At 71.5% G+C, this 56,098-nt stretch carries 53 protein-coding genes and 3 tRNA genes (1 of these 56 running past the window's edge); 31 read left to right on the top strand and 25 right to left on the bottom strand.

What is annotated here, in order from left to right:
• Positions 1-8 precede the first annotated feature (8 nt).
• Entirely contained in the window at positions 9-536 is a 528-nt protein-coding gene (locus QNO09_RS28715; RefSeq protein ID WP_283973155.1) for a hypothetical protein, read from the top strand.
• 40 nt (positions 537-576) lie between these two features.
• On the opposite strand, the gene QNO09_RS28710 is transcribed toward QNO09_RS28715, so the two are convergent.
• Positions 577-1,446 (bottom strand): spermidine synthase, encoded by an 870-nt coding sequence (locus QNO09_RS28710; protein WP_283973154.1) that lies wholly within the window; start codon positions 1,444-1,446, stop codon positions 577-579.
• Positions 1,447-1,516: 70 nt separating this feature from the next.
• Positions 1,517-1,924: a hypothetical protein gene (locus QNO09_RS28705; protein WP_283973153.1), complete on the bottom strand. Its 408-nt coding sequence runs from the start codon at positions 1,922-1,924 to the stop codon at positions 1,517-1,519.
• 298 nt (positions 1,925-2,222) lie between these two features.
• Here QNO09_RS28705 and QNO09_RS28700 point away from each other — a divergent pair, with 298 nt between their 5' ends.
• Positions 2,223-3,692, top strand: a complete 1,470-nt coding sequence (locus QNO09_RS28700; RefSeq protein ID WP_283973152.1) for an NsdA family TPR-like regulatory protein — start codon at positions 2,223-2,225, stop codon at positions 3,690-3,692.
• A gap of 264 nt (positions 3,693-3,956) precedes the next feature.
• On the opposite strand, the gene QNO09_RS28695 is transcribed toward QNO09_RS28700, so the two are convergent.
• Positions 3,957-4,550: a histidine phosphatase family protein gene (locus QNO09_RS28695; RefSeq protein ID WP_283973151.1), complete on the bottom strand. Its 594-nt coding sequence runs from the start codon at positions 4,548-4,550 to the stop codon at positions 3,957-3,959.
• A gap of 201 nt (positions 4,551-4,751) precedes the next feature.
• Between QNO09_RS28695 and QNO09_RS28690 the strand changes: the two genes are divergently transcribed.
• The 7 genes from QNO09_RS28690 (at position 4,752) to QNO09_RS28660 (ending at position 11,231) form a co-directional block, all read left to right on the top strand.
• A complete protein-coding gene (locus QNO09_RS28690) occupies positions 4,752-5,741 on the top strand; it encodes a phosphatase PAP2 family protein (RefSeq protein WP_283973150.1) in 990 nt (329 codons plus the stop codon).
• Positions 5,653-6,930 (top strand): hypothetical protein, encoded by a 1,278-nt coding sequence (locus QNO09_RS28685; protein WP_502962357.1) that lies wholly within the window; start codon positions 5,653-5,655, stop codon positions 6,928-6,930. The genes QNO09_RS28690 and QNO09_RS28685 overlap by 89 nt, the downstream gene beginning before the upstream one ends.
• Positions 6,921-8,513 (top strand): amino acid adenylation domain-containing protein, encoded by a 1,593-nt coding sequence (locus QNO09_RS28680; protein WP_283973149.1) that lies wholly within the window; start codon positions 6,921-6,923, stop codon positions 8,511-8,513. The genes QNO09_RS28685 and QNO09_RS28680 overlap by 10 nt, the downstream gene beginning before the upstream one ends.
• Positions 8,510-9,844, top strand: coding sequence for an AAA domain-containing protein (locus QNO09_RS28675; protein ID WP_283973148.1), 1,335 nt, complete (start codon positions 8,510-8,512; stop codon positions 9,842-9,844). Before QNO09_RS28680 ends, QNO09_RS28675 begins: the two co-directional genes overlap by 4 nt.
• Positions 9,845-10,023: 179 nt before the next feature.
• Positions 10,024-10,392, top strand: a complete 369-nt coding sequence (locus QNO09_RS28670) for a DUF8844 domain-containing protein (RefSeq protein ID WP_107455154.1) — start codon at positions 10,024-10,026, stop codon at positions 10,390-10,392.
• Between the two features lie 124 nt (positions 10,393-10,516).
• Positions 10,517-11,167, top strand: coding sequence for a bifunctional DNA primase/polymerase (locus QNO09_RS28665; protein WP_283973147.1), 651 nt, complete (start codon positions 10,517-10,519; stop codon positions 11,165-11,167).
• Positions 11,158-11,231, top strand: a tRNA-Lys gene (locus QNO09_RS28660). The genes QNO09_RS28665 and QNO09_RS28660 overlap by 10 nt, the downstream gene beginning before the upstream one ends.
• A 130-nt stretch (positions 11,232-11,361) precedes the next feature.
• Here the strand turns inward: QNO09_RS28660 and QNO09_RS28655 are convergent.
• Entirely contained in the window at positions 11,362-12,627 is a 1,266-nt protein-coding gene (locus tag QNO09_RS28655) for a M6 family metalloprotease domain-containing protein (RefSeq protein WP_283973146.1), read from the bottom strand.
• Between the two features lie 307 nt (positions 12,628-12,934).
• Between QNO09_RS28655 and QNO09_RS28650 the strand changes: the two genes are divergently transcribed.
• Complete coding sequence (locus QNO09_RS28650; protein WP_283973145.1) at positions 12,935-14,794, top strand: putative bifunctional diguanylate cyclase/phosphodiesterase; 1,860 nt, start codon at positions 12,935-12,937, stop codon at positions 14,792-14,794.
• On the opposite strand, the gene QNO09_RS28645 is transcribed toward QNO09_RS28650, so the two are convergent.
• From QNO09_RS28645 to QNO09_RS28630, 4 genes are all read right to left on the bottom strand, one after another.
• Positions 14,770-15,861 (bottom strand): LLM class flavin-dependent oxidoreductase, encoded by a 1,092-nt coding sequence (locus tag QNO09_RS28645; protein ID WP_283973144.1) that lies wholly within the window; start codon positions 15,859-15,861, stop codon positions 14,770-14,772. The two genes, QNO09_RS28650 and QNO09_RS28645, sit on opposite strands and share 25 nt — an antisense overlap.
• Before the next feature lie 92 nt (positions 15,862-15,953).
• A complete protein-coding gene (locus QNO09_RS28640) occupies positions 15,954-16,223 on the bottom strand; it encodes a hypothetical protein (RefSeq protein ID WP_283973143.1) in 270 nt (89 codons plus the stop codon).
• Between the two features lie 488 nt (positions 16,224-16,711).
• A complete protein-coding gene (locus QNO09_RS28635) occupies positions 16,712-17,443 on the bottom strand; it encodes a maleate cis-trans isomerase family protein (RefSeq protein WP_283973142.1) in 732 nt (243 codons plus the stop codon).
• On the bottom strand, positions 17,440-18,255 hold the full coding sequence (locus QNO09_RS28630) for a maleate cis-trans isomerase family protein (protein ID WP_283973174.1): 816 nt from the start codon (positions 18,253-18,255) through the stop codon (positions 17,440-17,442). Before QNO09_RS28630 ends, QNO09_RS28635 begins: the two co-directional genes overlap by 4 nt.
• 197 nt (positions 18,256-18,452) lie before the next feature.
• Between QNO09_RS28630 and QNO09_RS28625 the strand changes: the two genes are divergently transcribed.
• Positions 18,453-19,400 (top strand): D-2-hydroxyacid dehydrogenase, encoded by a 948-nt coding sequence (locus QNO09_RS28625; protein ID WP_283973141.1) that lies wholly within the window; start codon positions 18,453-18,455, stop codon positions 19,398-19,400.
• Between the two features lie 17 nt (positions 19,401-19,417).
• The gene (locus QNO09_RS28620; RefSeq protein ID WP_283973140.1) at positions 19,418-20,827 is read left to right on the top strand and encodes an amidase; all 1,410 of its coding nucleotides are present in this window, start codon (positions 19,418-19,420) and stop codon (positions 20,825-20,827) included.
• On the opposite strand, the gene QNO09_RS28615 is transcribed toward QNO09_RS28620, so the two are convergent.
• Positions 20,808-21,302, bottom strand: a complete 495-nt coding sequence (locus QNO09_RS28615; RefSeq protein WP_283973139.1) for a DUF3830 family protein — start codon at positions 21,300-21,302, stop codon at positions 20,808-20,810. The two genes, QNO09_RS28620 and QNO09_RS28615, sit on opposite strands and share 20 nt — an antisense overlap.
• 106 nt (positions 21,303-21,408) lie before the next feature.
• Here QNO09_RS28615 and ehuB point away from each other — a divergent pair, with 106 nt between their 5' ends.
• From ehuB to QNO09_RS28585, 6 genes are all read left to right on the top strand, one after another.
• Positions 21,409-22,332 carry an ectoine/hydroxyectoine ABC transporter substrate-binding protein EhuB gene (ehuB, locus tag QNO09_RS28610; RefSeq protein WP_283973138.1) on the top strand — a complete coding sequence of 308 codons (924 nt, stop codon included), beginning with the start codon at positions 21,409-21,411 and terminating at the stop codon, positions 22,330-22,332.
• On the top strand, positions 22,329-23,039 hold the full coding sequence (ehuC, locus tag QNO09_RS28605; protein WP_283973137.1) for an ectoine/hydroxyectoine ABC transporter permease subunit EhuC: 711 nt from the start codon (positions 22,329-22,331) through the stop codon (positions 23,037-23,039). The genes ehuB and ehuC overlap by 4 nt, the downstream gene beginning before the upstream one ends.
• Complete coding sequence (gene ehuD, locus QNO09_RS28600) at positions 23,036-23,686, top strand: ectoine/hydroxyectoine ABC transporter permease subunit EhuD (protein WP_283973136.1); 651 nt, start codon at positions 23,036-23,038, stop codon at positions 23,684-23,686. The genes ehuC and ehuD overlap by 4 nt, the downstream gene beginning before the upstream one ends.
• The gene (gene ehuA, locus QNO09_RS28595) at positions 23,676-24,461 is read left to right on the top strand and encodes an ectoine/hydroxyectoine ABC transporter ATP-binding protein EhuA (RefSeq protein ID WP_283973135.1); all 786 of its coding nucleotides are present in this window, start codon (positions 23,676-23,678) and stop codon (positions 24,459-24,461) included. Before ehuD ends, ehuA begins: the two co-directional genes overlap by 11 nt.
• Before the next feature lie 208 nt (positions 24,462-24,669).
• Positions 24,670-25,428: an IclR family transcriptional regulator gene (locus QNO09_RS28590; RefSeq protein WP_283973134.1), complete on the top strand. Its 759-nt coding sequence runs from the start codon at positions 24,670-24,672 to the stop codon at positions 25,426-25,428.
• A gap of 96 nt (positions 25,429-25,524) precedes the next feature.
• A tRNA-Lys gene (locus tag QNO09_RS28585) sits at positions 25,525-25,598 on the top strand.
• A 334-nt stretch (positions 25,599-25,932) separates the two neighbouring features.
• Here QNO09_RS28585 and QNO09_RS28580 read toward each other — a convergent pair.
• The 3 genes from QNO09_RS28580 to QNO09_RS28570 all read right to left on the bottom strand — a co-directional run bounded on the left by QNO09_RS28580 (position 25,933) and on the right by QNO09_RS28570 (position 29,332).
• On the bottom strand, positions 25,933-26,544 hold the full coding sequence (locus QNO09_RS28580) for a lytic polysaccharide monooxygenase auxiliary activity family 9 protein (protein ID WP_283973133.1): 612 nt from the start codon (positions 26,542-26,544) through the stop codon (positions 25,933-25,935).
• A gap of 101 nt (positions 26,545-26,645) precedes the next feature.
• Positions 26,646-27,767: an SPFH domain-containing protein gene (locus tag QNO09_RS28575; RefSeq protein WP_283973132.1), complete on the bottom strand. Its 1,122-nt coding sequence runs from the start codon at positions 27,765-27,767 to the stop codon at positions 26,646-26,648.
• A gap of 212 nt (positions 27,768-27,979) precedes the next feature.
• Positions 27,980-29,332 carry a peptidoglycan-binding protein gene (locus tag QNO09_RS28570; RefSeq protein ID WP_283973131.1) on the bottom strand — a complete coding sequence of 451 codons (1,353 nt, stop codon included), beginning with the start codon at positions 29,330-29,332 and terminating at the stop codon, positions 27,980-27,982.
• A 200-nt stretch (positions 29,333-29,532) separates the two neighbouring features.
• Between QNO09_RS28570 and QNO09_RS28565 the strand changes: the two genes are divergently transcribed.
• From QNO09_RS28565 to glxA, 4 genes are all read left to right on the top strand, one after another.
• Positions 29,533-29,606: transfer RNA gene (locus tag QNO09_RS28565), tRNA-Lys, on the top strand.
• Between the two features lie 140 nt (positions 29,607-29,746).
• On the top strand, positions 29,747-30,460 hold the full coding sequence (locus QNO09_RS28560) for a FadR/GntR family transcriptional regulator (RefSeq protein ID WP_283973130.1): 714 nt from the start codon (positions 29,747-29,749) through the stop codon (positions 30,458-30,460).
• A gap of 324 nt (positions 30,461-30,784) precedes the next feature.
• Positions 30,785-32,785, top strand: coding sequence for a glycosyltransferase family 2 protein (locus QNO09_RS28555; protein WP_283973129.1), 2,001 nt, complete (start codon positions 30,785-30,787; stop codon positions 32,783-32,785).
• A complete protein-coding gene (gene glxA, locus QNO09_RS28550) occupies positions 32,782-34,722 on the top strand; it encodes a radical copper oxidase GlxA (protein WP_283973128.1) in 1,941 nt (646 codons plus the stop codon). Before QNO09_RS28555 ends, glxA begins: the two co-directional genes overlap by 4 nt.
• Before the next feature lie 75 nt (positions 34,723-34,797).
• Here glxA and QNO09_RS28545 read toward each other — a convergent pair whose 3' ends face one another.
• From QNO09_RS28545 to QNO09_RS28520, 6 genes are all read right to left on the bottom strand, one after another.
• The gene (locus QNO09_RS28545; protein WP_283973127.1) at positions 34,798-35,829 is read right to left on the bottom strand and encodes a glycoside hydrolase family 6 protein; all 1,032 of its coding nucleotides are present in this window, start codon (positions 35,827-35,829) and stop codon (positions 34,798-34,800) included.
• A gap of 340 nt (positions 35,830-36,169) precedes the next feature.
• Positions 36,170-36,799 (bottom strand): class F sortase, encoded by a 630-nt coding sequence (locus tag QNO09_RS28540; RefSeq protein WP_283973173.1) that lies wholly within the window; start codon positions 36,797-36,799, stop codon positions 36,170-36,172.
• 67 nt (positions 36,800-36,866) lie between these two features.
• Complete coding sequence (locus tag QNO09_RS28535; RefSeq protein ID WP_283973126.1) at positions 36,867-37,535, bottom strand: hypothetical protein; 669 nt, start codon at positions 37,533-37,535, stop codon at positions 36,867-36,869.
• A gap of 294 nt (positions 37,536-37,829) precedes the next feature.
• Positions 37,830-38,609: an HAD-IIA family hydrolase gene (locus QNO09_RS28530; RefSeq protein WP_107455180.1), complete on the bottom strand. Its 780-nt coding sequence runs from the start codon at positions 38,607-38,609 to the stop codon at positions 37,830-37,832.
• Positions 38,610-38,717: 108 nt separating this feature from the next.
• Positions 38,718-39,509, bottom strand: coding sequence for an LPXTG cell wall anchor domain-containing protein (locus QNO09_RS28525; protein ID WP_283973125.1), 792 nt, complete (start codon positions 39,507-39,509; stop codon positions 38,718-38,720).
• A gap of 107 nt (positions 39,510-39,616) precedes the next feature.
• The gene (locus QNO09_RS28520; RefSeq protein ID WP_283973124.1) at positions 39,617-39,832 is read right to left on the bottom strand and encodes a hypothetical protein; all 216 of its coding nucleotides are present in this window, start codon (positions 39,830-39,832) and stop codon (positions 39,617-39,619) included.
• Positions 39,833-39,953: 121 nt separating this feature from the next.
• Between QNO09_RS28520 and QNO09_RS28515 the strand changes: the two genes are divergently transcribed.
• Positions 39,954-40,787: a TetR/AcrR family transcriptional regulator gene (locus QNO09_RS28515; protein ID WP_283973123.1), complete on the top strand. Its 834-nt coding sequence runs from the start codon at positions 39,954-39,956 to the stop codon at positions 40,785-40,787.
• 97 nt (positions 40,788-40,884) lie between these two features.
• On the opposite strand, the gene QNO09_RS28510 is transcribed toward QNO09_RS28515, so the two are convergent.
• A complete protein-coding gene (locus QNO09_RS28510) occupies positions 40,885-41,994 on the bottom strand; it encodes an ROK family transcriptional regulator (RefSeq protein ID WP_283973172.1) in 1,110 nt (369 codons plus the stop codon).
• A gap of 96 nt (positions 41,995-42,090) precedes the next feature.
• On the opposite strand from QNO09_RS28510, the gene QNO09_RS28505 reads away from it, so the two are divergent.
• The 3 genes from QNO09_RS28505 to QNO09_RS28495 all read left to right on the top strand — a co-directional run bounded on the left by QNO09_RS28505 (position 42,091) and on the right by QNO09_RS28495 (position 44,656).
• Positions 42,091-43,182 carry a Gfo/Idh/MocA family protein gene (locus QNO09_RS28505; RefSeq protein WP_283973122.1) on the top strand — a complete coding sequence of 364 codons (1,092 nt, stop codon included), beginning with the start codon at positions 42,091-42,093 and terminating at the stop codon, positions 43,180-43,182.
• Positions 43,179-43,700, top strand: a complete 522-nt coding sequence (locus tag QNO09_RS28500; protein WP_283973121.1) for a heme-degrading domain-containing protein — start codon at positions 43,179-43,181, stop codon at positions 43,698-43,700. Before QNO09_RS28505 ends, QNO09_RS28500 begins: the two co-directional genes overlap by 4 nt.
• A gap of 89 nt (positions 43,701-43,789) precedes the next feature.
• Positions 43,790-44,656, top strand: a complete 867-nt coding sequence (locus tag QNO09_RS28495) for an LLM class F420-dependent oxidoreductase (RefSeq protein WP_283973120.1) — start codon at positions 43,790-43,792, stop codon at positions 44,654-44,656.
• Positions 44,657-44,750: 94 nt separating this feature from the next.
• Here the strand turns inward: QNO09_RS28495 and QNO09_RS28490 are convergent, their stop codons facing one another.
• The 3 genes from QNO09_RS28490 to QNO09_RS28480 all read right to left on the bottom strand — a co-directional run bounded on the left by QNO09_RS28490 (position 44,751) and on the right by QNO09_RS28480 (position 46,893).
• Positions 44,751-45,608 carry a fumarylacetoacetate hydrolase family protein gene (locus QNO09_RS28490; RefSeq protein WP_283973119.1) on the bottom strand — a complete coding sequence of 286 codons (858 nt, stop codon included), beginning with the start codon at positions 45,606-45,608 and terminating at the stop codon, positions 44,751-44,753.
• A 142-nt stretch (positions 45,609-45,750) separates the two neighbouring features.
• On the bottom strand, positions 45,751-46,461 hold the full coding sequence (locus tag QNO09_RS28485) for a YidC/Oxa1 family membrane protein insertase (protein ID WP_283973118.1): 711 nt from the start codon (positions 46,459-46,461) through the stop codon (positions 45,751-45,753).
• 90 nt (positions 46,462-46,551) lie between these two features.
• Positions 46,552-46,893 (bottom strand): DUF6412 domain-containing protein, encoded by a 342-nt coding sequence (locus QNO09_RS28480; RefSeq protein ID WP_283973117.1) that lies wholly within the window; start codon positions 46,891-46,893, stop codon positions 46,552-46,554.
• 222 nt (positions 46,894-47,115) lie between these two features.
• Between QNO09_RS28480 and QNO09_RS28475 the strand changes: the two genes are divergently transcribed.
• The 5 genes from QNO09_RS28475 to QNO09_RS28455 all read left to right on the top strand — a co-directional run bounded on the left by QNO09_RS28475 (position 47,116) and on the right by QNO09_RS28455 (position 52,851).
• The gene (locus QNO09_RS28475) at positions 47,116-48,591 is read left to right on the top strand and encodes a glycoside hydrolase (RefSeq protein WP_283973116.1); all 1,476 of its coding nucleotides are present in this window, start codon (positions 47,116-47,118) and stop codon (positions 48,589-48,591) included.
• Between the two features lie 135 nt (positions 48,592-48,726).
• Positions 48,727-49,743: an SEC-C domain-containing protein gene (locus tag QNO09_RS28470; protein WP_283973115.1), complete on the top strand. Its 1,017-nt coding sequence runs from the start codon at positions 48,727-48,729 to the stop codon at positions 49,741-49,743.
• A 344-nt stretch (positions 49,744-50,087) separates the two neighbouring features.
• Positions 50,088-50,489: a very short patch repair endonuclease gene (locus QNO09_RS28465; RefSeq protein WP_283973171.1), complete on the top strand. Its 402-nt coding sequence runs from the start codon at positions 50,088-50,090 to the stop codon at positions 50,487-50,489.
• On the top strand, positions 50,486-51,481 hold the full coding sequence (locus QNO09_RS28460; protein WP_283973114.1) for a DNA cytosine methyltransferase: 996 nt from the start codon (positions 50,486-50,488) through the stop codon (positions 51,479-51,481). Before QNO09_RS28465 ends, QNO09_RS28460 begins: the two co-directional genes overlap by 4 nt.
• 11 nt (positions 51,482-51,492) lie before the next feature.
• Positions 51,493-52,851 carry a DNA cytosine methyltransferase gene (locus QNO09_RS28455; RefSeq protein ID WP_283973113.1) on the top strand — a complete coding sequence of 453 codons (1,359 nt, stop codon included), beginning with the start codon at positions 51,493-51,495 and terminating at the stop codon, positions 52,849-52,851.
• A 1-nt stretch (position 52,852) separates the two neighbouring features.
• On the opposite strand, the gene QNO09_RS28450 is transcribed toward QNO09_RS28455, so the two are convergent.
• The 3 genes in view from QNO09_RS28450 to QNO09_RS28440 are tightly spaced (at most 2 nt apart) and all read right to left on the bottom strand, a layout consistent with a single transcriptional unit that may run on beyond the window.
• Positions 52,853-53,746 (bottom strand): DUF6339 family protein, encoded by an 894-nt coding sequence (locus QNO09_RS28450; protein WP_283973112.1) that lies wholly within the window; start codon positions 53,744-53,746, stop codon positions 52,853-52,855.
• Positions 53,743-54,738, bottom strand: coding sequence for a hypothetical protein (locus tag QNO09_RS28445; protein ID WP_283973111.1), 996 nt, complete (start codon positions 54,736-54,738; stop codon positions 53,743-53,745). Before QNO09_RS28445 ends, QNO09_RS28450 begins: the two co-directional genes overlap by 4 nt.
• 2 nt (positions 54,739-54,740) lie before the next feature.
• On the bottom strand, positions 54,741-56,098 hold the 3' portion of the coding sequence (locus tag QNO09_RS28440) for a helix-turn-helix domain-containing protein (protein WP_349636991.1). Its footprint extends 787 nt past the window's final position; the window shows 1,358 of its 2,145 coding nt (coding positions 788-2,145); the start codon falls outside the window, past its right edge — the gene reads right to left on this strand; its stop codon occupies positions 54,741-54,743.

Here is a 56,098-nt window from a genome sequence, read left to right as displayed (position 1 = left end):
GGCCCGCGATGCGCAGAGGACTCGTACACGTACTGGCCTGGCTGCTCGCCACGGGCGCGGCGGTCACGCTGTCGTGGTGGGGAGTCCACACCGTGATGGCGGGGACGGCCTACGATCCGCCGCGCGCCCTGCCCGTCAAGGCCGTCGACGCGTCCACGCGGGAGCCGAAGGCGTCGGTCGGCGCGCCGGAACGGACACCTTCGGGGAAGCCGCGGGAGCCGAGCACGCCTCCGCCGTCCACCTCCGCGAAACCGGGCCCCGCCGCCACGCCGTCGGTGCCCTCGCCCTCGCCGAGCACCGCCCCCGGCGCCTCCAGCCGGGTGCGGAGTTATGACACCGACGGCGGCCGGGCGGTCTTCGACCTGGGGAGGACCGCCGCCTCGCTCGTCTCGGCGACGCCCGGGCCGGGCTGGTCGATGCAGGTGTGGAAGACGGAGTCGTGGATCCGTGTGGAGTTCGCCTCGGGCGCGGACCGGGTGTCGGTGTTCTGCACCTGGCACGACGGGCCGCCCCGGGTGGAGATCGGGACCTACTGACCGCCGCGGTCGGTCATCGGCGCCCGCGTGCCGTACCCGGTCATCCGAACACCGACGGGGGCGGGGCCGGCGACGCCACCGCCGCGAGGTCCGTGACGGGCGCGGCCCCGCCGGTGAAGTCGGTGAGCGTCCTGCCGTGCTCGACGCGGGCGGGATGTGGGTCGGAGGCGGCCAGGCGGGTCAGCTCGGCGACCGGCAGCGGATGGTCGGAGGCGACCAGGACGGCGTTGCCGAAGCGCTTGCCGCGCAGCATCGCCGCGTCCGCGACCAGCGCGAGCTGCTCGAAACGGGCGGCGGCGGTGGCGATCTGGCCGCGCAGGTGGGCGAGCGGCGGTCCGTCGGCGAGGTTGGCGGCGTGGACACCGCCGGGCTTGAGGGCCCTGCGCACGTCGTCGAGGAACTCGGTGGAGGTCAGGTGTGCGGGTGTCCGCGCCCCGCTGAACACGTCGGTGATGACGAGGTCGGCCCAGCCGTCCGGCACCTTGGCGAGGCCCTCACGGGCGTCGGCGGACCGCACCCGGACGCGCGCGTTCGGGTCCAGCGGCAGTGCCCGGCGGACCAACTGGACGAGGGCGCCGTCCCGTTCGACGACCTGCTGGGTGGAGCGGGGCCGGGTGGCGGCGACGTAACGGGCGAGGGTGAGGGCGCCGCCGCCGAGGTGCACCGCGTGCACGGGCCGACCGGGCGGGGCGGCGAGGTCGATCACGTGCCCGAGGCGGCGCTGGTACTCGAAGGACAGGTGGGACGGGTCGTCCAGGTCGACGTGCGACTGCGGGGCCCCGTCGATCACCAGGGTCCAGGCCCGGGCCCGCTCACGGTCGGGGATGAGCTCGGCGAGCCCGCCGTCGACGCTCTCGACGACGGCCTCCGCTTCGGCCTGTCTGCGTCGGCCGCCCCTGGACTTTCCCACGGGCTCATTATCGGGGTGTCCCGCCGAGCGGGGCGCACGCTCCCGCTGCCGCCCGGTACCGGAGGAGGCCTCAGCGGCAGCTGTCCGCCGCCCTGAGAATCCGGGCCGCCTCCCCGAGGGCCTCGCGCAGCACCGCGGGGTCCGTAGCGAGGTCGGCCTCGCCGGGTGGCAACAGCCAGTCCGAACCCTCCACGGGAGGCTCGGGCGCCAGGGTCGGTCCGCGTCCGTCGGTCTCGGTGCAGGTGCTCCCCGGCACGTCCCACGCGGCCGCCGTCCCCGGCGGGACCAGGAAGCCGAGGGTGTCGCCGCCGTCGTCGTGCAGTACGGATCCCACGGCGTCGCCCGGCCCGCGCCGCAGGATGTCGACCGCCTCCAGCCCCTGCCGCGCCGACACCGTCACCACATCGCAGCCGACGGCCGGTGCGCCCGGCGGTCCGCCCGGTCGCGGACGAGGATCGTTGATCCGGCTGGTCTTCATCCCGGCCTCCACCACGAAAACCCCTGCTTGGACGAGCGGTCGGGAGTCGGGGGCTCCCGGTCCGCAGGGTTCAACGCGGCCGGCCCGTCAACGGCTACGGCGGAAGTCAGCCGCAAAGGATGGCACTTCATGGCAGATCACGGATGAGATATCCGGTTTGTAGCCAAACCCAGCGTGGTGGCTCCATCACAGCAGGTACGTTCTTGCCCGCCGGACACGGGGCAGACTATGCGGACAACTCGCAGCAGTCCGCCTCGAATCCGGCATGGTTCGACGGTTCGCACGAGAGGACCCGGCCATGGCGTCGTCACCGCTGACCTCGTCTCCATCCGATCGGCCCGCACGGCCGAACCTCGTCTTCCGGCGACTGCGCGGACAGCGCTCACCGGCCGAGTTCGCCGCGGCGATCCGCCGGGCCGGACTCGAGATCGGCGAGCAGGTCAGCTGTGACGCGCGGTACATCGGCCGGGTCGAGGCGGGCGAGATCCGCTGCCCCAACTACGCGTACGAACGGGTGTTCCTGCACATGTTCCCAGGCCGCACACTCACCGATCTCGGGTTCGCGCCCCGCTCGTCGGTACGCGGGCGCCGGGCGCGCGACATCGATCACGCGCCCCTGACGCGCACCGCGAACCCGGCGCACGCCACGAGTGAGACCAGCGGGGCGTGCGAGCCGTATACACCGCAGAACCCGTACGACCCGCACCACCCGCACCACCCGCACCACCCGCACGACACCTACGAGGAGAGCGACGTGCTACGTCGCGCGTTCATGACCGGCGGAGGCGCCACGGTGGCCGCCGCCTCACTGGGGCCTGTCGGCCTCGCCCTCGACGCGACGGCGGCACAGCGCCCCGTGCACCGCGCAGGGGCGAGTGACGCGGGTGCCCTGGAAGAAGCCGTCCGCCGGATCCGGCTGCTGGACGACCGGCACGGGGCCGACGGTCTCTACCGTCGCGCCGCCGCCCCGCTGCGGGCCGCCTACACCCTGCTGGACGCCGGCGCGACCCGGCAGACGACCGCTGACCGGCTCTACTCGGGCGCCGGTGAACTGGCCATCTCCGTGGGCTGGCTGGCCCACGACTCGGGGCGCTTCGACGACGCCCGCTCCCACTACGCGGAGGCACTGGCGACCGCCCGGATGACCGGCGACCCGGGCCTGGAGGCGCACGCCTTCTGCAACACGGCGTTCCTCGCGCGCGACGCGGGCCGGCCGCGCGAGGCGGTCCGGGCCGCCCAGGCCGCGCAGCGCGTCGCCCGGCCGGTGGGCTCGGCCCGGCTGATGTCGCTGCTCTCCCTGCGCGAGGCGGGCGGCTGGGCGGGGCTCGCCGACCGGGTGGGCTGCGAGCAGGCGCTGGCCCGAGCGCAGGCCTTCTTCGAACGGGGCCCCTCGGACGCCGACCCCGAGTGGATGAGCTTCTACGGCGAGGCCGAATTGGAGGGCCTGGAGGCACAGTGCTGGTCCACGCTCGGTGACTGGCCCCGGGCGGCACGGCATGCGCGGCGCGCGGCCGAGCTGCAGGATCCGCACTTCACCCGGAACATCGCCCTCTACACGGCGGAGCTGGCGGACGACCTCGCGCGCGGTGGCCGGCCGGACGAGGCCGCGGTGGCGGGGATGCGGGTGCTGGATCTGCTGGAGGAGGTCCAGTCGTCCCGCGTGCAGACCATGCTGGCGGCCACGGCGCGGGTCCTGCTGCCGCATCGCAGGGCGTCCGGGGTGTCGGCGTTCCTGGAGAGGCACGCCTCGTCCCCGCGGATGACCTGAGGCCGCGGCAGGCAACGTTCGCCCCGCCGCGACACCCGGCACGCTCCCCCGTTCCCGGCTGCGCGGCCCCGCCGCGACGCCTGGGACGCTCCCCCGTTCCGGATGCGCTCGAACGGGAGGGGCCCCCGCCGCCGCACCGGCCCAAAGCCCGAGGACGTCCCGTACGACGACGTCCGGCCGGCCCGCCGAGAGCACGCAGCCGACGCCGTTCCTCAACGGGCGAACGTTGCCTGCCGCGGCACCGGAGGGCGGCGCGGGCCCGCCTCAGGCGAGGTGCCCCAGGTCGTTCCAGCTCTCGATCGCGGGCTCCCCGTAGGCCCAGCCCAGCACGGACAGCGAGGTCGGGTTCAGCCGTATCCGGGCCGCGAAGTCGACCGGGAGGCCGAGCCACCGCGCCCCGATGGAGCGCAGGATGTGCCCGTGGGCGAAGACCAGGACGTCGCGGTCCTCGGCGCGTGCCCAGGAGACCACCTCGTCGGCCCGGGCCGTGACCTCGGCGAGTGACTCCCCGTCCGGCACACCGTCGCGCCAGATCAGCCAGCCGGGCCGGACGGCCTGGATGTCCGCGGGGGTCATGCCCTCGTACGCCCCGTAGTCCCATTCCAGCAGCGCGTCCCAGGTCCGGGCGCGGTCGCCGAAACCGGCCAGCTCGCAGGTCTCACGCGCGCGTGCCAGCGGGCTGGTGCGCACCTCGACCCCGGCCAGACCCTCGTACGGTGCCCGGTGCAGGCGCTCGCCGAGCAGCTTGGCGCCGCGCCGGCCCTCCTCCAGGAGCGGCACATCGGTCCTGCCCGTGTGTCTGCCGGACAGGGACCACTCGGTCTGTCCGTGGCGGGCCAGCAGGATGCGCGCGGCCATGAGGCACCTTTCCGGAAGAGGAACGCAAGAGGAACTGCAAGGGGGACTCCTCCATCATCGCGCACGGCCGCCGCAGGCAACCCGGGGGGCGATCTCTGCGTCTTCGAGGTCCGGAGGCGCCCCCTCGTGGCGGGCGCGCACACCGTAAAGTGGCACGGCCGACCGGGCTACGAGACTGAACTGAAGGGGGAGGACGATCGGATGCCGCACACCGAGACACCGGGCACCGAGGCGGCCCCCGCGCCCAGGCTGCGCTGGTGGACCGAGCTGCCGCTGATCCTGCTGGTGTACGCGTGCTACTCGGCCGGCCGGCTCCTCGCCCGCGGTGACGTCTCCGGCGCGGTCGACCACGGTCTGACGATCCTGCGCTTCGAGAAGGCGCTGTATCTCAACTTCGAGCACCCGCTCAACCGCCTCTTCACACGCGAGGCGTGGATCGGCATACCCGCCGACTTCTGGTACGCGTCGCTGCACTACCTGGTCACACCGGCCGTCCTGGTGTGGCTCTTCCGCTCCCGCGCCGTGCGCTACCGCGCCGCGCGCACCTGGCTGATGACGTCCACCCTCATCGGCCTGATCGGCTTCACGCTGCTGCCGACCTGCCCGCCCCGGCTCCTCGACGCGAGCCACGGCTTCGTGGACACGATGGCTCAGTACAGCTCGTACGGCTGGTGGGGCGGCGCGGCGAGCGCGCCGCGCGGCATGGGGGACATGACCAACCAGTACGCGGCCATGCCGAGTCTGCACGTGGGCTGGGCCCTGTGGTGCGGGGTGATGCTCTGGCGTCACGGCGGTACGCGCCTGATGAAGACGGCCGGTGTCGCCTACCCCCTGATCACCACGATCGTGGTCATGGGCACCGCCAACCACTACTTCCTCGACGCGGTCGCGGGCGCGGCCGTCATGGGCGTCGGGCTGCTGCTGGCACCCCGCGTGATGCGCGCCGCGGACCGGGTCAAGGCACGGTTCGTGCCGTCTGCCGCACCGGTCACGGCGGACTCTTCCGCCGCGGGTTCCCCGATTGTCAGTGCCGGATGCCAGACTTCCGCGGGTGAGCGAATTCCACGGCAGCGCGAGTCGGTCGGAGCGGGAACCGAGCCGGGTGCCTCTCCCCAGGACGCGGGGGACGGCGCTCCGGACAGGGGTCTCCCCTGCTCGAGCGCAGTCGAGAGCTTGGGGAAGGCTCGCTGAGCTGCGCGGCCCCGACGTACCCGCGAAGGCGCTGGACGCGCGCGCCCTGGCCGCGCTGGCCGCCAACCCCGGTTGTGCGCGGCGCGCGATCCTCGACGGCGCCGGCGTGAACAAGGCGGCGCTGGCGAGCGCCCTGGGCTCGCCGTCCGCCTTCGGGCAGTCGCAGTTCGCGCTCACCAGAGGCAACGCCTTCGAGGCGAAGGTCAAGGCCGACGGCGGCGCGGAGCTGCTGCGGCTGGTGCACGAGAAGCTCGACCGGTCCGCCGAGCCGCCCACGCAGGCGCGCGTGCCCGACCTGACCGCGACCGGCCCCCAGGGGCGCACGGCCCGTACGGCGCTGGAGCTGCGGGAGGCCGCCGCGCACCCGGGCGCGTGGACGCTGCTCGACCATCCGATGCTCGCGCTGGACGTGGCGGGCTCTCCCGCCTTCCTGGAGCCCGACGCGGTGGTGGTGCATCCGGACGGCAGCTGGACGGTGGTGGAGATCAAGTCGTTCCCGCTGCTGGACGGTTCGGCGGACCCGGCGAAGGTCGGGGCGGCGGCCCGGCAGGCGGCGGTCTACGTGCTGGCCCTGGAGGAGGTCGCGGCGCGTCTCGGCGCGGAGCCGGAGGGGCGCGCCGGTGCCGAGGGGGTGAGCGCGCCGAGGCCCGAAGGGTCGAGCCCGGTCGACTCCTCGGCCCCGGCTGAAGCGTCCCCGAGGCCGAGCACCCCGGGCGGGGCCCCGCGCGTGCGGCACCGGATCCTGCTGGTCTGCCCGCGGGACTTCTCCAACCTGCCGGCCGCGTCCGCCGTCGACATCCGCAAGCAGCGGGCGGTGACGGCCCGCCAGCTGGCCCGGCTGACCCGTATCGAGGAGATCGCCGACGCGCTCCCCGAGGGCACGTGCTTCTCGCCCGAGCTTCCCGCGGAGGACCTGTCGGCGGCCGTGGAGTCGGTCCCGGCGGCGTACGCGCCCGAGTGCCTGTCCGCGTGCGAGCTGGCGTTCCACTGCCGGGCCCGGTCCCGCCGGGAGGGCGCGGTGACCACGCTCGGGCGCCCGGCGCGGGCGGAGCTGGGCGGCCTGACGACCGTGGAGGACGTCCTCGCGGCGGCGCGCGGTGAGGCGGGCGATCCCGACGACCCGGCCGTGGCGGCCCTGCGGCGGGCGGCCGCCCTGCGCGCCGAGGCGCTGGAGGCGGCGTGTCGCTGATCTCCACCCTGGCCCGGCTGGAAGCCGTCAGCACCGGCCGTGCCCAGCCCGCCGCCACCGTCCGGCACCGGCACCTCGGCGAGCGCCCCCTGGTGTTCGTGCCGCTGACCACCGCCGGTGAGGCGGGCGCCCCGCTCGGCGCGCTGGTGGGCACCGACCGGGACGCGCCGCGCCTGCTGGCCGTCCCGCAGCCCCGCGACCGCGACCTCAGGTTCGCGTTCCTGGCCGAGCTGGCCGACATCGTGCTGCCGTACGTCGACGCGTACGCCGAGGCCGTGGAGGCCGCCGAGCGCACCGAGACCGACCCGGAGACCGGCAAGCGCGTCAAGGTCGAGGTCGACCTGTGCGCGGACGCGCCCCAGCTGATCGTGCCGAGTCGCGCGGGCATCGACCTCGTGCGGCTGCTCGGGCGCTCGACGCGGTTCCGGCGCACGGCGGAGCAGGATCCGGAGGCCCCCTACCCGGCGCCGCCCCGGGTGCCGCTGCTCGGGCGGTGGCTGACGCACTTCGGGGAGCGGGCCCGGGTGCCCGGCTCCTCGCTGCTGCTGGCGATGACCGACGTGCTGAGCCGGCACTGGGTGACCGGGCAGTCCGCCCTGGAGGACCAGCACCTGGGGGCGCTGCTCGCCTGGATCGACCCGCCGGAGGGCGTCACCGGCGCCGAGGCCGCGCTGCGCGCCGAGCTGGAGCGCGACGAGCGGGGCCAGTTGATCTGCCCGCCGGCCGGCCCGGCCACCGACCCGGCGTTCGACAACAAGCTGCTCGCCCCGGCCATCGAGCGCTACGACCGGGCCCGCACCGCCCTCGCCGCCGCCGAGGACGGCCTGGAGGCCGACGACCGGCTCGGGGCGCTGACCGCCGCCGAGCGGGAGATCCGCGACCTGGTGCTCAGCCGCACCCGCCCCACCTGGGACGCGGTCTGGCGCGGCCTCGACCTGCTGCGGGAGCTGCCCGAGGGGACGCGGATCGAGGAGCGGTGGACCCGCGACCGCTGGTCGTTCACCGGCCACCGCGACCGCGTCCTGGCGGGCGAGCCCCCGCAGCCACGCCGCGACGACGCCGTCACCGCGGCGAACAAGCTGGCCACGCGCGAGCGCGAACAGGCCCGGCTGGAGGCGCAGGAGGCCCTCGACGACCCGCTGGTGATGGCCGGTCGGCGGCTGTCCGGGGAGGCGTTCGCGGGTGAGGTCACCGACGTCGTGATGGCGTACGGCGAGGGCAAGCGCCCCACCCCGCGCCCCCTGGTCACGGTGCGCACGGACGACCGGCCGCATCTCGGCGAGCGGACGAGGGTGTACCGGTCGCTGGGCGGGAAGCCGCAGGCGGCGGAGTTCGTCGCGGCCGAGGAGGGCGGCGGGCACCTGGTGCTGCGGGTCCTCGACAAGATGGGCCGCGGCAAGGAGCCCGAACCGGGTTCGGTGCCGGAGAAGGGCGACCGGGTCTGCTTCACGCTCTTCGAGCACGAGCAGCGGGGCGGCGCGAAGCTGCCCGACCCGGACCGGACGCCGTGGACGCACGGCGGGCCGCCCGGTGAGGCGACCCTGGAGGCCGCCGACCCGGTGACCGAGGAGGATGTGCTGTGACCACGGTGTTCGATCCCTCGACCGCCGCGGCGCAGGCGACCGACGCGATCCTGCGCGACACGCTGCAGGGCACCGCGCGCGGTGTCGTCGTGGACTCCCCGCCGGGCGCGGGCAAGTCCACGCTGGTGGTCCGCGCGGCGCTGGAACTGACCGAGGCGGGCCGCCCGCTGATGGTGGTGGCGCAGACCAACGCCCAGGTCGACGACCTGGTCCTGCGGCTCGCCGAGAAGAACCCCGAGCTGCCGGTGGGCCGGCTGCACAGCAGCGACTCCGACCCGTACGACAAGGCGCTCGACGAGCTGCCGAACGTGCGCACGTCGGCCAAGGCGGCCGACCTCGCCGGACTGGCCGTGACGCTCTCGACCGCCGCGAAGTGGGCGCATGTGAAGGTCGACGAACCGTGGCGGCACGCGATCGTCGACGAGGCGTACCAGATGCGCTCGGACGCGCTGCTCGCCGTGGCCGGGCTGTTCGAGCGGGCGCTGTTCGTGGGCGACCCGGGGCAGCTGGATCCGTTCGCGATCGTGGGCAGCGAACAGTGGGCGGGCCTGTCCTACGACCCGTCGGCCTCGGCGGTGACGACCCTGCTGGCGCACAACCCGGACCTTCCGCAGCACCGGCTGCCGGTCTCCTGGCGGCTCCCGGCCTCCGCCGCGCCCCTGGTCTCGGACGCCTTCTACCCGTACACGCCGTTCCGCAGCGGCACCGGCCACGGTGACCGGACCCTGGCGTTCGGGGTGCCGTCGGACGGCTCGGCCCCCGACCGGGTGATCGACGAGGCGGCCGGGGCGGGCTGGGGCCTGCTGGAACTGCCCGCCCGGCACACCCCGCGCACGGACCCGGAGGCGGTCCGGGCGGTGGCGACGGTGGTACGGCGCCTGCTGGACCGCGCGGGCGCGGCAACCTCGGAACGATCCCCATTCACCTCCCCCCTCACCGCCGACCGGATCGCCGTCGGCACGGCCCACCGGGACCAGGCGGCGGCGGTCCGCTCGGCGCTGGCCGGCCTCGGCGTCACCGACGTGGTCGTGGACACGGCCAACCGGCTGCAGGGCCGTGAGTACGACGTCACGGTGATCCTCCACCCCCTGTCCGGCCGCCCCGACGCCACGGCCTTCCACCTGGAGACCGGCCGCCTGTGCGTCCTGGCCTCCCGCCACCGGCACGCCTGCATCGTGGTCTGCCGAGCGGGGGTGACCGACCTGCTGGACGACTATCCGTCGACGGAGCCGGTGCAGCTGGGGACGGTGGTGAAGTTCCCGGACGGCTGGGAGGCGAACCACGCGGTGCTCGCGCACCTGGCGGAGCACCGCGTGCAGTGGCGCCCGTGACCGGCGCCCGCGAGCACCTTGCGCGTGGCCGGACTTCGCCTGTCCCGGGAGCCTGGACGAACACCGGGTGGTGTGCCGGCCGTACCCGAGACCGCTATGCCCACTTGCGCGCCCGCGAGACAATGGACGGTGGCCCACTCCACCGGGAGGGTCAGCGCGACGTACGAGGAGGAGAAGACATGGCGGAGCCCACGCCGCGTCGGAACGAACCGCGGCTACGCCCCGCGCCCCTGCTCTTCGAGCCCGCGGAGGCGGCCTCCGACCCCGAGCACTTCTTCGACCTCGAGTCGATCGACGACCCCCGGGCCCTGCTGGCCCGGGCGACGGAGCTGACGCTGGCGTTCCGGGCCGCGGCGGACCGGGCGGTGGAGTTCCAGGCGATGGCGGCGGCGCAGCTGGCCGACCCGCGCCGGTTCGACCGGCTGACGACCGCGGACATCGCCGAGCGGGCCGAGTGGACCGAGGACTACGCCAAGAAGATGGTCGAGTTCGGGCGGGACCTGATGCGGGGCGACGCCGAGGGCCGGGGACCGGGCGAGACCGCCTGACACCGGCCCTTCCCGATCACATGGCATATGCCAGGCGGGCAAGATACCCCTCCCCACCCCCTCCTGTCCCGATTTCCCGCAACCCATGGAAACCGAGTGCTCACGGCGGGTAGACCTGCATGCCATGAGCAGCGCATGGAACGCCTCCGATGTCACCCCGAACGGGGCCACCTGGCTCGCCTCGGCAGGAACGTATCCGCGAAGCACACTCGCCCTCTGGGTGGAGCGGCCGGACACGCCGGTCGTACTGCCCTGCGGCTCGGTCTTCGACGTGGTCAGCGCACCGGCGATGTTCGGCCGGCGGATGCTCGACCGGCTGTGGGACGACGGGCCCGGCTCGGGGCCGGTCGCGCAGTTCCGGGGCAGGATGCTGCTCTTCGCCGCCCCGGGGACGGCGCAGCGGCTCCCCGCGCTGCTGGAGTGGGAGGAGTGGGGCGCGCGGGACCGCCGGGAGACCCGCCGCACGGACGCGGTGCCGCCACTGCTGTGCCACGGCACCGGCGACGCGGTGACCGTCCCGGCCCCGTCGCAGAGCACCTCCGCCTCCGGCCCGGCGCCCGGCGCCCGCACCGGGTCGGGGTCCGGCCGAGCCGCCGCCCCGTCCCGCTCCGGCTCCCGCTGGCTCGTCGCCCCGGACACCCGTCAGCCCTGGCTCCCCGGCCCCGAGGTACTGCTCTGGGCGGCCGTCCGGGCGGCCCGCTCCGCCGTGCGGATTTCGATTTTTCCTCCCGCCGACCAGGGTGCTAAGGTCTACGACGTCAGCAGGCGCCGCTAGCTCAGTTGGTTAGAGCAGCTGACTCTTAATCAGCGGGTCCGGGGTTCGAGTCCCTGGCGGCGCACTGTACCGGTGGCGGCTTGTGTTCGCGGACAACGTGAACGCAAGCCGCCACCGTCGTTTGTGTGTGGTTTCGCCGCGCGCCGTGAGGGCTGCCACACACCCCCGCCTCTGGGCGTCGCACCGCCGCCCCGTCAGCGCCCCACCGCGATCTTCACGGTCCAGGACCCCGACACCGTACGCCCCTCCACCTCGACCCGTACGTCCTCGCCCGGCACCGTGAAGCTTTCCCCGATGCCGATCGGCGCGTCCGCGAGGGGCGGGTAGACGGAGTCCTCCCAGCAGGCCTCGGTGCGCGGGTGGGCGTCGATCACCTCGATGGGTCCACCCCCGGACTGCGCCCCGCCCCGCACCCGGTACACGAGCACCCCCTGCCGGCAGGCGGTCACGTCATTGCCCACCTGCCCCCGCGCCTCGAAGGCGAGCACACTGTCGGGTCCCGTCCGCACCACCGCCAGCTTGGTGCCCCGCCCGAGGCCGAAGGCCTGCGCGCCCGCGGCCCCGGTCATCGGCCCTCCGGGTCCCGCCGCCAGCGGTTCCAGGGTCAGCCGGGCGGGCGCGGCGTCCTGCACGCACCGCACCTGCCGCGGATCCAGCCAGCCCAGCTTCCACTTGTGCCAGGCGAAGAGGTCGGGGGCGAGTCCGAACTGGCTGCCCATCAGGTCCCAGTCGCCGACATGGGTGTCCCAGTCGCCCTTGCCGTCCACGGGACGGCGGTACAGGTCGGGCAGGTCGAACACGTGCCCGGTCTCGTGGGCGAGGACCAGCCGGTCCGGCGGGTGCTGTTCGAACACCGTGACGATCCGGCGCAGGTCGGTGCCGTCGGCCCGCAGCGGACTGGTCAGGTTCACCACCTTGGTCGCGTCGGAGTCCACGCCGGGCGCGTCCGGGTCGGCGACGAAGTACACGACGTCGTAGCGCGAGAAGTCCACCTGCGGGTCGGCCACGGAGAGCGCGTCCCGCAGGTACGCGGCCCGGTGCTCGGGGCTCCAGTCACGCCGTATGTCGTAGGCGGTGGACGGCTGTGGCATCCCGATCCAGTGCCGCAGCGCATGCGGGCGCAGGGTGAAGCGGCCATAGGAGGCGCGTTCGAAGAAGCGGGTGGTGGCCGGGAAGTGGTCGGCGGTCAGCTCCTGCGGGGTGGTCAGTGGGTGGGAGTCCGGGAAGGACAGGAAGACCATGACCGCGTCCAGGGCCCTGGCCGGGCGGGGATAGGCGGCGTTCCAGGTGTCCAGGCCCTCCGAGTGGTGGGCGTCGGTGCGCGTCAGGACGCAGGGCACGGCCGAGTCGGGCCCGGCGGCCGAGGGGCCCGCACCCAGGGAGGTGGCGGCGAGCGCGGACATGGTGGTGAACACGGCCGCGGTGCTGCGCAGTCGGGCGCGCGGAAACGGACGCGGCACGGGTACCTCCGGGTGCGGTTCGCGGGACACCGCACCCAGCCTGTGATGATTTGTCCTACCGCGCCCTGTTTGCCTGCACCGGTCGGGTGAAGGGGGCGAAAAATCACGAAAGCCGACACCCCCGAAGCACTCACAGAACGTCACAACTGGTCGGGGCCCTGAAGGAGCCGTCCAGGTGCGTGCAGAAACGATCTGGCAGAAGGGCGGGTTGGCCGGGAAGACTGAACACCGGCTGGAAGGCCCCGGGGCCAGCCTCTATGATCGGCACACTTTCCTGACCTTTCCTGCACGGACAGAGATCGAATACATGCGGGAGCGAGCGGTGAGCGGAACCTCCGAAGGGCCGGCGCCCGCGGCAGACCTGGACCGGCCGGTCGTCACAGAGAGTGAGATCGACACGTCTCCCCGTACCGAGCCCCCGTCCCGGCAGCCCTATCGCTCCGTCTTCACGGCCGCCCCGCTCGCCATGGCCGTGGTGGACCGCGAGGGCTCGGTCGTCAGCGCCAACGACGCGCTCGCCGCGCTGCTCGGCGGCACCCCGGACGAGCTCGCCGGGTCCGTCGCCGCCGACCTGGTCGACCTGACCTCCGACGCCCGCACCTGGCACGCGTACCGCGAGGTGCTGCGCGGCCGGCAGTCACGGCTGCGCTGCACGCGCCGGCTCAAGCACCCCGACGGGCACTCGCTGTGGGTGCAGGTGACGATCGCCCCGCTGCCCGCCGAGGACAGCGGTGTGCTGATGTCCGTCGCCGACATCAGCGCCCGCCGGGAACTCCAGGCCCGGCTGCGGCACTTGCAGATGCACGACCCAGTGACGCGCCTGCCCAACCGCACGCTGTTCTTCGAGCGGCTGTCGGCGGCACTGGAGGCGGAGTCGTACGAGCAGAGCGGCACGGGCCGGATCGGGCTGTGCTACCTGGACCTGGACGGCTTCAAGGCCATCAACGACACCCTCGGCCACCGTGTCGGCGACCGGCTGCTGGCCGCCGTCGCCGAGCGTCTGACGCGCTGCGCGGACGAGGCCGGCCACGCACGGGTCAGCATCCCGCTGGTGGCCCGGCTCGGCGGTGACGAGTTCGCGCTGCTCGTCGAGGACTCCACGGGCACCGAACAACTGGCCGAACTGGCCGAGTCGGCGCTGCGGGCGGTTCAGGACCCGTTCGACATCTGCGGCCAGCGGCTGTCGGTCTCGGCGTCGATCGGCGTCGTCGAGCGGCACGCTGCGGGCACCACCGCCACCGCGCTGATGCAGGCGGCGGACACGACGCTCTATTGGGCGAAAGCCGACGGCAAGGCCCGCTGGACGTTGTTCGACCCGGAGCGCAACGCCCACCGCATGACCCGCCAGGCCCTCGCCTCCACCCTCCGCCCGGCCATCGACCGGGGCGAGTTCCGGCTGGAGTACCAGCCGCTGGTGGGCATGGAGGACGACCGGCTGCACGGGGTCGAGGCGCTCATCCGCTGGAATCATCCTCAGTTCGGCGTACTGACGCCGAATCGGTTCATCGGACTTGCCGAGGAGGACGGTTCGATCGTCCCGCTGGGCCGCTGGGTGCTGCGCACGGCCTGCAAGCAGGCCCGCCGATGGCAGCTGGACCACCCGGACGAACCGCCGATCTTCGTCAGCGTGAACGTGGCGGTACGCCAGGTCTGGGACTCCGACCTGGTGGCGGACGTCGCGGAGACCCTGACCGAGGCGGGCCTCGCGCCGCACCTGCTCCAACTGGAGCTGACCGAGTCGGCGGTGATGGGCTCGGCGGGCCGCCCGCTGCAGACCCTGAAGGCCCTCAGCGACATGGGCGTCCGCATCGCCATCGACGACTTCGGCACCGGCTACTCGAACCTCGCCTACCTGAGCCGGCTGCCGGTGTCGGTGCTGAAGCTCGACGGATCGTTCGTGCGCGGCTTCCAGTACGACGACCGCGAGGCGGCCACCCGCGCCAACCCGGCCGACGAGGTCGTCGTCGAGGCGATGATCCAGCTCGCGCACCGGCTCGGGCTGACCGTCACCGCCGAGTGCGTGGAGACCTCGGCCCAGGCGACCCGGCTGCGCCGCATCGGCTGCGACACCGGACAGGGCTGGCTCTACTCCCGTCCGGTGCCGCCGGATCGCATCTCCGAACTGCTGGGCACGCCGGATGTTCAGGCGGGCGTCGGCAACCCGTAGGCGTCCGCGATGAGTTCGTAGGAGCGGACGCGGACGTCTCCGCCGTGCGCGTTGGCCGTGATCATCAACTCGTCGGCGCCGGTGCGCTTGGCGAGGTCGTCCAGGCCGGAGCGGACCTCGTCGGGGGTGCCGTGGACGACGTTGGCGTTCCAGGAGTCGACGAAGTCGCGCTCCATGGGGCTGAACTCGTGGGCCTCCGCCTCCTCCGGGCTGGGCACGAGGCCGGGGCGCCCGGTGCGCAGCCGGACCATGCTCAGGGCGGCGGCCCGCACCTGCCGGCGGGCCTCGCGCTCCTCGTCTGCGGCGAGGGCGGAGACGCCGATGAGGGCGTACGGCTCGTCGAGCACGGCGGAGGGCTGGAAGGACTCGCGGTACAGGTCGAGCGCCGGGACGGTGTTCTGCGCCGAGAAGTGGTGCGCGAAGGCGAAGGGCAGCCCCAGGACGCCGGCCAGGCGGGCGCTGAAGCCGGAGGAGCCGAGCAGCCAGATCGGCGGGCGGTGTGGGGACTGGACGCCGCCGGGGGACGTGGCCTGGACCGGGCCGGGAACGGCGTGGATGCGGCGGTAGGGGTGCCCGTCGGGGAAGTCGTCGTCGAGGAACCGGGTCAGCTCGGCGAGCTGCTGCGGGAAGTCGTCGGCGCCCTCGCCCAGCCGTTCGGTGCGGCGCAGGGCCGCGGCGGTGGCGCCGTCCGTGCCCGGGGCGCGGCCGAGACCGAGGTCGACCCGGCCCGGGGCCATGGCCTCCAGCGTCCCGAACTGCTCGGCGATCACGAGCGGGGCGTGGTTGGGCAGCATCACACCGCCCGAGCCGAGCCGGATGCGCTCGGTGTGCGCGGCGAGGTGGGCCAGGATCACGGCCGGGGACGAGGAGGCCACGCCCGGCATGGAGTGGTGCTCGGCGACCCAGTACCGGTGGAAGCCGCGGTTCTCCGCGAGACGGGCCAGGTCGACGCTGGTGCGCAGGGCGTCGGAGGCGGTACGGCCGGCCCCCACGGTGACCAGGTCCAGTACGGAGAGGGGGACGGGGGCGCTGCCCTGGGCTGCGCCGCGAATCTCGTCTGCCGCCACGGTGGGGTGCCTCCTGCTGTGGGCCGTGTGCTGTCGTTCCGGCTCTAACAGGGGACTGTCTCCGGTTATTCCCGGCCACTGCCGCCGAGGCGTCAGGCGGCCTGCTCCCAGTCCCCGCGCGCGCTGCCCCGCGGGGGCGGGCGGTGGGCCTTCTCGCGTGCCCGCAGGACGGCCCACGCGAGGGCGGTCACCCCGACGAGCCACCAGGGCGCCGGCCACACGACGCCCCACCAGTCGGCCCGGGGATCGAGGAAGGCGTCCGCGGCGGCGGAGGCCATGGCCGCGGCCAGACTCCGGCACAGCAGGCGGCCGGACAGCTGGACAGCGCTTGCGGAGGGTCTGAACGGGCCCGTTTCGGCCATCGGGGAGTCCTTCACGGCACGACTGGCTGCGGACGTGGCCAGTGTGCACGGAATGGACGGCGAAAGGGGAACGCGCTTTCGGTCAACCCAAGGGCCGCCTGTGGCGGCGGAGTTGAGCATTCCTCAGCTCCGGGTGGCGCGTTGGCGCATCTATGTCCCGCTTCCTCCCGAAGAAGGGGTGGGACCGATTCCGGCCCGTATGGGGCGCGCGTTCGAGGGCACGGCACCCTTTCTCACCCCACTCGGGGGCACTCGGGCTCCATGCCGACGGGTGCGCACCGGGTGGCACGAGCGGCCGGCTGCCTCAAGGCGGCGTTCGTGGTGGCCGTCGCCATGAATCTGGCCGAGGCCGTCCGGGACCCGGGGGGAGTCACCTGGAGGGCGGCCCGGACGGTGGCGAGTCCGCGTGCGAAGCGGCGTGATCGGGAGGCCTCCGCGCCGCCCGCGGCGTGCTGGTGCGGGCGGCGGGTTCGGCCCACTGGCCGGCCTCACGCCTGGACGAGTGGCTCCCTCGAGAAGAGTGCGCCCAGTTCCGGCGCGTTCACCCGTCGGTCCGCCAGGCGCAGGGCCTCCCAGACCGTGACCTGGTTGGCGGTGAGGACCGGCTTGCCGAGTTCCTTCTCCAAGGCGGGGATGTGGGCCGCCGTGTGGAGGGCGGTGTCGGGCAGCAGGAGCGCCTCCGCGTCGGGGTGGTCGGAGTTCCGGGCGAGGGCGAGGAGTTCCGGCTCGCCCCAGGTGCCGACCTCGGCGGCCGTGATGATGCCGGAGCTGCCGACCGAGACGACCTCCACGCCGGCCGAGCGGAGGAACTCGGCGAACAGCTGGGCCACGTCCTCCGGATAGGTCGCCCCGACAGCGACCCGCCGCACCCCCAGCTCCCGCACCGCGTGCGTGAACGCGAAGGACGTGGAGGAGGCAGGCATGCCGGCCGTCTGGGCCAGGGCGCGGATCTGTTCCTGCGCGCCGTCCCAGCCGTAGACGAAACTGCCGCTCGTGCAGGCCCACACCACGGCGTCGGCACCCGCGTGCCGCAGTTCCTGCACGCCCGCCGCCAGCCGGCCGGCGGAACCCATCTCGAGCAGCGCGTCCACCCGGTGCGCGTCCTCGCCGATGTCGGTGTGCACCAGGTCCACCCGGATGTCACTGCCCAGCAACTGCTCGATGCGCGGATAGTCGTCCTCGGCGGAGTGGCCCGGGTAGAGAAATCCCAGCGCTGTCATGTCCAGCCTTCCTGCTGCTGCTCTTCTTCCGGCAGTACGGGACCGGGGTCCGCCCCCGGCGCCACGGGACCGGAACGCGCCGCCGGATTGACCAGCGCTTGGTACGGCCCCACCGCACGGGTACCCAGTCGGCGCAGTGCCGCCCACATCGTCACTTGGTTGGCCGAGATCACGGGGATGCGCAGCTCGGCCTCCAACTGGGGGATCACGTCATAGGTGGGCAGGTTGGTGCAGCTGATGAACAGCGCGTCGGCGTCGCCCCGGACGGCCTGCCGTGCCATGTCCACCACCTCCCGGTAGGGGACCTTCCAGATGTGCCGGGTCAGCCCCATGAAGGCGCAGCCGGAGATCGTGACTCCGGCCTGGGCGACGTACTCCTCCAGCGACCGCGTCACCGAGACCGTGTACGGCGTCACCAGGGCCACCCGCCGCACGTCCAGCTCGACCAGGGCCTCCAGCAGCGCGCCGGAGGTGGTGATGGCCGGTACGGCACCGGCCCGGCTCATCGCCTCGCACATCGCCCGCTCGCCCATCATGCCGCCGACGAAACTGCCCGACGTACAGGCGTAGGCCACCACCTCGGGGGCGATCGCGTTGAGCGTGCGGACCGCCTCGCTCAGCGTCTCGTGCTCGCTGACCAGGCGGGCCAGGTCGAGACTGACCTCGACCGGTACGAACGGGGTGCGGGTCATGTGGAGGGAGACCTCGTCCGGCATCCAGCGCCACAGCTCACGGTCGAGGGCGAAGTCGAAGGGAGCGACGACGCCGACCCCCCGCTGCGGGCTCGGCCCGCCGAGAAATGAGACGTCCATGGCAGCCACCGGCCTCACGCTGGGCAACGAGTGTGCAACGGATCGTGGGAACGCCCGTGTTGACGACGGTAGGTTCGGGTGCGAGCGTGGTCAATCCGCCCGGATCACTCCTTGGTCAACACCGGGTTAACTCGTCGTCACCGGCGGTCGCGTCCGGGCCGTCCACCCTCGCCGAACGGCTGGAGAAACGGCTGCTCATGCCCACCCCCACCCTCCTCGTCCTGGACGCCGAACCCCTCCCCCGCCTCGGGCGCCTCACCGGTCGCGCCCGTGTCGAGCACACCGACGCGGCGCATCTCGCCGAGCGCCTCCCGCGTGCGGATGCACTCCTGGTGTGGGACTTCACCTCGCGCGCCGTACGGGACGCGTGGCCGGGCGAGGGTCCGCGACCGCGCTGGGTGCACACGGCCAGCGCCGGTGTGGACCACCTGATGTGTCCGGAGCTCGCCGCCTCGGACACGGTGGTGACGAACGCGCGCGGCGTCTTCGACCAGCCGATCGCCGAGTACGTCGCCGCGCTCGTGCTGGCGATGGCCAAGGACCTGCCCAGGACGCTGGAACTCCAGCGGGAGCGGACCTGGCGGCACCGCGAGTCGCACAAGATCGCCGGAACCCGGGCCGTCGTGGTCGGTTCCGGGCCGATCGGCCGGGCGATCGCGCGCACGCTGGGGGCGCTGGACATCACGACCGCACTCGTGGGCCGCGCCGCGCGCTCCGGCGTGCACGGCCCGGAGGACCTGGACCGGCTGCTGGCCCGCGCCGACTGGGTGGTCGCGGCGGCGCCGCTCACGGACGAGACGCGGGGGATGTTCGACGCCCGCCGCTTCGGCCTGATGCAGCCGTCCGCCCGGTTCGTCAACATCGGCCGCGGGCAGTTGGTCGTCGAGGACGCGCTCGCCGAGGCCCTGGCCAAACGCTGGATCGCGGGCGCCGCCCTGGACGTCTTCGAGGCCGAACCCCTGCCCGCCGACAGCGCGTTGTGGCGGGCCCCGGGCCTGATCGTGTCCCCGCACATGAGCGGCGACACCGTCGGCTGGCGCGACGAACTCGGCGCGCAGTTCGTGGAGCTGTACGAACGGTGGGCGGCCGGTGAGCCGCTGACGAACGTGGTCGACAAGCAGCGTGGGTACGTACCTGGTCACTGACGTTCCTGGGAGGTCTGATGACCGAGCTCACCGAGTTGACCGCCGCACGGCTCCTCGACGGGTACCGCAAGGGTGAGTGGAGTCCCGTGGAGGCGACCCGGGCGGCGTTGGAGCGGGCCGAGGCGATCCAGCCGGAGGTGAACGCCTTCGTCCGGCTGACCGCCGAGGACGCGCTGGAGCGGGCCCGGGAGTCGCAGGAGCGTTGGCGGCGCGGTGAGCCGCGGGGGCTGCTCGACGGGGTGCCGGTCACCGTCAAGGACATCCTGCTGCTGCGCGGGGCGCCGACCCTGCGCGGGTCGAAGGCCGTGGACCCCGCGGGGCGCTGGGACGAGGACGCCCCCTCCGTGGCCCGGCTGCGCGAGCACGGGGCGGTCTTCCTGGGCAAGACGACGACCCCCGAGTACGGCTGGAAGGGCGTGACGGACTCGCCGCTGAGCGGCGTGACCCGCAACCCGCACGACCCCTCGCGCACCGCGGGCGGGTCCAGCGGCGGCAGCGCGGCGGCCGTGGCGCTCGGCGCGGGACCGCTGTCGCTGGGCACGGACGGCGGCGGCAGCGTCCGCATCCCGGCGTCGTTCTGCGGGATCTTCGCGCTGAAGCCGACCTACGGGCGGGTGCCGCTCTACCCGGCGAGCGCGTTCGGCACACTGGCGCACGTCGGGCCGATGACCCGGGACGCGGCGGACGCGGCGCTGCTGATGGACGTCATCGGCCACCCGGACTCGCGCGACTGGTCGGCGCTCGCCTCCCCGGCCGGTCCGTACACGGACGCTCTGGCGGGCGGGGTGCGCGGGCTGCGGGTGGCGTACTCGCCGTCGCTGGGCGGGCAGGTGGCGGTGCGGCCGGCCGTGGCCAGGGCGGTCCGGCGGGCGGTGGAGCGGCTGGCGGAACTCGGCGCATACGTCACGGAGACCGACCCGGACCTCACCGACCCGGTGGAGGCCTTCCACACCCTCTGGTTCAGCGGAGCGGCCCGGGTGACGCAGCATCTGGGCCCGCACCAGCGCGCGTCGCTGGACCCGGGCCTGCGGGAGATCTGCGCGCGGGGCGCCCGTTACTCGGCGCTGGACTATCTGGCCGCGGTGGACGTCCGGATGGATCTGGGCCGCCGGATGGGCCGCTTCCACGACACCTACGACCTGCTCGTCACGCCGACCATGCCCCTCACCGCGTTCGAGGCGGGCGTCGAGGTGCCGAGGGGATCCGGTCACCGGCGCTGGACGAGCTGGACCCCGTTCACCTACCCGTTCAACATGACGCAGCAGCCCGCGGCCAGCGTGCCGGTCGGCGCCGACGGGGACGGGCTGCCGATCGGGCTGCAACTCGTGGCCGCCCGGCACCGGGACGATCTGGTGCTGCGGGCGGCCCACGCGCTGTTCGAGGCCGAGGTGGCGTCGGCCGGCCGGCTCACGCCCTCCGGAAGCTGAGCGTCTCCCCCGCCGCTCCCGACCGCCACAGGTCGTTGCACGCCTCGGCCATGGTCTCCAGGCCGTCGACGACCTGGCCCCAGACGGTGCCGGGAACCCAGCCGACGTCGCCGTTCAGCAGCAGGTTGTTGCGTTCGTAGAACAGGGCCAGGTCGACGAGCGTGGTCCCGGCGCGGACCTCGCGGTCGTACCCGTAGGCCTTGGTCCCCAACTCCGCCCCGGCGAAGGCGAAGTAGCACAGATCGCCCGGAATGGGGGTGACGGTCGGGTTCTCCAGGGGCGGCTCGCTCGGGGCGAAGGGCGGGAACAGCGCGTAGATCTCGTTGCGCGCGTACTTCGCGTGATAGACGTCGCCGGCGAGTGGCAGCGCCTCCCAGACGGCCGCGCAGGTGAGGGGGGCGCGGTCGTCCAGCAGCCGGGCGGTGCAGTGGATGTCGCGTTTGACCAGCGAGACTTCGATGAAGCGATCAGCCATACCCCCATGGCAGTGCCCAGGGCCGCTGCGGTCAAGGGCGCATCGGCGCGATATCGGTCCCAAAAAGATCGGCATAACCGGAAGGGCTTCGGGTAGCCGCGCGCCCATGGCCTCACCACCAGACAGAATTCCGCCCATAGTCAGGCGTGACCGCACATCAGGACCCACCCGCCGATCGCTGCTCGCGGGGGTCGCGGCGCTCGGCGCGCTGGGTGCGTCCGGATGCTCGCGCGTGGCCCCCGACTCCGGAACGGAGGGGGGTGAGCTCCTGGAGCGGCTCCGCGCACAGGGCGTGGCGCGGCTCGGCATCGCCGGGGAGATCCCCTTCGGGTACATCGACAAGAACGGCGAACTGACCGGCGAGGCACCGGAGCTGGCGAAGGTCATCTTCAAGCGGCTCGGAGTGGACCGGGTGCAGCCCGTCCCCACCGAGTTCGGTTCCCTCATCCCCGGCCTCAACTCACAGCAGTTCGACATCGTGGCCGCCGGGATGTACATCAACCCCGAGCGCTGCGAGCAGGTCATCTTCTCCGACCCCGACTACCAGATGCTCGACTCCTTCATCGTGCGCAAGGGCAACCCCCTGGGCCTGCGCGACTACAAGGACGTCGTCGAGAAGAAGGCGAAGTTCGCGACCGGCACCGGCTACGCCGAGATCGCCTACGCCGTCGAGGCGGGCTACCCGCGGGGCGACATCCTCATCGTGCCGGACCAGGTGGCCGGTCTCAACGCGGTCGAGACCGGGCGCGCCGACGTCTTCGCCGGTACGGCGCTGACCACCCGGGAAGTGGTGAAGAAGTCCACCAAGGCCGAGGTGACCGAGCCGTTCAAGCCGATCGTCGACGGTGAACCGCATGTCGACGGCGGCGCCTTCGCGTTCCGGCCGAGCGAGACCAACCTGCGTGACGCCTTCAACCGAGAGCTGCACAAGCTCAAGGACAGCGGCGAACTGCTCCGCATTCTCAAACCCTTCGGCTTCACCGAGAACGAGATGACGGACATGACCGCGAAGGAGCTCTGCGGCGGATGACATCCGGACTCTGGGAACTCGTCTTCCGAGGCATCTGGACGACCGTCCAGCTGCTGGTCTTCAGCGCCCTGCTGGGCGCGGCCGTCGCGTTCGTCGTCGGCATCGCCCGCACCCACCAGTCGCGGGCGGTCAGGTTCCTCGCGGGCCTGTACACCACGGTGTTCCGCGGGACGTCCGCGCTCATCATGATCTTCTGGATCTACTTCGTGCTGCCGCTGAGCTTCGGCTGGCAGCTCGTGCCCATGTGGGCGGGGACGCTCGCGCTCGGGCTCACCTACGGGGCGTACGGCTCGGAGGTCGTGCGCGGCGCGATCGCCGCCGTCGATCCGGCCCAGCGGGAGGGCGGCATCGCCCTCAGCTTCACGCCCTGGCAGCGGATGCGGCTGATCCTGCTGCCGCAGGCGGTGCCGGAGATGATCCCGCCGTTCTCGAACCTGCTGGTCGAACTGCTGAAGGGCACCGCGCTGGTGTCCCTCATGGGCATGGGCGACCTGGCGTTCAGCGGCAACCTGGTGCGCCTGGCGCTCCAGGAGAGCGCGGAGATCTACACGTACATCCTGTTGATCTACTTCGTCATCGCCTTCCTGCTCACCCGGCTCATGCGGGGCCTGGAGAAGAAGCTGAAGGCAGGGATGGGGAAGGAACCCCGGGCCGGCGTCGACGTCACGCGGCAGCCCGAGGCCACCGGTGTGGGAGGTGTCTCGTGAAGTGGGACTGGAGCGCGGTGGCCGACTTCATGCCGCATTTCTGGGACGGTCTGCTGGTCACCCTGCAGATCCTGGTCATCGGCTCGGTGATCTCCTTCGTGCTGGGCCTGGTGTGGGCCCTGCTGATGCGGTCGTCCTCGCGCTGGGTCACCTGGCCCGTCGGCGTGGTCACCGAGTTCATCCGGAACACCCCGCTGCTGGTGCAGCTCTTCTTCCTGTTCTACGTGATGCCCGAGTGGGGGCTGACCTTCTCCGCCCTGACCACCGGCGTGGTCGGCATCGGCCTGCACTACTCGACCTACACCATGCAGGTGTACCGGGCCGGCATCGAGGCCGTGCCGGTGGGCCAGTGGGAGGCCGCCACGGCGCTGAACCTGCCCCTGCGCCGGACCTGGTCCGCGGTGATCCTTCCGCAGGCGGTGCGCCGAGTCGTCCCGGCACTCGGCAACTACGTCATCGCCATGCTGAAGGACACCCCGATCCTGATGGCGATCACGGTGCTGGAAATGCTCGGCGAGGCGCAGCTCTTCGCCCGTGAGCACTTCCAGTTCACCGAACCCCTGACGGTGATCGGCGTGGCCTTCATCGTCATTTCCTACCTGGCCTCCCTTGCCCTGCGAGCCCTGGAGCGACGCCTTGCCCACTGACACTCTCCCCGACCCCGAGAAGAACCCCGCCAGGAGCACCGGCGAGCTGATCCGGCTGGAACAGGTCACCAAACGGTTCGGGGACAACACCGTCCTGGACCACCTGGACTTCTCGGTCGACGCCGGCAAGCACGTCACCCTGATCGGCCCGTCCGGATCCGGCAAGACCACGATCCTGCGGCTGCTGATGACCCTGCTCAAGCCCGACGAGGGCACGATCACGGTCGACGGGCAGCAGCTGTTCCCGGCCTCCGACAAGCAGGTCCGCGAGGTCCGCAAGAAGATCGGGATGGTGTTCCAGCAGTTCAACCTGTTCCCGAACATGACGGTGCTGCGGAACATCACCGAGGCACCGGTCACGGTCCTCGGCATGTCCAAGGACGAGGCGGTGGAACGGGCCAAGGGCCTGCTGGACATGGTGGGCCTGTCCGACAAGCAGGACGCGCACCCGGCGCAGCTGTCCGGCGGCCAGCAGCAGCGGGTGGCGATCGCCCGGGCCCTGGCGATGCGCCCGAAGGTGCTGCTCCTGGACGAGGTGACCTCCGCGCTCGACCCCGAGCTGGTCGCGGGCGTCCTCGATGTCCTCAGGGACATCGCCCGCTCCACCGACATCACGATGCTCTGTGTGACCCACGAGATGAACTTCGCCCGGGACATCTCCGACCAGGTACTCATGTTCGACTCGGGCCGGATCATCGAGTCGGGCACACCGGAGAAGATCTTCAGCGAGCCCGAGCTGGACCGGACACGGGACTTCCTCAGCGCAGTGCTGTGACTACACCCCGTGAGCAGGAGGAACGCCCGGCCCCTTGACGGAGACCGGACTGGGGCATGCGTATGGCATATGCCAGTGCGCCATCGCCCCAGTCCGGGGCCCCGGGAATCTTGTCAACCCCCGCTCTGCGCAAGCCCTTTGCCGGTTAACCTGGACAAGGTTCACTGACCGGATTACGGCCCTACAGCAAGCGCAGGGGGAGACCACCGTGGCGCTGAAGCACGAGCCGACCACCCCGTACCACTCGGCCCAGGAAGCCCTCCGCGTCCTGGAGACGGTGGCGCACGGTTCCAGCGGTGTCACCGACACCGAGATCACCCGGCACACCGGCATCATCCCGGAGCGACTGACCACGCTCCTGCGGATGCTGCGCCGCGAGGGCTACATCGAGCAGATCGCCGACGGCGCGTACGTCACCGGCGAGACCCTGGCCCGCCTCGCCTCCGCCCACCACCGCGAGCAGGCCCTGCGCGACAAGCTCCAGCGCACCCTCGACCGGCTTCGCGACTCGGTCGGCGCCGCCGTCTACATGAGCCGGTACGTCGACGGCGAGATCAGCATCACCCAGTACGCCGACAGCCCGGCCGCGCCCAAGGTCAACGAGTGGGTCGACTTCCGTTCCTCGGCCCACGCCACCGCCATCGGCAAGAGCCTGCTCACCCAGCTCGACCACGCCGGCCGCCGCGACCACCTCGCCCGGCACAAGATGGCCCGCCTCACCTCGCGCACCATCACCAGCGACCGGCTCCTGCTCTCCCGCCTGGAGGCCCAGCCGCCGACCGTGCCCGTCCTGGACCTCCAGGAGTACGCGATCGGCACGGTCTGCGCGGCCGTCCCGATCACGGCCGGCTCCTCCGTCGGCTGCCTGGCCCTGTCCCTCCCGGTCGAGCACGCCCACCGGCTGCGCCGGGCCGCGGACGCCCTCAACCGCAACGCGGCTCCGGTGCTGCTCTCCATGGCGATCTAGGACGCCGCCGGGTGGTCCGGAGCACCCCTCGGCATTGGGTAGTATTTTCTCCGTCGCCCGCCGCGGAACGCGGTTCCAGCAGCAGGCGAGAGTCATGCGCCGCTAGCTCAGTTGGTTAGAGCAGCTGACTCTTAATCAGCGGGTCCGGGGTTCGAGTCCCTGGCGGCGCACGGATGAGGGGCCTCTCGTGGGAGCGAGGGGCCCCTCAGCGTGTCCCGGGCGCCGCGCCTCCGCGGTCGGCGACGCGGCCGGCGCGGGAGGAACCCCCCACGCCGGCCTCACCGGTGACTCAAGCGAACTTCGGAAGATTATCTGCCGGGGGTGCGGGGTCGTTGCCCACGCCGACCGGAATGCTTCCCACAACATCGCCACCCGTGGCGAGAGCGTGTGGAATGCGGGGCGTGAGTCACGCGTCCCTGCCACCCCATGACGGGGTGTCTGGACGGAGGAGTCCCCCAGCAACCAGCTGGGCACTACCTCCAAGCCCGGTCCTTCAGGGCCGGGTCAAGTTGACAAGGTCACGTCCGAGCAGGCGTAGAACGCGTTGGCCGTGTCGGCGATCGTCCACACCGCGACGATGACGTGCCGGCCGCTGAGCCCGGACGGCAGCCTGCCCGTGTGGGAGAGGGTCGACGGCGGGCGCTGCCCGTTGTACGGCACCGTGAAGAACGGCGTGAGGTTCAGGTCGGACCGGGCGAGGTTGTGGTTCTGGTTCCAGCCCGGCTTGGTGATGTAGTACTTGAAGTCGGTCGTGGCGTGCATGGCCGTGAACTGCCACCGGAACGTGTAGGTCTGGCCGCCCGCCACCCGGGTGGCCGGCCAGGCCCCGCCGGACGGTGTCCGCGGTGCGCTGAGCTGGCTGAAGTGGCCGACGCCGCCGTTGCAGATCTGCCCGTCGGCCGGTCCGGAGGCCGGGAAGCCCTTCGGCCCCTCGACGCTCTGCGGTTCCCACTGGATGGAACCGCAGTTGGTCACCGTGCCGTTCTGGCAGAGCTTCTGCCTGCTGATGGGGAGGTCGGTGTAGCCGTGGCCGCTGGCGCCGCCGGAGGAGAGTACGAGAGCTCCGGTCGTGGCCAGTCCCACCGCGACCGCGGACAACTTGGTCCTTGTGCGCATGCTGCCGCTCCTGGAGAACGTGGGGGAGTTTCACTGAGGCGTGCAGGTAGGTCTAGACCAAGTCTGAGAGTAGGGACGTTGGTTGAACATGTCCATACCAATCACGGAGCTGTTTCCCCGCGGCCCGCGCAGAACGCCACCGTCAGGTCCTTCACCAGCGCCTTCCGCTCGTAGTCGTCGAGTTCGACCAGCCCGCGCATGGTCAGCCGGGTCACGGTGTCCTCCACCGAGTCCACGACCGAGGTGAGCACGCTCGCCCGGTGCTGGGCGTCGAGCGCCGCGATCCGCCGGCGGTGCATCGCGGCGGCGACCTCGGGGGCGTACTCGACGCGGGCCGGCTGCACGGAGAACACCTCCAGGCCCACCGGCGCCGCGTCCGCCGCCACCAGCCGGGTCAGTGCCTCGGCCGCCGCGTCCCCGGCCCCCTTCGGCCCGCCGGGCATCTGCACCGGCACCCGGGCCAGCGCGGCCTCGACGCACTCGCGCAGATACGTCTCGTGGTCGTCCACGGCCAGTGTGGCCCGGGCGGTGTCGCGCACCCGCCACACCACCAGGACGACCACCCGCAGCGCGACCCCGGCCCCGTCGGCCGCCGGCACCGGCTCGCTGCGCCAGTGCCGCAGCCTCATGTCCACCCGGCGGCGCAACAGCAGCGGATTGACCCACAGCAGGCCGGAGCGCCGGACGGTCCCCCGGTAGCGCCCGAAGAGGTCCAGTACCCAGGCGCGCCCGGTGCGGCCCCGGGCCAGCCCGCCGAGCCCGAACAGCCCGAGCGCCCCGGCCGCCGCGTACGCCGCCCACTGCGCGGGACCGAGCCCGGCCCCGGCGTACGCGGGCAGCCGCAGCACCTCCAGCGCGAGCGGTGGCAGCACCCCGGCCCACCAGGAGGTGGCCACACACCCGGCCGCACCGCAGGCACCGGCCAAGACGCCCGCCGCGCCGGGCAGCACCGTCGCCGGCCGCTCCACCAGGTCGGGGTCGACCTGCGGCACCGGCCGCTTCGGCGCGATCGCCGGGCGCCTCAGGCGCGGCTGCTCCCCCGTGCCCTGCCTGCGGCCGACGACCGCCGGTTTCAGCGGTACCGGCGCCGGGTCGGGGTCGTCGCGGAACAGCAGGTGGACGGGGATCTCGGTGGTGGACTCGTTCTGGATGAGCCGGGCGGGCCGTACCGTGCCGTCGGCCGGTCCGTCGGGTTCGGACGGGTGGGAAGTGGTCGTACTCATGCGTGCCTCCAGCCTCCGCGCCAGATGCGTCACAACGGTGGATCCCGGACGCTGGGCCCGCCGAAGGGGGGCGACCGGGATGGGGGGCCCGGCGAGAGGGCCGACCGGGGGATGTCGAGGCCCGCCCGAAAAGGGCCGACCGGGATGTCGAGGCCCGCCCGAAAAGGGCCGACCGGGATGTCGGGGCCCGCCCGAAAGGGGCCGAGAACGCGCTACGAGAACAGGCGCCGCCAGGTCTCCGGCCCGGGGTAGCCGTCCGCCGCGCCGCCCCGCCAGCCCTGGGTGCGCTGGAAGGCCTCGACGGCGCGCCGGTCCGCCTCGCCCCAGCGCGGCCCGGGCCCGACCGAGTAGAACCTGCCGAATCCCTTCCGGACGAGCTGTCCGCCCAGCTGGGTGATGTAGGTGTTGTCGGCGCCGGGACGGAACATCGCCCGGCCCGGGTAGCCGGGGACGCCGTGGGAGGCGGGCGGCGGCCCGACCGCCCCGCCCTTCACGTCCTTGCCCTTCCCCGTGGCCAGCAGTTCCCAGGTGCGCGGGCCGGGCAGCCCGTCGGCGTCCGCGCCCTTCCAGCCCTGCGCCAGCTGGAACGCCCGGGTCGCCCGCCGGTCGGCGTCGGTCCAGCGCGGCCCCGGACCCGAGGCGTAGGAGCCGCCGGCCCCGCGCGCGACGAGCATGCGGCCGAGCTGTGTGACGTACTTGTTGTTCGCGCCGGGGCCGAAATAGGCCGCTCCCGGGTACGGCGTGCCGGCCGGGGCGCCCGGCAGACCGCTGTCCGGTTCGGGCGCCGGTTCCTCCGGTGTGACGCCCTTGTAGCGGTAGGGCACGTACCGGTCGGAGTTGTTCCAGTAGGCGTACGGGGTGGACTGCCGGCGGGTGTGCGGGCGGGTCTGCTCGTAGGCGATGTAGTGGGTGTGCGTGGAGTCCGCCCAGCCGCCGAAAATGGTGACGTGCGAGCCGTTCTCGGGGTCGGACGCATTGTAGAACAGCAGTATGTCGCCCGGCTGGAGTTCTTCCTTGGAAATCTTCTCCCCGTACTGGGCGAGACTGCCCGTCCATTCGTTTCCGGGCAGCTTCCAGGCCATCGAGACATAGCCGGAGCAGTCCTGCCGGTAACCGTCCGAATAATAGGCGCTCATGCTGTACGGCACCTTCGCGGCGACCCAGGTTTTGGCCCGGTCGATGATCTCCGAGCGGGTGATCGCGGTCGGCTTGGGGGCGACCGGGGGCATCGTCGGCCGGCCGCCGGGGCCGTGCAGCGGAGCCGTGTCGCCCTGCGGGCTGTCAGGCTCGTCACCTGCCGGAATGCCCGGGCGGTGGGGGCCGTACGAGGTGGCCGCGGCAGGTACGGCATGGCCCGCTCCCAGGGCCGTGGAGGCCGCGGCCGCCAGCGCGAGAGCCATGGGGGTCCCCCCTGCCCGAGCGCCGCCGAGAGCTTGGAGGCGCGCGGCCGGGTGGGCACTGGTCCGGCCGGACCGGGAATGCGGCAGGACGCGGCGCCAGTGGACACAGCCGGGGCAGTCGCAGTCGCTCGCGGGGTCGATTTCCTCGAATACCGGAGACTCCATGCGATTCCCCTCACACTTCCGGCGGAAAATGCGGCGCCCGGGCATCTCGGGGCGCGCAGCGTCAGTTTCGCAACTGTCTTCCGCACGCGCATGCTGACGGTCCGAATGATGTACGCGGACGCCTCGCGGGAGTCCGCCCGGGCCCGGCCCGGGTGGTCGGGAGCACCTCGCGGCGTCCTGTAGAGTTACGACGTCAGCGCGCGCCGCTAGCTCAGTTGGTTAGAGCAGCTGACTCTTAATCAGCGGGTCCGGGGTTCGAGTCCCTGGCGGCGCACCGACCGGAAGGCCTCTCGCGAAAGCGAGGGGCCTTCTCGCGTTCCCCGGAGGGCCCGCCCCTCCCTGTCTCCCTCTGGCCAAAACACCTCTCTGGCCGGAACCCGGCCCACCGCACGATTGGCCGGATACCCTCTCGCCATGGCAGCGCGAGACCTTCAGGAGCGGATCAAGAAGCTCATCATCGACCGCCGGCTGGCCTCCGGGGCCCCGCTGCCGACCGAGCCCGAGCTGATGGAGTTCCTCGGCGCGAGCCGGAACTCGGTGCGGGAGGCGCTGAAGGCGCTCCAGGCGATGGGCATCGTGGAGATCCGGCACGGCTTCGGCACGTACGTCGGCCCGATGTCCCTGGCCCCGATGATCGAGGGTCTGGCCTTCCGCACGGTCGCCGGGCACTACCGGGGCGAGGACTCCCTGCTCCAGCTGCTGGAGCTGAGGGAGGCGGTGGAGACAGGGCTCGTGTCCCGGCTCGCCGGCCGGATGCCGGAAGCGGACCTCGTTGAACTGGACGCGCTCGCCGCCCGTATGGATGAGCAGGCCGCGCGGGGAGCCGGTCTCGCCGAGACCGACCGGGCCTTTCACGCCACCCTCTACCGGGGGCTGGACAACGTCCTGCTGTGCGAGGTCCTGGAGGCGTTCTGGGACGCCTTCCACCGGGTGCGCACGGACCTCGGGGGCGAGCCGCAGGACCCGAAGGTCACCTGCCGGCAGCACCGGGAGATCCTCGACGCGGTGCGGTCCGGCGACTCGATGCGGGCGGAGGAGGCCATAAGGGAGCACTTCGGCAACATCCGCGCCCGTCTGTCCACAACGACTCCACAGAGCCCCCACACCCGCCACAATGAACGCGTATGACCGGTAAACACCGCGTTTCACACCTTGCGATCATGATGGACGCCGTAGAACCCTGTGCTTCTGGTTTTACAAGATGCTGCGGGTTCGCGGCAGTTGGGGGGCTTTGGAACCGGTTGCGGACTGGGCGGGGGTAGGGGCTCCGTTCATGAACCGATGCCTAGGGGGGCATCATGCAACCGGAAGGTCGCGTTGCCGTGTCTATAGGGTGTGGATGACGTGGTGACTGCGATCCACCACTGATACGTCTGTGAAGGTCGAGGGGGACCCGCAGCAGACGGTAGGAAGCTACGAAACACGCGGTGTCCGCGTGTGGGGGGATGACTCATGACGTCGAGGCCCACGGGTGCCCGGCAGGACCACGACCCGTCCCAGACCACCCAACTCAGGGTGCCGTCACACCGGATGAGCACGACAGGGACGTTCCGGAGGATCAAGAAGACCCTGCCGAGGTACGACTACGAGCACTACAGCCGGCTCGCGGGTCCCCTCACCCAGCCGGATCCGAGCAAGCCGTACAAGGTGCAGTACCGCTCGCTCATCTCGCAGGAGCCGCACCGCATCCGGGTCGCCCTGATGCTGGCCGCGGCCCCGGTGCTGTCCCTGGTGCTGCTGTTCTGGCTGCTCCAGCCCGAGCACTGGACCGAGCGCGACTATCCGGCCTTCGACTGGCTGCCCGCGCTCGACATGGTGATGCTCGTCTCGATCGGCCTGATCGAGTTCTTCCGCTGCATGAACGTGCTGTCCAACGCGCACGCCACGCTGGTGGCCCGCGACCCGATCCCGGTGGTGCCCGAGACCGGCACCAGAGTGGCCTTCCTCACCTCCTTCGTGCCCGGCAAGGAACCGCTGGAGATGGTGACGAAGACCCTGGAGGCGGCGGTGAAGATCCGCCACCGGGGCCTGATGCACGTGTGGCTGCTCGACGAGGGCGACGACCCCGACGTGAAGGCGGTCTGCGAGCGCCTCGGCGTGCACCACTTCTCCCGCAAGGGCGTCGCGAAGTGGAACCAGGCCAAGGGCCCGCACCGCGCCAAGACCAAGCACGGCAACTACAACGCCTGGCTCGAGGCGCACGGCGACGACTACGACTTCTTCGCCTCGGTCGACACCGACCACGTGCCGCTGCCCAACTACCTGGAGCGGATGCTCGGCTTCTTCCGCGACCCGGACGTCGGCTTCGTCATCGGCCCGCAGGTCTACGGCAACTACGACAACCCCATCACCAAGGCCGCCGAGTCGCAGCAGTTCCTGTTCCACGCGCTGATCCAGCGCGCGGGCAACCGCTACGGCTCCCCGATGTTCGTCGGCACCTCCAACGCCGTGCGCATCAAGGCGCTGAAGCAGATCGGCGGTCTGTACGACTCGATCACCGAGGACATGGCGACCGGCTTCGAGATGCACCGCCACAAGAACCCGGCGACGGGCCGCAAGTGGCGCTCGGTGTACACGCCGGACGTGCTCGCCGTCGGTGAGGGCCCCAGCGCCTGGACGGACTTCTTCACCCAGCAGATGCGCTGGTCGCGAGGCACGTACGAGACGATCATCGGGCAGTACTGGAAGGGCTGGTACTCGCTGCCGCCGAGCAAGCTCTTCAACTACACGATGATGATCATCTTCTACCCGATGTCGGCCCTCAACTGGATCCTGGCGGCGCTGAGCTGCTGCCTGTTCCTGGGCCTGGGCGCCTCGGGTGTGAACATCGACCCGGCGGTCTGGCTGATGCTCTACGGCAACGCCTCCGCCCTGCAGATCGGCCTGTACGTCTGGAACCGCCGGCACAACGTCTCGCCGCACGAGCCGGAGGGCTCCGGCGGTGTGGCCGGCATGGTGATGTCCGCACTGTCGGCGCCGCTGTACGCGAAGGCGCTCATCGACTCGGTGCTGCGGCGCAAGAGCAAGTTCGTGGTCACGCCCAAGGGCGACTCGGCGAGCCCGGACCGCTGGTTCGGCACGTTCCGCTACCACTGGTACTTCGTCGCGATCTTCGGTGGGTCGATCGCCGCCGGATTCGTCTTCGGCCACTCCCACCCCGCGATGATCATCTGGGCGACGTTCGCGCTGCTGATCACCGCCTCGCCGGTGTTCGCCTGGCGCTGGCAGCTGCGGCAGGACGCGAAGAAGCCTCCCGCCCACGCCGGGGGACGGCCGCAGGACCCCGCGGAGGCACCCCGCACGCAGTCGCTGCCCATCCCGCAGCAGCCGACGGGGCACACCCCGCAGCACAAGCCCACGTGGGCCGCGACCCCGGGCGCACCCGGGGAGGTCGGGGGATCCGACCAGACCATGCAGATCGCCCTTGGTGGACTTGGGGGACGTAAGGAATGAACGACCGTGCAGGCCGCCGCCGGGCTCGTCGACTCGCGATCGGCACGGCGGTGGTACTCGCGCTGGCCGGGATGAACGGGCCGTGGCTCTACCGCTTCAGCACCGAGAAATACCACCAGTACACGATCAACAAGCCGGAGTACAAGGCCGCCAACGGCAAGTGGGAGATCGTCGATTTCCCCGAGGAGTACCGGCAGAACACCATCCACGCGGCGCTGCTGCGCACCGGCAAGGTGCTGCTCGTCGCGGGCTCGGGCAACGACCAGGACAACTTCGACGCGAAGAAGTTCGACACCCGGATCTGGGACCCGGTCAAGGGCACCGTCAAGAAGGTGCCCACGCCCGCCGACCTGTTCTGCACCGGTCACACCCAGCTCGCCAACGGCAATCTGCTGATCGCGGGCGGCACCAAGCGGTACGAGAAGCTCAAGGGTGACGTCACCAAGGCCGGCGGCCTGATGATCGTTCACAACGAGAATCCGGACGCCCCGATCACCCTGCCCGCGGGCACCGTGTTCACCGGCAAGGAGAACGGCAAGACCTTCGTCTCCAAGGACCCGGTGCTCGTGCCGCGCGCCAAGAAGGTCTTCGACAAGGCGACCGGCAGGTTCCTGCGCAACGACCCCGGTCTCGGCCGGATCTACGTCGAGGCGCAGAAGCGCGGCAAGAAGTACGAGACCGGCACGCAGGACAACTACCGTGTGCACGGCCTGAAGGGCGCCGACGCCAAGAACACCTACGGCATCGCGCAGAAACTCGCCCTGGACAAGAAGGACTTCCAGGGCATCCGGGACGCCTTCGAGTTCGACCCGGTCGCCGAGAAGTACATCAAGGTCGACCCGATGAAGGAGGCCCGCTGGTACCCGACACTCACCACCCTGAGCGACGGAAAGATCCTCAGCGTCTCCGGCCTCGACGACATCGGCCAGCTGGTACCGGGCAAGAACGAGGTCTTCGACCCGAAGACCAAGAAGTGGACCTACACCGGCAAGGTCCGGCAGTTCCCGACCTACCCGGCGCTGTTCCTCATGCAGAACGGCAAGGTCTTCTACTCGGGTTCCAACGCGGGGTACGGGCCGGACGACGTGGGCCGTGAGCCGGGCGTGTGGGACGTGGACACCAACAAGTTCAAGAAGATCCCGGGCCTGAGCGACCCCACGCTGATGGAGACGTCGGGCACGGTGCTGCTGCCGCCGGCGCAGGGCGAGAAGTACATGGTGGTCGGCGGCGGTGGCGTCGGCGAGTCCGAGCGGTCCAGCGAGAAGACGCGCGTCGTCGACCTGAAGAAGGCGAACCCGCGCTTCGTGGACGGCCCGTCCCTGGACAAGGGCACGCGGTACCCGAACGCCTCGATCCTGCCCGACGACAGCGTGCTGATCTCCGGCGGCTCGGAGGACTACCGCGGCCGCGGCGACTCGAACATCTTCGAGGCGCGGCTCTACGACACGGAGAACAACGAGCTGAGGCGCGTCGCCGACCCGCTCGTGGGCCGCAACTACCACTCCGGGTCGGTCCTGCTGCCCGACGGACGCGTGATGTTCTTCGGCTCCGACTCGCTCTACGGGGACAAGGCCAACACCAAGCCGGGTGAGTTCGAGCAGCGCATCGAGATCTACACGCCGCCCTATCTGTACGGCGACGCGGACCGGCCCTCGCTCGCGGGCGGGCCGCAGACCATCGAGCGCGGCGGCACGGGGACGTTCACCTCGGCGGACGCGGCGAAGGTCAAGAAGGTCCGGCTGATCCGGCCGAGCGCCGCCACGCACGTCACGGACGTCGACCAGCGGTCGATCGCCCTGGACTTCAAGGCGTCCGGCGACAAGCTCACGGTCACCGTCCCGGAGAACCGGAACCTGGTCCAGGCGGGCTGGTACATGATGTTCGTCACGGACGCCGAGGGCACACCGAGCAAGGCCCAGTGGGTCAAGGTGCCCTGAGATCCGACGAAAGGGGCGCCCTCCCGCCGGGAGGGCGCCCCTTTCGTCTGCCTTTCGTCTGCCCGGCGAGGTACGTCAGCCGGTGGCCTTCGCCAGCTTCAGGGCGTAGTCCGCCCACCACTGGCCCGCCTTGGGCCCGCCCTTACACTCACCGTCCGACTCACCCGGCCGCTTCACCCACAGGTACGCGTCGACGAGCGGGTCGGCCGTCTTCGTCGTCGGGGTCTCGCCGAGGGAGCGGCCCGGCGGGTTGCACCAGCGCTCGTCGGGGTTGCCGCCGGTGTAAGGGCCCTTGCCGTTGCGGCTGGTGTCGATGACGAAGTGCTTGCCCCCCACCTTGGCGGAGAGCTGTTTGCCGTAGGCGATGGAGTCCTCGGTGGAGTAGAAGTTGGAGACGTTGACCGCGAAGCCGTCGGCCTGTGCGATGCCCGCGCGGTTCAAGGGCTCGAAGATCTGGTCGGGCTGCTGCCAGCCGGCGTTGCCCGCGTCCAGGTAGACCTTCGTGTTCTTCAGGGACTTCAGCTTGGTGACGGCGCCCTTGAGGAGGTCGTAGCGCTCCTCGTGGAACTGCTGCGGGGTGCAGCCGTCCACCAGGTGCAGCAGGGCGTCCGGTTCCAGGATGACCGTGGCGGACCGGTCGCCGATGCCCGCCGCGACGCCGTCGAGCCACTCCCGGTAGGCGTTGCCGTCGGCGGCGCCGCCCTGTGAGTACTGGCCGCAGTCGCGGTGCGGGACGTTGTAGAGGACGAGCAGCGCCGTACGACCGGCCTTGTCGGCGGCCTCGGTGAAGCCCCGGGTCTGCTCCTGCGGATCGTCCGGGCCGACCCATTCGGCGACCGGCTGCTCCGCGATCTTGCGGATCTGCTCGGCTTCCTGTTTCTTGCCGGACTTCTCCAGGGCGGCGACCTCCTGGGCCGCGGTCCCGTCTGGATTGACCCAGAAAGGAGCCTTTTCCTTGGGTTGTTGAGTGATCTTCGCGTCGGCGCCTTCGTCCGATCCGTCTCCCCCGTCGGAGGAGGAACACCCTGTGATCAGCAGTGCCGCCCCCAGCACCACTGCGGACATCCGCCTCCCGGCGAACGCCCCGACCCCCCTGCTGCCGTACATCCAACTCCCCCTTGATGCACCGTTCCAAGTCTCAATCCTGACATACGCCCCGCGGCACTCACGAGGCAAACCCCACCTGCGCGGATAACGCAGTGCCACCGTATAGGGACTTGGCGTTAATCAACCTCTAGGCCGGGGCGGCCCTTTGGTTCCAGAGTCTTCTCAGCACGTGCCCGGCCTTCGGCCAGAGATTCACCCACCGTGGCTCCCGTGGCCTCCCGCGCAGCTCGCCGGGTTACTCCCGCGGCCCGTGCGCGCGCGGTCGAGGACCGGCCCGGTCGGCGGCTTCAGGGGGAGCGGGCCGTCGACCGGGGTGGGTGGCCGCGTTCGCGTCGGACCGTCACAGGCCGGTTCCCGTCAGATACGCCGAGACGACCACGTTCGCCGTGTAGCTGCGGGTCGTACGGTCGAAGCTGCCGCCGCAGGTGACCAGCCGCAGCTCGGCCCGCCCCGACTCACGCGGCCCGTAGGCCTGGTGGGCGTCGAAGCGGTCGCGGGTGAGGACCTGGACGGACTCGACGGTGAACTCGGCGACCTTGGCGTCGGCCCGGATCACCCGGATCGTCTGGCCCGGCCGCATGGCACTGACCTTGTAGAAGACGGCGGGCCGGGTGTCGGTGTCGACATGACCGACCATGAGAGCGGTGCCCGGCGCCCCGGGCGCGACCCCGTCGGCGTACCAGCCGACCACGCCCGGCTGGTCGTACGGTGGCGGATCGGGCGCCCCGCGTTCGTCGAGGCCGCGTGCCACCACGGGCGCCTGGACGCCGAGCCCGGGGATGTCGACCCGCTGCGGCGGCGCGTCGCCCAGCGGTCGGTGCTCGGGCGGCAGCCTGATGTCCGGGGGCCGCCCTGCCGCCGCCATGTCGCCGGTGGTGGGGGCGGATATGCCGTGCCGCATCTCGGTGACCTCACGGCCCCACAGCCACAACCCGAGCAGCAGCACCACCCAGGCCAGGCCGGTCAGCATCCGTCCGGTGCCCGAGAAGCGTCCCTGAACCCGCACATGGTCCCGATCCTCGTCCCGATGCCGCATGTCAGTCCGTTCCACGGCTCCGGCGGACACCGCGCCAGGCGACGACCACCGCGGCCACCCCCGCGAGCACCAGCCCGGTCACCCCCTGTGCCGTACCGGGACCGGTCCCGCGGTCCTCGGCGGCGACGAGAGCGGCGGCGCCGCCACCGCCCGCCTGCACGGGGGCGACGGGCGAGGCCGGTGCGCCGGGCCGGTGGGACGAGAGGGACGACGACTCGTCGGCGCCGGACACGGACGGCTGCCCGTCCTCGCCGGGCGCGGGCGGCTGCCCGATGGATTCCGGCACGGACGGCTGTCCGCCCTCGCCGGGCGCGGGCTGCTGCCCCGCGGACCCGGGCACGGAAGGCTGCCCGTCCTCGCCGGGCGCGGGCTCCTGCCCGGCGGATTCCGGCACGGGCGGCTGCCCGTCCTCGCCGGACACGGAGGGCTGTTCGCCCTCGCCGGGCGCGGGCGGCTGTTCGCCGGGGCCCGGCACGGGGGCGGCCCCGGGCCGGTGCCGGGCCCCGGCGTGGACGGTGAGCGTGCCGGTCCGTCGTGTGTCGCCGCAGTCGACCCGCACCGCGTACGAACCCGCTGCGAGCGTGGAGCGGACGCGGCTCTCGCCGGTGAGCTCGTGCGCGCCGGTGACGGTCAGCCGTGCGTCCGCGACGAACGCCGGCGAGGTGGCCACGGCCGTTCGCTGCGCGCAGCCTGTCACGCGGAGCGTGACGTCACTGCCGGGAGCGGGGGCCGCCGGAATCGCCGACACGCCCCCCGCGTCCGCCGCGGACGCCGCGGACGCCGCCGGGGCGAGGGCAACGGCAGCCAGGACGCTTGTACAGACAGTGACTCTCAGGGAACCCATCGTGAACCTCCAGATGCCTGGAGCCTCCCCCGCCCGGTGAGCCGCCGCATCCTCAAGGACGCGACGGCTGCTCCGTACGGGTGACGGCGGGTTTGAGGCCGCGTGCGCTGCCGCGGGGGCTCAGACCCGGTCGACGAGGTCCGCGATCGAGTCCACGACCTGGGAGGGCCGGTACGGGAAGTCCTCGACCTGTTCGGGCCGGGTCAGGCCGGTGAGCACCAGGAACGTCTGCATCCCGGCCTCCATGCCGGCCAGCACGTCGGTGTCCATCCGGTCGCCGATCATCGCGCTGCTCTCGGAGTGCGCGCCGATCGCGTTCAGCCCGGTCCGCATCATCAGCGGGTTCGGCTTGCCCGCGAAGTACGGCTTCTTGCCGGTCGCCTGGGTGATCAGCGCGGCCACGGCGCCGGTCGCGGGGAGCGGGCCCTCGGTGGACGGGCCCGTCTCGTCGGGGTTGGTGCAGATGAACCGGGCGCCGCCGAGGATGAGCCGCACCGCCTTCGTCATGGCCTCGAAGGAGTACGTGCGGGTCTCGCCGAGGACGACGTAGTCCGGCTCGTGGTCGGTCAGGATGTAGCCGATGTCGTGCAGCGCGGTGGTCAGGCCGGCCTCGCCGATGACGTACGCCGAGCCGCCCGGCCGCTGGTCGTCCAGGAACTGGGCGGTGGCCAGGGCCGAGGTCCAGATGGACTCGATCGGCACCTCCAGGCCCATGCGGCGCAGCCGGGCGTGCAGGTCACGCGGGGTGTACATCGAGTTGTTGGTGAGGACCAGGAAGGGCTTCCCGGACTCGCGCAGCTTCTTCAGGAAGGCGTCGGCTCCGGGGATCGGTACGCCCTCGTGGATGAGTACACCGTCCATGTCGGTGAGCCACGACTCGATGGGCTTGCGGTCTGCCATGTGCGGGATCTCCTGCCGTACGCGGTCCAGCGTGCGACCCAGCCTAAACAGTGGCGGGATCTTGCGGAACGGTCCGCGTGCGGCGTCCCGACTGGCGGGACGAGCCGCTCAGCGGCGGCGCCGTGCGATGAGCAGCACCCCGCCCGCGGTGAGCAGCAGGGCCGCGGCCGCCGCGGCGACCTGTGTACCGGTTCCCGTCCGGGCCAGTTCCTCGGCGAAGGGGAACCGGTCCTCGCGGGGCGGGACGGAGGCGTCGGGGTCGGGGCGCGGCTCGGTATCGGTGTCGGTGTCGGTGTCGGTGTCGGTGTCGCTGTCGGTGGCCGGTTCACCGCCGTCGATCCCGAACCGGTAGTCGTTCGACTGCCCGACCCAGTCGCCGTCGTCGTCGTGCCGTTGCACCACCGCGGCGTTGGCCGTGACGTCGTTGGGCACGGCGTCCGAGGTGAGCATGAGCCGCACCTTCACGGTGACGGTTCGGCCCGGTCCGACGGTGAACCCGGCGAAGCGGTCCTCCTCGTCGGCGAACGCCCCGACGAGTTCGTCCTCGCCGGTCTTCTCGAACCGCACGGGGTGGGCCCGCGCCCCCTCGAAGAACTCAAGTTGCGGCTGGGAAGGTTCCAGGGCCCGCTTGTCGTCGACGAGCACGACGACGGGGTGGATGTCGGTGCAGGTCCGGTCGGTCGTGTTGGTCAGGTCGACGTACCAGGTCCCGAACCCGCCACCGGCCGTATAGGAGTCCGGGCCGCCGTGGATGCGTGTGGTGAGCGGGAAGGTGTGGTCGTCGGGCGCGGCACAGGCGGGCGCCGGGGCGTCCGCGTGCGCCGGATGAGCGCCGGGGAGCAGGACGGCGGTCGCTGCTGCCGCCGCCAGGCAGAGGTGAGCGGGCGTGCAGAGTCGCATGATGATGTGACATTCCGACCGACGGCCCTCGGCAGACGACGCCGCAGCGAACCGCCCCCGAACGGCGGCGCGAATCCCCCCGGTCGGCGGACACGTGACACGCCCCCCTAGCGGCGCCCCAGAGCCTTCGCGCGCGAGTGGCCCCAGCCTGCCAGGCAGGCGCCGACCGCGGTGAGGACCGCGTACGTCAGCAGCAGCGGGACGAACCCGCCGGGCAGCCCTCCCAGCAGGCCCCGCTTGTCGTCGATGACGAGCCGGGCGAGCCCCTGAATGCACACCGCCAGCAGCAGCATGCCGAGAACCTGCAGGACGTCGTATTTCACGGCCTTCCCTTCTACACGGAGTGACGTTACGAACGTATCAACCGGAGGGTGCGCATGTGGCCCGCTGTCGTAGACAAATCCGCCTTTACGTCACACTTTCTCACCGCGCTAAAGTGAAGTGGTGCGTGACGAAAAGATGCGGGCGTGCCGTGTGTGCGGCACGGCCCTGGCCCGTCCGAGCCGCGGCCGTCCGCCCGTCTACTGCTCGCGGAGCTGCCAGGCCCGGGCCTACCGCCGGCGCAGGCAGCCGCTGCCCGAACCGGGCACGCCGCCCGCGTCCCGGCCGACGGACGTCCGGGCGCGGCAGCGACGCCGGATCGCCGAGGCGGTGTGGCGGATCGCGGCCGGGCAGGGCCTGGACGCGGCGAGCATGCGCAGGATCGCGCTGGAGGCGGGGGTGTCACTGCGGGTCGTGCAGTACCACTTCGACTCCAAGCACGCCCTCCTGGTCGACGCGCTGCGCCTGCTGCACGAGGAGAACGAGCGGCTGGCCCGGGGGCGCATTCCGTACGACATGACAGACCCGTGCCGGCTGCTGCGGGCGGTGCTGGACGAGTTCCTGCCGCTGGACGAGCAACGCACCTTCGCGCTGCGCGTGTTCACGGCGTACTACGCGCGCAGCCTGACCGATCCCGCGCTCGCGGCGGTCTTCCTGGCGGCCGAGCAGCCGCTCGAAGGGCTCGTCGCGGACATCATCGGGGCCGGCGAGGCGGCGGGGATCACGGCCCCGGGCATCGACCGGGCGCACGAGGCCGACCTCCTGGTGTCGGGAGCCGTCGGGCTGGGCCTGGACGTCGTGCACGAACGCCGGTCCCTCGCGGGAGTGCGGACCGTGCTGGACTACCACCTGGCAAGGATCTTCCCCGCTGCGGCCGCCGAGACCACCAGGGCCGCCGGGAGCACGGCGCCCGGACCTCGGCCGTCGGCGTCCCCACACCCGCTGGACGCCGGCTGAGCAGGCTCACCGCCCCGCGTCCCCGCCTCAGCCGCTCCCCGCCCGACCACCGGTCCGGGCACGGTCAGTGCCGTCCTCACGACCCCGCATCCCCATCTCACCCACCCCCGCGCCCGAACACCGGCCCCAGCACCAGGTGAGCCGCGCCCACCGCCACCACCCGGCCGCCCCCCGGCGCGACGCGTACCGGCACCGTGTCCTGGCCCGTCCGCCGGGCCCGGGCCTCCAGAACCATGGCGACCCCGGTCACGAAGGCCTCCGGTGCCGCCGTCACCCTGCGGCCGCCCAGCAGGACGACGTCGATGTCGAGCAGCCCCGCCACATTCGCCGCCCCGGCCCCCAGGACCCGCGCCGCCTCCTCCAGATCGCCGCGCTCCACCGCTCCGAGGCACAGGGCCTCGACGCAGCCCCGGTTCCCACAGGTGCACGGCGGCCCGTCGAGCTGGATCACCTGGTGGCCGAACTCCCCGGCCCCGGTCCTGGCACCCCGGTGCACGCTGCCGCCGATCACCAGCCCGGCACCCAGCCCCGTCCCCAGGTGCAGATAGGCGAAGGAGCCGCCCTCGCCCCCGGCGGCCAGGCCGAGCGCCGCCGCGTTGGTGTCCTTGTCGACCACGACCGGCACGCCGAGCCGTTCCGCGAGCGCCTCCCGCAGCGGGAAGCCGTCCCACTCGGGGAACCCGGTCACCCGGTGCAGCACGCCCCGGGCATGGTCGAGCGGCCCGGGCAGCGCGACGCCCGCCCCCAGCAGGGCGCTGCCGAGCCCGGTCAGCGACTCCCGCACCGCTCCCGTCACCGCCGCCAGCACGGCCTGCGCCCCGGCTCCCAGATCCAGCGCGGCCCGCCGCTCCCCCACCACGGTCCCGCGCAGATCGACGAGCACGGCCCGCACCTCGTCCCGGTCCAGATGGACCCCGACCGCGTGCCCGGCCTCCGGCACCAGCCGCAGCACCGTGCGCGGCTTGCCCCCGGTCGACGCCCGGCGGCCCGCCTCCGCCGCCAGGCCGTCCTCCCGCAGCCGGCCCGTGATCTTGCTGACGGCCTGTGGGGTGAGCCCGGTCCGCTCGGCGAGTTCGAGGCGGCTGATGCCCTCGTCCCCGGCCGTCCGCAACAGGTCGAGCACCAGCGCGGTGTTGTGGCTGCGCAGGGCGAGCAGGTTCACCCCGCTCCCTGCCCCAGCCGTCCCGGTCCGTCCCGGCCCGCGCATGCCGCCCACTCCGCCCGTACGGTCGTCCGCCCTGTTCACGCCCCCCATTGTCCCCGGCGCTTGCACTTTGGCAACAGCGTTGCGAAAGTGGGTGGCATGACTGGCACACCCCTCGGCACAGCCTCCGGCTCGCCCCTCCGCGTCGGCCTCGTCGGCTACGGCCTCGCCGGCTCCGTCTTCCACGCCCCGCTGATCGCCGCCACGGAGGGCCTCGCCCTCGACACGGTGGTCACCTCGAACCCGGAACGGCGGCAGCAGGCCCGTGCCGAGTTCCCGGACGTACGCCTCGCCGCCACCCCGGACGAGTTGTTCGGCCGGGCCGACGAGCTGGACCTGATCGTCGTGGCGTCCCCCAACAAGACGCACGTACCGCTCGCGACGACCGCGCTGAAGGCCGGTCTGCCGGTCGTCGTCGACAAGCCGGTCGCGGGCACGGCCGCCGAGGCCCGCGAGCTGGCAGCCCTCGCCGAGGAGCACGGACTGCTCCTCTCCGTCTTCCAGAACCGCCGCTGGGACAACGACTTCCTCACCCTGCGCAAGCTGCTGGACGAGGGCGCGTTGGGTGACGTCCTGCGCTTCGAGTCCCGCTTCGAGCGCTGGCGTCCGAAGCCGAAGGGCGGCTGGCGCGAGTCGGGCGACCCCGCAGAGATCGGAGGTCTGCTCTACGACCTCGGCAGCCATGTCGTCGACCAGGCCCTGGCCCTCTTCGGCCCGGCGGCCTCCGTCTACGCGGAGACGGACATCCGCCGCCCGGGCGCCGAGACGGACGACGACACGTTCATCGCGCTCACCCACGCCAACGGCGTCCGCTCCCACCTCTACGTCTCCGCGACGACCGCCCAACTCGGCCCCCGCTTCCGCGTCCTGGGCTCGACCGCCGGCTACGTCAAGTACGGACTGGACCCCCAGGAGGCGGCGCTCCGGGACGGACTGCGCCCCGGCCCGGACTGGGGCGTGGAGCCCGAGTCGCTGTGGGGCCGCGTGGGCTCCTGCGAGTCCCCGGTCACCGGTGGGGGCCGCCCCGAACCCACCCTCCCGGGCGACTACCCCGCTTACTATGCGGCCGTGGCGAAGGCCCTGCTGGAGGGCGCCACGAACCCGGTGACCGCGCGGGAGGCGGCCGCCGCCCTGGACGTACTGGAGGCCGCCGGACGTTCGGCCCGCGAGAAGGTGACGGTGACGCTGTGACCCGTAAGAGCAACCCCTCCCACAGCCAGGGGCTCACCCCGAAGTTCCACCCCGAGCTCACCCCGAGCCTGGAGGAGCTGGAGAAGCAGGAACGCCTCCTGGTGTTCCGCCGGTTCACCCACGACGACGCCTGGGCGCTCGGCTCGCTCCTCGTCGAGCTGGCCCGGGAGCGGCAGGCCCCGGTCGCCATCGACATCCACCGCTCCGGCCAGCAGCTCTTCCACGCGGCGCTGCCCGGCTCCAGCCCGGACAACGACGCCTGGATCGCCCGCAAGCGCCGGGTGGTCGAGCGCTACGGCTCCGCCTCCTACCTGGTCGGCGCCCGTTTCCGCGCCAAGGGCAGCACGTTCGAGGAGTCCTCGCGCCTCGACCCCGACACCTACGCGGCCCACGGCGGCTCGTTCCCGATCACCGTCGAGGGCGTGGGCGTGATCGGCGCGGTGACGGTGTCCGGGCTGCCGCAACTCCAGGACCACCGGCTCGTGGTGGAAGCGCTGGAGCGGTTCCTGAACCAGTAGGCCACGCCGGAATCATCACCGGCTCCCTCCGGTTGGCACCCGCGTACGCGTGATCGAGCGCGGCGTTCCGACCGGAGGGATCCCGAACCATGACCACCCCTTTGAAGGAGACCGTCGACCGGTACGGCATCTGGAGCGTAGGCCTGCGCTCGGAGGACCCGGACCGGCGCGGCGAACTGGCGGAGACCGCCGCCGAACTGGAGGAACTCGGCTACGGCGCCGTGTGGCTGGGCGGCAACAGCTCCGCCGCCCACGCCGCCCCGCTGATCGAGGCGACCTCGAAGCTCACGGTCGGCACCAGCATCCAGAGCATCTGGCAGCACGAGCCGGACGCCGCCGCCACGGCCTTCGCGGAGCTGGAGTCGACTCACCCCGGGCGGTTCCTGCTGGGCCTCGGAGTGAGCCACGCCAAGCGGGTGGAGCAGTACGCCCGCCCCTACTCGGCTCTGGTCGGCCACCTCGACGGCCTGGACGCCGCCGGAGTGCCGGCGGACCGCCGCCTCCTGGCCGCCCTGGGCCCGAAGTCGCTGCGGCTGGCCCGCGACCGGGCGGCGGGCTCGATCCCGTACCTGGTCACCCCGGAGCACACCGCGCACGCCCGCGAGATTCTGGGCGAGGCCCCGCTGCTCGCCCCGGAACTGGGCGTCATCCAGGAGACGGACCCCGCCCGCGCCCGCGCCGTGGCCCGGGAGTTCCTGGAGATCTACCTGCCACTGGCGAACTACACCAACAACTTCCTCCGGCACGGTTTCACCGAGGACGACCTCGAGGACGGCGGCAGCGACCGCCTGGTCGACGCCCTCTTCGCCTGGGGCGACGACACGGCGATCCGCGCCAAGATCGACGCCTTCTTCGAGGCGGGAGCGGACCACGTGGCCCTCCAGGTCCTGACCGGCGAACCGCGGAACGACCTCCCGAGGAAGGCGTGGCGCGACCTGGCGGCTCTGCTGGACTGACGTTCCTTCAGGGGCGCGGGGAACTGCGCGACCGGCCACGGACGGCCCGCAGCCGAAAACGGACCGCAGTTCCCCGGCTCACCCAGCGGAGCGCCTACGCGTCCTTGAACTCCTGCCGCTGCCGCCCGAGCCCCTCGATCTCCAGCTCCACGACATCCCCGGCCCGCAGGAACGGCTTGGGCTCGGGCGCCCCCAGGGCGACCCCCGCCGGCGTCCCCGTGTTGATGACATCACCGGGGTACAGCGTCATGAACCCGCTGAGATACCGCACGACCTCCCCCACCGGGAAGATCTGCTCGGCCGTCGTCCCGTCCTGCTTCAACTCCCCGTTGACCCACAGCTTCAGCGACAGGTCCTGCGGATCGCGCACCTCGTCCCCCGTCACCAGCCACGGCCCCAGCGGATTGAACGTCTCGCAGTTCTTGCCCTTGTCCCAGGTCCCGCCCCGCTCGATCTGGAACTCCCGCTCGGACACGTCATGCGCCACGGCGTACCCGGCGACATGGGCGAGCCCTTCCTCCGCGGACCCGAGGTACCTGGCCGTACGTCCGATGACGACGGCCAGCTCGACCTCCCAGTCGGTCTTGAGGGACCGTCGCGGCACGAGGACCGTGTCGTTCGGCCCGACCACGGTGTCCGGTGCCTTCATGAAGAGGACCGGCTCGGCGGGCGGCTCCGCACCGGTCTCGCGGGCATGGTCGTGGTAGTTCAGCCCGATGCAGACGATCTTGCCGATCCGCCCGAGCGGCGGCCCGACCCGCAGCCCGGTGGCGTCCAGTACCGGCAGATCACCGGCGTCGGCGGCGGCCCGCACCCGGCCGAGGGCCTCCTCGTCGGCGAGCAGCGCGCCGTCGACGTCCGGGACGAGGCCCGACAGGTCCCGCAGGGTCCCGTCGGCGTCGAGCAGAGCGGGCCGCTCCGACCCCGCCGTACCGACTCGCAGCAGCTTCATGATCAGTCTCCCTCGATCGCGGGCGCCCGACCGATGCGCGCGACCCGGATGCGGCGGGGCAGCCATCGGAGGACTGGTCGATCCTCCAAGCTGGGAGTCCACTCCGCAACACCCGTTCACGTACTGGACCCCGACCGCCCGGTCACCGGTACAGCGCGGCCCGCTCCACGACACTCCACGTCGTACTGGTCACGACGTACAGGGCGGCGGCCAGCGGTACGACGGCCACGGTGACGAGCGTGAAGAACGACATGAAGGGCAGCACCCTGGTCACCGCCCCCAGCCCGGGCAGCTGCTCCCCCGCACCGGCCTGGGCGGCCGGGTTCGCGGCCATCATGCGCCTGCTGAGCCGGTAACCGAACGCGGCGACGCATCCGACGACCACGAACAGCCCGGCGTAGACGAGGCCCGCGCCACCGAGGGCACCGCCCTGGAGCGCGTCCGCCCACCGCTCCCCCAGCGGCGCCGCGAACAGCCGGTGCGCGAGCAGCCCGTTGGCCTCGCCGCCGATCGTGTCGCTGGAGAACAGGTGGTAGAGCAGGAAGAACGCGGGCGCCTGGAGCAGTCCGGGCAGACAGCCGGCCAGCGGCGACACCTTCTCCTCGGCGTGCAGTTCCAGCACGGCCCGCTGGAGCCTCTCGGGGTTCTTCCCGTGTTTCCTCCGCAGCTCGGCGATCTTCGGCTGGAGCGCGGTCCTGGCCTTCTGGCCGCGCGCGGCGGCCCGGGACAGGGGGTGGACGAGGAGGCGTACGAGCGCGGTGAACAGGACGATCGCCGCGGCGGTCGCCGAGGCGCCGAACAGCGGCTGGAGCAGGTCGGCAAGGTGCTCGACCAGGCTGGCGAAGACGGACATGGGTGAGCCCTCCGGGGGTCTCGTCGTGCCGGAACGGATCAGGACGGCATGACGACCCGCGCGGGGTCACTTCAGGTGTGGTGGTGGCCCCTACGCGACGGTCGTCCGGAGGGCGTGGCCGGGTGCTCGGGGACGGGTACGCCCCCGGGCGTCGGGATCGCGTTGCGGCAGGAAGGCCGTACGCCGGTCCCGGTCGCGGATGGCCGTCCGCACGCGGGTACGCGGCACGGCGGGCGCGCAGCGCGAGGCGACGAGGGCGCAGAGTGCCAGGGCGGACGAGGCGGCGGCGGTCGCGGCGAGGGCGACGGTGGCGGAGAGGCTGCCGGTGTCGAGCAGCGCCACCCCGGCGAGCAGGAAGAGCAGCGCGAGAGCGGGACGCAGCCGCGCTTGCGAGGGAATTCGGCGGAGCGTCGTCGCCCAGCTCCGGTTCATGAGCCGCCCCTCCTCTCCTCCGTGTGCATGCCCTGTTGTTCGTTATACAGGATCACCCCACCGACGGGCCCGCGACTTCGTACACGGGTTTGAGGAAGGTTCGTCAGAACTCTCGACAACCCACCCGCCACGCCCGATGCTTCTCGTCACCCGACAACGGGACACCCCTGCGGCGCCGGGCCGGGGACCGGCGTGCGCCCTCAACTCCCTTACGGAGGAGCCGTGATCCGACGCAGAAGTCTGCTGGCCGCAGCAGGCGGTACGTTCCTCGGCAGCGCCCTGGCGACGGGCACCGCGCGCGCGGACGCCACCATCGCCGTCAACCCGTCGACGACGTACGGCACCTGGGAGGGCTGGGGCACCTCCCTCGCCTGGTGGGCCAACGTCTTCGGCGCCCGGGACGACTTCGCCGATCTGTTCTTCACCACCAAGCCCGTGACGTACAACGGCCGTTCCCTGCCCGGCCTGGGCCTCAACATCGCCCGCTACAACCTCGGCGCGTGCAGCTGGAACAGCGTCGGCGGCGAGACGATGGTCGAGTCGCCCAACATCCCGGCCTTCAAGCAGATCGAGGGTTTCTGGCAGGACTGGAACAACGAGGACCCCACCTCCTCGGCGTGGAAGTGGACTGCGGACGCCAACCAGCGCGCGATGCTGGTGAAGGCGACGCAGCGGGGCGCGATCACCGAACTGTTCGCCAACTCCCCGATGTGGTGGATGTGCAACAACCACAACCCCTCGGGCGCGTCGGGCGGCGGCAACAACCTCCAGACCTGGAACTACCGCCAGCACGCCTCCCACCTGGCGGCGACGGCCCTGCACGCGAAGAACAACTGGGGCGTGAACTTCGCGACCGTCGACCCCTTCAACGAGCCGGCCTCCACCTGGTGGACCGCGACCGGCACCCAGGAGGGCTGCCACATGGACCCGGCGGTCCAGGCGGCCGTCCTCCCCCACATGCGCAGCGAACTGGACAAACGCGGCCTCACGAGCCTTCGCATCGCCGCCTCGGACGAGACGAACTACGACACGGCCCGCTCCACGTGGTCGTCCTTCAACTCGACGACCAAGGGCCTGGTCTCCCAGGTCAACGTGCACGGCTACCAGGGCTCGGGCGGCCGCCGCGACCTCCTCTACACGGACGTCGTCACCACCTCCCGCAAGAAGCTGTGGAACTCCGAGACGGGCGACAGCGACGGCACCGGCCTGACCATGGCCTCGAACCTCTGCTACGACTTCCGCTGGCTGCACCCCACGGCCTGGTGCTACTGGCAGGTCATGGACCCGACGGCGGGCTGGGCGATGATCGCCTACGACAAGGACACCCTCCAGCCGACGACCGTCCAGACCAAGCACTACGTACTGGCCCAGTTCAGCCGCCACATCCGCCCCGGCATGACGATCCTGGACACGGGCGTGAGCTACGCGGTGGCGGCGTACGACGCGGCGTCCCGCCGCCTGGTGATCGTCGCGGTGAACACCTCCACATCCGCCCAGACCCTCACCTTCGACCTCTCCCGCTTCTCGACGGTGACGGGCGGCTCAGGAGGCCTGGTCCCCCGCTGGAACACGGTCACGACCGGCGGCGGCGACCTCTACACGGCCCGCTCGGACATCCGCCTGTCCGGCAAGTCGGTCAGCGTCCCCTTCGCGGCGAAGTCGGTTCAAACCCTGCACATCGACGGTGTGACGCGGTAGGCCGACGCCGACAGGCGGTTCGGGGCGAGCCGCAGCCCCCGGGTGACGAGCGCGAGAGACCCCTGAGGCCCTCGATATCGGGCCTGGCCTGCACATCTCTCACGTTCGTCACCTGTCGGCAGTACGGTGTCCCCCATGCGCCCCGACACGCCTGCCGAAAACGTCGACCACACCGCCGAGGCGGCACGCCTGGAGCGGACCGCCGGCCTGTATCCCGAGGACGCCGAGGCCCTGCTGCTGCGGGCAGCGGCCCACCTGGAACTCTCCGGCGACCGCCCCACCGCGACCACGCTCTACGACCGCCTGCTCTCCTCCCCCGACGGCCTGGAGAACCCCCACCTGGTACGGGCGCTCAAGGCCTCCAACCTCTGGGAGTACGGCCACGAGGCCGAGGCCCGCGCGATCATCGAGGGCGTCCGGGTGGCGTCCCCCGAGGATCCGGCCCCCTGGGTGATCGTCGCGGAGTCCCTGGAATCCCACGACGAACTGGAAGCGGCCCACGACACCTTCACCGAGGCCGTACGCCGCCTCCTGACGGACGTCGCGGAGCCCCCCTACGCCACCCACCCCCTCCTCTTCGGCCGCCACCGCGTACGGCGCATGCTCGGCAAGTCCCACGACGAGTGGGACGCCCTGGCGGACACCGTCCACTCCCTCCCGATCACCCTGGACGAACTCCACGACCCCAAGCGCGTATGGTCCCTGGGCTCGGAGAACCCGGCGGAACTGGAAGCGGAGATCCTGCGCCTGCGAGCGGAACTGGGCGCGTACCGGGCGGCCCTGTCCCGCCCCTTCCCGGTGGCGGTCCTGCACTGGCCGGCACCGGAGCTCACGGAACTCCTGGAGGCGTACCCGACCCTCACGTCGGAGTACCCCTCCCACGCCGACCACCTCTCCTCGATAGAGCAGTCCCTCCGCGAACTCTCCGCCTCCGGCACCCCGAACCTGGGCATCGTCACCGGCACGGTCCCGTCCTACGAGGCCTTCGCAGCCTCGGAGGGCTCGCCCCCGGACGACACGACGCTCCTGCCGCAGTACGCGACGACGCTGGCGGCCCGGGGGCGGGCGGTTGCCTGGCCGCCGCAGCGGGGGGCGGGGTGCTGGTGCGGGTCGGGGCAGGCGTACGGCCAGTGTCACGGCAGTACTGTCTGAGATCCGAGCGCCGAGGGGCACCACGGCCACCGGCAGGTCGCCGCTGAACCGACCCGGCGTGCGCGAGACGCTGACGAGCCCGTCACATCCGGACAGCCGCACAGCGCACGGCGGAAGCGCGAGACTGGCAAGGAAGCGGGCGCCCCGACAGCCCGAAACGATCAGCTTGCGCCAAAAGCCCTTCGTACGTCAGTGGCTACTGCTAGAACAGAACGTATCGCCATGAGTGATCGGTACAGATCAGCCGATGCCCGAAAGCAGCGATCAACGACCGTGACGACACGCATGCGTGAGGCTCGACAGTGAACAGCATGACGCCTTCGTCTCCCGGCGTCTCGGCCCGCATGAGCAGGCAGGCGAGCAAGGACACCGCTGTCGAGCTGGCCGTGCGGCGGTTGCTGCACGCCGCCGGGATGCGGTACCGCGTGGAGTATCCCGTGCCGGGACTGCCCCGACGACGCATCGACGTGGCGTTCCCACGAGTCAAGGTCGCGGTCCTCATCGATGGCTGCTTCTGGCACGGCTGCCCCCACCACGCAACGCACCCGAAGGCCAACGCGGAGTGGTGGCGTACGAAGCTGGACCGGAACATGGCCCGCGACCGGGAAACGACGGAGCATCTGGTCACAGCGGGGTGGACCGTACTGCGGTTCTGGGAGCACGAAGCTCCCGAAGAGGTGGCCGTACAGGTGGCGGCAGCCGTGCAGCGGCGCCGATCGGACCGAACCAGGGGGGAAGAAGAGTGAGCGGACTCACCTTCGTGGACGTGTGCTCCGGGGCTGGAGGACTTGCTCACGGACTCGAGCGGGCGGGGTTCGAGCCGCGCCTGTTATTGGACGAGGACGAGGCCGCCGTCACTACTCTGCGGACCAATCGGCCGCGGTGGAACGTGCTGCACACCGACCTGCTGGACTTCGACCCGGCCGAACACCGCGTGAGCTATGACGTGGATCTCCTCGCGGCCGGCCTGCCACGGGTGAAGTCGAGTGCGACCGTGGGACGGGCGGATTCCAGCACGGAGGAGCGGCTGTTGGAGGCCGCTGTCTATCTCGTCCATGCGATCCGGCCCCGGGCAGTACTCATAGAGAACGTTCCCGGGCTCGCCCACTCCGACGAATACCGGCGTCTCCGCGATTTCGCCCGGGCCGAACTGGCCCACCTGGGATACGAGTTCAGCTGGTTCGTCATGAACGCCGTCGACTTCGGCGTACCGCAGAGCCGCAAGCAGGGCGTCCTGGTGGCCGTCGAACGGCATCGGGCCAGGGCGTTCCGACCGCCGACGGCGACCGTGCGAGAGCCCACGACGGTCGGCGCCGCACTGGGGCCGTCCATGGCCTCGCGCGGTTGGCGGGACGCCGCCCGCTGGGCCGCCCAAGCCGACCGACCGGCTCCGACCCTGGTCGGAGGCTCGAAGAACCGAGGGGGCGCTGACCTGGGGCCGACCGGCGCCAAGCGGACGTGGGCGACCATGGGTGTCAACGCCCACACGCTGGGCGATACGGTTCCCGGCCCGGAATTCATCTGGGATCCCGAACTCGGCAGAGACAACATGGTGAAAATCACGGCCGAACAGGCGGCGTTGTTGCAGGGTTTTCCCGAATCATGGGCAATTGCCGGGCTCAAGACCGCGCGGTACCGCCAGATCGGGCACGCCACGCCCCCGCCCGTCGGAGAGGCACTGGGGCGGGCCTTCGCCGAAGCGCTGAGCGGGGACCTCGAAGCCTCCGCTGCCGGCTAGACTTCCGCCACATGACCAGCTCGGCGCCACACCATTCCGTCCTCGACAAGCCCTTTGTCCTGGATCTCTTCGCGGGACCAGGAGGGCTGGATGTCGCCGGGCACGTGCTCGACATCCCGAGTCTCGGCATCGAGTGGGACAAAAGCGCCTGTCTGACGCGATACGCGGCCGGACTGGACACGCTCCACGCCGACGTCAGCTCGGTACGCAGGGACGCCTTCGAGTCCCTGCCCCCGGAGATCAACGTGCTCGCCGGTGGCCCGCCATGCCAGACGTACTCGGTTGCCGGGGGTGGCGCCGGCCGAAAGGCCTTGGAGGAGGTCAAGGGCTACATCGAACGACTCATGGCTGGCGACTCCGACGAAGAGATCGACAAGGAGCTGAAGAAGCTCAGCGATCCGCGCACCGCGTTGGTCCTCGAGCCCCTCCGGTACGCGATCCAAGCAACCAGGAGCCCGAACCGCGGCAACCGACCGTACGACGTCATCGTGCTGGAGCAGGTTCCCGCGGTCGAAGCGCTCTGGCACCACTACGCCTTGGTGCTGGAGAACACCGGCCTCCCCGACGGCACCAAGTACGAGGTCGTCGTCGATGTCCTCGACACCGAGACCTATGGAGTGCCGCAGACGCGATCTCGAGCCGTGCTGATCGCTCGCCGCGAGGGGCTCGGTGAACCCGCGCTGCCCGCGCCGACCCACCGTGCCTACGAGGCGAAGGAGTGGAGTCGGGGGAACGACAGGAGCGCGGCTCAGATCCATCAGCCGACCCTTGACGGGGAGAGCGCCCCGGAGCCTCGGAAACGCCGGGAGGAAGACGGCGAGTTGGAACACTGGACCTCGATGGCCGAGGCATTGGCCGGCCCGGTGGGCGCGCACCCGGGACGCAAAGTTCCTTTCCTCGTTCGCTCGAACTACGGCAGCTCCGGGCACCCGGGGCGCCGCGGTGTACGAACCGACCAGCAGCCGGCCGCCACCGTCACCGGCCGTATCTCCCGCTTCGTGGTCTTCGAACACCTCGATGACAACATCGTCTACGAGGGCTCCCGCTTCAGCATGAACGAGGCGGGAATGCTTCAGAGTTTCCCTCCGGACTACCCTTGGTCCGGTACGGCACAGGCCCAGCAAGTGGGCAACGCCGTACCACCCCTGTTCGGCGCACACCTGTTGAGCGCCGCACTCGGACTTCCCGCGCCGGCTCCTCACGCACTGAGGACACCGTGGCAGCCGGCCACGGAGGAGCAGCGCGCAAAGCTACGAAGTCAGGGTTGCGGGGCTGCGGACGACTGCACTGCCCGCTGCCCGCGCCCCCAGGACCAGGCGCCGCCCCGCTCGGTCTCTCTCCCGCGCAAGAAGAAGACGTCGCCGCGGTAGCTCAGGAGCTTCCGAATCGGTCCTCGCTATTCCTGCCTCTGACCGGCGCGGTCTCGAAGAGGTCGGCGAAGTAGACGGCGAGCGCGGTCACGGACTCCTCCGGGACGGGATCCTCGTCCGGCCCCTCCGGGAGTACATGTCGCGCGACCGGGGGCGCCGTTTCCGCCTCCTCGATCCATTGCCGCAGCGGGCCTGGATCGCGAGGGCCGTCCGCTGCGAGAGCGTCGTAAGCCAGGGTCGCTCCCGCCGCACTGATCGCCACGCTGAGGCCGTTGATCTCTCGACCGGTGGTCACCTGCCCGTTCTTCAGGAGGCGAACCAGCGCTTGGGCGGTGGGACGGTGGTCGATCACATCCGTCCGCAGCACCGTGTGGATGAGGTCCTGGTTGCCGCAGGCGACCTCGACGGGCTCATAGTCCGGCCCGTTCCGGAAGAGTTCGGCCGCCCACCACAGACGGGAGAAGCACTGGCGGTCCGCCGGACCCCGGAAGCGGTCCGCGGCGACACGCCTCACCGGCCGGTTCGCCGTCGTCTCCGGCAGATGACGCCAGACGACGTAGTCGGGGGCCACCGCCACGGCGATGTGATTCCACAGACGCTTGTCCGCCGCCTCACGCCGCGTCAGGCGCAGTGTGGCATGAAGCCGGGGTGCGAGCCACGCATCGGCTCGGGTGCGGTCCTCGCGGAACTCGAACATGGCGTCGTCGACCAGACTTCGGACAGGCTCGACCGACCACCTGGCGTCGTCCTCGGGGAGCGGTTCGACAACCTTGGCGAGCTCTATACCACCGTGGACCTGTTCACCCTTGAGCAGTTCCTCGGTGAGGAACGGATCGACGGCCGAGGTAGCGAGAAGTGCCAAGCGCTCCGGTACGTGGTTCGGTTGGGTGATCACGTCTCACTCTCTCGGTTCATCTGTTCCAGACTGCGGATGGTGTAGGCAAGGGCTTTGGTCGCATCGGCACGACGGGACGCCGCATAGTGGATGCGGGTCTGAAGCTCCACCCAACCCGAGTCGCCGGTGCGCCGGCGATGGACCTGTCGTAGGGCCTCCTCGACATGAACACCGGGAACCACGTCCGGGAGCATCTCCCGCAGCACATCGCCCTGCCAGTCCGTCGGGAAGACCGGTCCGCCGTCGGGTTCCACCTCCAGATCACCGATGGCACCGTGGAACACCGCGGTCCAGACATCGGTGGCCATCTGAGCGACGAGAAGGTCACGCACCTTGCTGTCCACTCCTGAGCCGCTGCTGTCCAACAACCCGAGGACTCCCTCGACATCGGTGTTCACGAACACCGTGGGGACCCGAGCCGACGTGTCCACGATCCAGGGCACGTCGGCGTAGGCGTGCAGCCACGCCCTGGAACTCTTACTGAACGAGGCTTTCTGGACGTCCAGTTGGAGTCCACGGACGGGTTCGTCCGATACCGTGTCGATGATCCAGCTTCGGTCCGTCTCTGCGATCGACCGTCCGCGCACTCCATCCACCGTCCCCACGGCATGCGCGGCGAGGGAGGCCCGGCTCAAATGGTTGTCACGGATCACCTCCAGTGAGCCCGACCAGTCCCGGCCGTCCTCCGTGTCCCGTACGAGGTCGGTGGAGGTGCGGACGTTGGTCTCACCGTCGGTCAGTACGGCGAGCACACGCAGATCGGACCAGGCCGCGTCCGGCGCGTTCGCTCCGGGCGGGAGTGTCACGGAGAGGCCGATCGTGGCGCTCAGCCAGTCGGTGTGACCCGCGATACCGAGTGCCACGGCCTGCTGTTGGGTCGAATATGCAGTGGTCTCCAGCTGGTCACGTGTGCCGTCGGAGAGCTTCAGGGCGACCGATGTCACCCGGAGCGTGACCGGCCGATTGAGCCTCTTGTACGGGTAGATCTTCACCGTCACTCCCCCTTGCCGGCACGGAGTTCGACAACCAGACGGGTGAGCGCGGTCCTGACCGGGTGGCTGGTGACATCGGTGGATCCGCGGAATCTCGCTCGACGTGTGCCCGGAGCGAAGCGCAGGGTGCCGTCCTCCACAACACAGCCGTCCACGGCCACGAGCTCTGCCCAGTCCAGTTTCGGGCGACCCCCGGAGCGCACGTCCAGCTGGGCCACCGGCACCATCGGGACGACCTCGTCGCCCCGTGGGATGCTCACTTCCGCGGTGATCTGCCACTCCCCGCCGTCGCCGATCGTCGCCTCGAGCCCGTCGAGCACAGGAATCACCGGCCCGGTGGGCGTCTTGGCCTTCGGCCTGGTCCTCACGGTCAACGCCTTGCGCAGGGCCTCACCGCCTTCGCGGCTGCCGCGCTTGGGTCGCGCAACGAGTTCCCTCACCGCGTTGTTGACCTCGGTGGTCAGCATGTTGACACGTCGGTACGCGGAGGGGGACCAGCGCAGGGTCAGCTCCTCCGTCTGTCCCCAGCGATCGTGCTCGGGCGGTTCCGCCGCACGCAGAAACTCCTCGGCCTCACTCGCGAAGGGGGCCGATTCCCCGGCGGCCTCGCCCACCAGAAGAACAGCCTGGAAAGGGTTGGTCCCGAGCGGCAGGTTCGGAACCCTGGTCCTTTTGACGGTCATGCGGTTGCCACGCAGCGAGTGCACCTGGTTCTTGGGTGCGTCCTTGTCATTGTCGGCTTCGGTGACCAGGAGGACCGCTTGGTGCGTACCGAGTGTTCCCCGCGCGCCCCCGGACAGCGGCAGCTTCAACGCAACGCTCCGCGCCGCCACCTGCCCGGCTTCGGTGAGTCGATCCACGGTGTTGCCCTCGTAGTGCGCTCGGAGGGCACGCGTCCGGGAAGGTTGCTCGGCAGAAGGGTCCACCTGCTCCTCCGCCACGACCACGTCACCGTTACGCAGGGAGCGGACCGAGACCTCCAAGAGGGGAAGCCTGCTGCCCCCTCCGGTCATCGCCGCCCAGAAGTCACGTCCCAGCGCCTGGACCAGACGGCGGTGCATTTTGCGGATGTCACGCGTGTCCTCGCCGCCCTCCTCATCCATGGTCTCGTCGTCGGCATCGGACTCCTTGTCCTCCAGGCTGGCCACATCGTGCGCACCGACGATGAGGAAGGACGTACCGGGTTCATCGCTTTCTCGAGTCAGGTGCAGGCGCGCCACTGTTTCCTCGTCCGCCCACCAGGAACGGGCAACGTTGGCGCCGGGGGAATCGGGATCTGGGCGCCCGAACCAGGCGGGGCCCGCATAGGGCCTTCCTTCGACCTCTCGCCACGGCAGTTCGAGACGGCCGATGACCCGTC

The sequence above is a fragment of the Streptomyces sp. 378 genome (genome assembly GCF_030124145.1).
Lineage (GTDB): Bacteria > Actinomycetota > Actinomycetes > Streptomycetales > Streptomycetaceae > Streptomyces.
This window is presented reverse-complemented; position numbering and strand designations above follow the sequence as displayed.

Excerpts from the sequence above, each read along its gene's own strand:
- QNO09_RS28715 (WP_283973155.1), top strand. The coding sequence starts at position 9 with ATGCGCAGAGGACTCGTACACGTACTGGCCTGGCTGCTCGCCACGGGC.
- QNO09_RS28705 (WP_283973153.1), bottom strand. The coding sequence starts at position 1,924 with ATGAAGACCAGCCGGATCAACGATCCTCGTCCGCGACCGGGCGGACCG.
- QNO09_RS28700 (WP_283973152.1), top strand. The coding sequence starts at position 2,223 with ATGGCGTCGTCACCGCTGACCTCGTCTCCATCCGATCGGCCCGCACGG.
- QNO09_RS28695 (WP_283973151.1), bottom strand. The coding sequence starts at position 4,550 with ATGGCCGCGCGCATCCTGCTGGCCCGCCACGGACAGACCGAGTGGTCC.
- QNO09_RS28690 (WP_283973150.1), top strand. The coding sequence starts at position 4,752 with ATGCCGCACACCGAGACACCGGGCACCGAGGCGGCCCCCGCGCCCAGG.
- QNO09_RS28670 (WP_107455154.1), top strand. The coding sequence starts at position 10,024 with ATGGCGGAGCCCACGCCGCGTCGGAACGAACCGCGGCTACGCCCCGCG.
- QNO09_RS28665 (WP_283973147.1), top strand. The coding sequence starts at position 10,517 with ATGAGCAGCGCATGGAACGCCTCCGATGTCACCCCGAACGGGGCCACC.
- QNO09_RS28650 (WP_283973145.1), top strand. The coding sequence starts at position 12,935 with ATGCGGGAGCGAGCGGTGAGCGGAACCTCCGAAGGGCCGGCGCCCGCG.
- QNO09_RS28640 (WP_283973143.1), bottom strand. The coding sequence starts at position 16,223 with ATGGCCGAAACGGGCCCGTTCAGACCCTCCGCAAGCGCTGTCCAGCTG.
- QNO09_RS28635 (WP_283973142.1), bottom strand. The coding sequence starts at position 17,443 with ATGACAGCGCTGGGATTTCTCTACCCGGGCCACTCCGCCGAGGACGAC.
- QNO09_RS28630 (WP_283973174.1), bottom strand. The coding sequence starts at position 18,255 with ATGGACGTCTCATTTCTCGGCGGGCCGAGCCCGCAGCGGGGGGTCGGC.
- QNO09_RS28625 (WP_283973141.1), top strand. The coding sequence starts at position 18,453 with ATGCCCACCCCCACCCTCCTCGTCCTGGACGCCGAACCCCTCCCCCGC.
- QNO09_RS28620 (WP_283973140.1), top strand. The coding sequence starts at position 19,418 with ATGACCGAGCTCACCGAGTTGACCGCCGCACGGCTCCTCGACGGGTAC.
- QNO09_RS28615 (WP_283973139.1), bottom strand. The coding sequence starts at position 21,302 with ATGGCTGATCGCTTCATCGAAGTCTCGCTGGTCAAACGCGACATCCAC.
- ehuB (WP_283973138.1), top strand. The coding sequence starts at position 21,409 with ATGGCCTCACCACCAGACAGAATTCCGCCCATAGTCAGGCGTGACCGC.
- ehuC (WP_283973137.1), top strand. The coding sequence starts at position 22,329 with ATGACATCCGGACTCTGGGAACTCGTCTTCCGAGGCATCTGGACGACC.
- QNO09_RS28580 (WP_283973133.1), bottom strand. The coding sequence starts at position 26,544 with ATGCGCACAAGGACCAAGTTGTCCGCGGTCGCGGTGGGACTGGCCACG.
- QNO09_RS28575 (WP_283973132.1), bottom strand. The coding sequence starts at position 27,767 with ATGAGTACGACCACTTCCCACCCGTCCGAACCCGACGGACCGGCCGAC.
- QNO09_RS28570 (WP_283973131.1), bottom strand. The coding sequence starts at position 29,332 with ATGGAGTCTCCGGTATTCGAGGAAATCGACCCCGCGAGCGACTGCGAC.
- QNO09_RS28560 (WP_283973130.1), top strand. The coding sequence starts at position 29,747 with ATGGCAGCGCGAGACCTTCAGGAGCGGATCAAGAAGCTCATCATCGAC.
- QNO09_RS28555 (WP_283973129.1), top strand. The coding sequence starts at position 30,785 with ATGACGTCGAGGCCCACGGGTGCCCGGCAGGACCACGACCCGTCCCAG.
- glxA (WP_283973128.1), top strand. The coding sequence starts at position 32,782 with ATGAACGACCGTGCAGGCCGCCGCCGGGCTCGTCGACTCGCGATCGGC.
- QNO09_RS28545 (WP_283973127.1), bottom strand. The coding sequence starts at position 35,829 with ATGTACGGCAGCAGGGGGGTCGGGGCGTTCGCCGGGAGGCGGATGTCC.
- QNO09_RS28540 (WP_283973173.1), bottom strand. The coding sequence starts at position 36,799 with ATGCTGACCGGCCTGGCCTGGGTGGTGCTGCTGCTCGGGTTGTGGCTG.
- QNO09_RS28530 (WP_107455180.1), bottom strand. The coding sequence starts at position 38,609 with ATGGCAGACCGCAAGCCCATCGAGTCGTGGCTCACCGACATGGACGGT.
- QNO09_RS28525 (WP_283973125.1), bottom strand. The coding sequence starts at position 39,509 with ATGCGACTCTGCACGCCCGCTCACCTCTGCCTGGCGGCGGCAGCAGCG.
- QNO09_RS28510 (WP_283973172.1), bottom strand. The coding sequence starts at position 41,994 with ATGCGCGGGCCGGGACGGACCGGGACGGCTGGGGCAGGGAGCGGGGTG.
- QNO09_RS28505 (WP_283973122.1), top strand. The coding sequence starts at position 42,091 with ATGACTGGCACACCCCTCGGCACAGCCTCCGGCTCGCCCCTCCGCGTC.
- QNO09_RS28495 (WP_283973120.1), top strand. The coding sequence starts at position 43,790 with ATGACCACCCCTTTGAAGGAGACCGTCGACCGGTACGGCATCTGGAGC.
- QNO09_RS28490 (WP_283973119.1), bottom strand. The coding sequence starts at position 45,608 with ATGAAGCTGCTGCGAGTCGGTACGGCGGGGTCGGAGCGGCCCGCTCTG.
- QNO09_RS28485 (WP_283973118.1), bottom strand. The coding sequence starts at position 46,461 with ATGTCCGTCTTCGCCAGCCTGGTCGAGCACCTTGCCGACCTGCTCCAG.
- QNO09_RS28480 (WP_283973117.1), bottom strand. The coding sequence starts at position 46,893 with ATGAACCGGAGCTGGGCGACGACGCTCCGCCGAATTCCCTCGCAAGCG.
- QNO09_RS28470 (WP_283973115.1), top strand. The coding sequence starts at position 48,727 with ATGCGCCCCGACACGCCTGCCGAAAACGTCGACCACACCGCCGAGGCG.
- QNO09_RS28465 (WP_283973171.1), top strand. The coding sequence starts at position 50,088 with ATGAGCAGGCAGGCGAGCAAGGACACCGCTGTCGAGCTGGCCGTGCGG.
- QNO09_RS28455 (WP_283973113.1), top strand. The coding sequence starts at position 51,493 with ATGACCAGCTCGGCGCCACACCATTCCGTCCTCGACAAGCCCTTTGTC.